Genomic DNA, 54981 nt, shown 5'->3' on the forward strand with positions numbered 1-54981 from the left:
TCTACACCTGTCGGGACGCTGGCGAACGTCCGATCTCGGTCGGTTCTCGCCGGTTGCCACCCGCAGCGAAGTGTTCAGGTTGCATTACATATTTTCGAGTTAAATCAGTAGCTTACGGAAAATTCACCAAATCCGCGCAGTCATCAGGTTCAGAGAATATCGGCCCGGAGAGACCAATTCTGGCCATCTCGCGCCGGGTAAGGTGAATAGCCCCTTCCGCATAACCCTCGAATTCAACGAGAAAATCCGGCCGCAGCCGGATCGGGAGAACGCTTTCGCGGGGGCAAGTGGCGGGGAGACAGGGATTCGAACCCTGGGGACGCTCTCACGCCCAACGGTTTTCAAGACCGCCGCATTCGACCACTCTGCCACCTCCCCGGCGCAGGCAGCGGTCTAAGGCCAAGACCCGGTCGTGGCAAGCAAAAAGAGGGATTTCTTGCCGAGGCCGGTTCCTCTGTCTTTTCTTGCCGGTATGCGCGGGCTATGATCCGCGCGAGACGGCTGCGGCATACTGGCATCAGAACCAGGCGGCGGCGGCTTGGACGGGGTCCAACCCGGCCATACAGGCAAGGGAACGCAAAACATGGAAACTGCTACACAGACACGCTTTGGTCGGTGGACGGCGTCTGGTGTGATCGTGGCTTTGATGGTGTTGAGCGGTTGTGATGAGGCGCTGTTAGCTGGCGGCCAGTCCAGCAAGCCGAAGCCCGATGGACAGCAAAACGGCGGAGCAACCGAGCTTCTTCCGGAAATTGCAGCCTCCTCGCAACGCGACGTCGAAGCACCGGACGTTTTTCAAGTGACCGAGGCGGGCCTGTGGGACGGGCGGCCGTCATTGGGGGGCGTCTGGGTGGCCCACCCCGACGTGGCCCAACCCGAACGGGTCAAAATCACGAACACGGCCAATGACAAGTCGGTCTCGGGCGCGCTGTTCCGTCGCGAGCGGAACCTGCCCGGTCCGGCGTTGCAGGTATCCTCGGCAGCGGCCGAAAAACTCGGGATGCTGGCCGGCGCGCCGACGCGCCTGACCGTGGTGGCGCTGCGCCGCGAGGCGGTCGAACCCCCGGCACCCGAGGCGGAACCGGCCGGTGATGTCGCCGCGGACGCCACAGTCAGCGCCACCACGGGCGAGACGCCCGACAAGACCGACGCGGAGGCAACCACTGCGACGGAAGACAAGCCCGCCAAGCGGAAATGGTGGCAAAAGAAGGAACCCGACGAAACCGCGGCGACCGGTGCAGCAGCCGGCGTGGCGGCGGGCGCTGCGGCCGTTGCCGCGACGGCGCCCCAGCAGACGACCGCCGACTCCGGCGCAACGGCCACCCTGGCCGACCCCGTCGTGACCCCGCCGGCCGAGAAACCCGCCAAGCGGAAATGGTGGCAGAAAAAGCCCAAGGATGAAATCACGCAGACGCCGCTGGACCCGATTTCCGGCGCCGCCGCCGCGATTGAAGCGTCCGACCCCACACCGGCCAAAGCCGAGACGGCGCCGACCGGTTCAAACCTGACGAAGCCCTTCGTGCAGATCGGAACGTTCAGCGAAGAGGGCAATGCCAAGGCCGCCGCCGACAAGGTCAGCAAGAACGGCCTGTCGGCGCAGGTCCAACAAGTGACGTCGGGCGACAAACAGGTCTGGCGGGTTCTCGTGGGGCCGGCTGCCACGCGGGCCGAACGCCGCGCAATCCTCAGCGACATGAAGGATCTCGGGTTCTCCGACGCCTTCATCGCCGCGAAATAAACAGGGAGGCCCAAGATGCCGACTTTGATTCGAACCCTCATTCTTGCCCTCGGCCTGATGCTGGCGGCGCTGCCTGCCCTGGCCTTCGACACCTCGGCGCGGGCGGCCTATGTGATGGACCAGACCACGGGGACGGTTCTGCTGGCCAAGAATGCCGACGAGCCGCTGCCGCCGGCGTCGATGTCCAAGCTGATGACGCTGTATGTGGCGTTCGAGGCGCTGCGCGACGGCCGCCTGACGCTGGATGAAAAACTGCCGGTGTCGGAACACGCCATGAGCTATGGCGGGTCGACCATGTTCCTGAACACGCAGGACCGTGTCCGGGTCGAAGACCTGCTGCGGGGCATCATCGTGCTGTCGGGCAACGATGCCTGCGTGGTCATTGCCGAGGCGCTCAGCCCGGACGGAACCGAGGCGGGATTTGCCCGCTACATGACCCAGCGCGCCAAGCAGCTGGGCATGACCAACTCGACCTTCGCCAATTCCAACGGCTGGCCCGCGGCCGGTCACATGATGTCAGTCAAGGATCTGGCCATCCTTGCGGACCGCCTGATCACCGATTTCCCGGAATATTACCCGCTGTTCGCCGAGGAAACCTTTGAATTCGACGGCCGCGCCCCGTCGAACGTGAACAACCGCAACCCGCTGCTCAAGCTCGACATCGGTGCCGACGGGCTTAAGACCGGCCACACGCAAGAGGCCGGCTATGGCCTTGTCGGGTCGGCCCGGCAGGGCGACCGGCGGGTGATCTTCGTTCTGTCCGGGCTGGAAAGCACCGCCCGCCGCGCAGAGGAGGCCGAGGCCGTCGTTAACTGGTCGTTTCGAAATTTTGTCGAGAGGAAAGTTGCCACCGCCGAGACGCCGATAGCCCAGGCCAAGGTCTGGATGGGCGCCCAGAAGACCGTTGGCCTGGTGCCCGAGGGCGACCTGACGCTGCTGTTCCCGGTGCTGGGCGACCAGAACGTTCCGGCCGAGGTGGTCTACCAGGGGCCGGTGAACGCCCCGATCCGGAAAGGCCAGCAACTGGCGGAACTGGTGGTCAAGCCCGAAGGCCTGCCCGAGATCCGCCGCCCGCTCTATGCGGCCCAGGACGTGCCGCTGGGCGGGTTCGTTGTGCGTCTGATGACGGTGGGCGGCATCGTGCTGAAGGATGTTCTCAATTCCCCGCTGGAGTCGATGTGAGCGGGCGCAGGCTGTTCCTGACCTTCGAGGGGATCGACGGATCGGGCAAATCCACCCAGGCACGTCTGCTGGCGGAAACCCTGCGCGCCGCAGGCCATGACGTGGTGCTGACCCGCGAACCCGGCGGCTCGCCCGGCGCCGAGGAGATCCGTCGACTGGTGCTCGAGGGCGACCCCGACCGCTGGTCGGCGGAAACCGAGATCCTGCTGTTCACCGCCGCCCGCCGCGACCATCTGGAGCGCACCATCGAGCCGGCGCTGGCGGCCGGCAAGATCGTGATCTGCGACCGGTTCGCGGATAGCACCCGGATGTATCAGGGCCTGTCGCGCGGCGATCTGCGCGCGCTGGTGGACCAGTTGCACGCTTTGATGATCCGGCGCGAACCCGATCTGACCCTGCTGATCGACATGGACCCCGACACCGGCCTGGCCCGGGCCAAGGGCCGGCAGGGCGCGGAAGAGCGGTTCGAGGATTTCGGCCCCGACCTGCAACGCCGGATGCGCAAGGGGTTCCTGGATCTTGCCAAAGAGTTTCCGAACCGGTTCCGCGTCATCGACGGCAACCGCGACGTCGACAGCGTGGCCCGCGACGTGGCGGAGATCGTGCATCAGACCCTGCGCCCCCTGCAACAGACATGACCGACGATATTCTTCCCCCGGATCAGGTGCCCGGCGCGCCGCACCCGCGTCAGACGCAGCAAGTGTTCGGTCAGGACGCGGCCGAAGGCGAGTTCCTGTCGGCCTTCGCCTCGGGGCGGCTGCATCACGGCTGGCTTCTGACCGGGCCGCGCGGCGTGGGCAAGGCGACGCTGGCCTGGCGCATCGCCCGGTTCCTTCTGGCGACCCCTGCCCCGCAGGAGGACGGGCTGTTCGAAGCCCCTCCGGCCCCAACGTCGCTTGACGTTTCGCCCGATCATCCGGTGGCCCACCGCATGCTGGCCGGGGCCGAACCCGGGCTTGCGGTCGTGACCCGCTCGGTGAACGAAAAGGACAAGATGCGCAACGAAATCGTGGCCGAGGACATCCGAAAGCTCGGCCGCTTTTTCGGGCTGTCCGCCACGGATGGCGGACGCCGTGTCGTGATCGTCGACACCGCCGACGACATGAACGTCACCGCGGCGAATGCCCTGCTGAAGATGCTCGAAGAGCCGCCGGCCCGCACCACGCTGCTGCTGGTCTCGCACCAGCCCTCGCGGCTGCTGCCCACGATCCGGTCGCGGTGCCGGACTCTGCGCCTGTCGCCGCTGTCGCCGCCCGACATGCAGGCGGCGCTGGCCCAGGCCGGGGCCGACCTGCCACCCAATCCCGACCATCTGGCCGCGCTGGCGGCGGGCTCGGTCGGCGAGGCCATCCGGCTGCTGAACCTGGGCGGACTGGACATCTATGCCGAACTGATCGGCATTCTGGGCACCCTCCCCCGGCTGGACCGGCAACGCGCCCTGGCCCTGGCCGAGGCTTCCGCGCAGCGCGGAGCGGCGGACCGGTTCGACCTGCTGCTGAACCTGATCGACATCGCCCTGTCGCGCCTGGCCCTGACCGGCGCAACCGGCATGCCCCCCAGCCCCGAGGCCGCACCGGACGAGCCGGAAACGCTCCGGCGGCTGTCGAACTCGCCGCAGATGGCCCGCCGGTGGGCCGAGGTTGCCGCGGCCATATCCGCGCGGGCCCGTCACGGCCAGGCAGTCAACCTTGACCCTGCCGCTCTGGTCCTAGATACGGTGTTCAAGATACAGGACTCCGCCGGCCAGAGCAGATGAACGACACCAGCCCCCCACCCGCGATCACCGACAGCCACTGCCACCTGGATTTTCCCGATTTCGAGGGCCAGTTGGACGAGATCATCACGCGCGCGCAACAGGCCGGCGTGACCCGCATGGTCACGATCTGCACCCGCCTGCGCAACGAACCGACCGTACGCGCCATCGCCGAGGCGCATGCCCCGGTGTTCTATGCCGCCGGCACCCACCCCATGAGCGCCGCCGAAGAGCCGATGGCCACCGTCGATGATCTGGTCGCGCTGGCCGCGCACCCGAAATTCGTGGGCATCGGCGAAACCGGGCTGGATTACCACTATACCGCCGACAGCGCCGAGGTTCAGAAACAGTCGCTGCGCATCCATATCGAGGCCGCCCAGCGCACCGGGCTGCCGCTGATCATCCACGCCCGCGCGGCCGATGCCGACATTGCCGACATTCTGGGCGCCGAGTTCCGCAACGCGCCCTATTCCTGCGTGATGCATTGCTTTTCCTCCTCGGCCGAGCTGGCCCGGGCGGCGCTGGACCTGGGGTTCTACCTGTCGATGTCGGGCATCGCGGCCTTTCCCAAAAGCCACGAGTTGCGCGACATCTTCGCCGCCGCGCCCATCGATCGAATTCTGGTCGAAACCGACGCCCCCTATCTGGCCCCGCCGCCGCATCGCGGCAAACGCAACGAACCGGCCTTCACCGCCCACACCGCCCGCGTCGGCGCGGAACTGTTCGCGCTGGACTATGCCGATTTCGCGGCCCGGACCCAGGCCAATTTCGACCGTCTGTTCACCAAGGCCGCCGCCCACGAGGCCGCCGCATGACCACGCTGCGCTGCACCATCCTTGGTTGCGGCTCGTCCGGCGGGGTGCCGCGCCTGGGCGGACACTGGGGCGAATGCGATCCCGAAAACCCGCGCAACCGCCGCCGCCGCTGCTCGATGCTGGTCGAACGCGACGGGCCGGATGGCACCACATCGGTGCTGATAGACACCTCGCCCGACATGCGCAGCCAGCTGCTGGATACCGGCACCGGGCGGCTGGACGGTGTGGTCTATACCCACTCGCACGCCGACCATGTGCATGGCATCGACGATCTGCGCATGATCGTGTTCAACATGCGCAGCCGCGTCCGCGTCTGGGCCGACGGCGACACGCAGAACGCGCTGCTCGGGCGGTTCGGCTATGCCTTCATCCAGCCCGAAGGGTCTCCGTACCCGCCGATCCTCGACCTCAAGACCATCGATGGCCCGTTCGCCGTTGACGGACCCGGCGGGCCGATCCCGTTCCGGCCCTTCACGGTCAACCATGGCTCGATCGACGCGTTGGGGTTCCGGATCGGGGATCTGGCCTATCTGCCGGACGTGGCCGAGATCTATGACGAGGCCTGGCCCGAGTTGGAGGGCCTGGACTGCCTGGTGATCGATGCTCTGCGCCGCAGCCCGCATCCGACCCATGCCCATCTGGACAAAACCCTGGGCTGGATCGAACGGCTGCAACCCAAGCGGGCGATCCTGACCAACATGCACATCGATCTGGACTATGCCACGGTCGACAGGGAAACCCCCGACCATGTAACCCCCGCCCATGACGGATTGGTGATCGAACAGCCCTTGCCGGGCGCATGACCAACCCCGTCGCGACAGGCACGGCGCGGAACGAACCGAGGCGAACCGTGACATGCTGCAAAGCCTGATCGACGTCATTCTGCCGGTCTTCCTGGTCATCGGGGCCGGATATGCCGCGACCCGCCTGGGCTATTTCAGGGAAAGCCATGTCGAAGGGTTGATGAAATTCACCCAGGGCTTTGCAATCCCGTGCCTGCTGTTTCTGGCCATCGCCCATCTGGACCTGAGCGCCAGCTTCGACCCACGATTGCTGGGCAGTTTCTACTCGGCCGCGTGTCTGTGCTTTATCGCGGGCATGCTGGGCGCCCGGTTCATCTTTGGGCGCGGCTGGGAGGACTGCGTGGCGATCGGCTTCTGCTGCCTGTTCTCGAACTCGGTCCTGCTGGGCCTGCCGATCACCGAGCGCGCCTATGGCCCGGACAACCTGACCGGCAACTATGCCATCATCGCCTTCCATTCGCCGTTCTGCTACTGCGTCGGCATTACGGTCATGGAGTTCATCCGCAATCGCGGCCATGGTGGCCTGCGCATGGTCCGGTCCGTCCTGTCGGCGATGTTCAAGAACGCCCTCATCCTGGGCATCGCGCTTGGGTTCATCGTGAACCTGACCGGCCTGGCCATCCCGGCCGTCGTGGACGAGGCGCTGGGGCTGATCACCCGCGCCGCCCTGCCCGGCGCGCTGTTCGCGCTGGGCGGCGTGCTGGTCATGTACCGGCCCGAGGGCGATCTGCGGACCATCGGTTATGTCTGCTGCGTGTCGCTGATCCTGCATCCCAGCCTCGTCTGGCTGTTCGGAACCGCGACCGCCCTGCCGCAGGACCTGTTCCGCTCGGGCGTTCTGAACGCGGCGATGGCACCGGGGTTCAACGCCTACATCTTTGCCAACATCTATGGCCGTGCAAAACGCGTTGCCGCCTCGTCCGTGCTGATCGGAACCGCGGCGTCGATCCTGACGGTCTGGATGTGGCTGACGGTTCTGGGTTGAGGCCGGATTGACTTCGGCATCGCGCGCCGCACATATCCCCGAGGAAGACAGGAGACCGCAATGCTGAACGCCGTCATCGTCGCCCACGGGCAACCCTCGGACCCGGCCCCGGCCGAGGCGGCCTTGGCGCGGCTTGCCGACGAAATCGACCAGTTGACGGACCGGGTCCGCGTGACTTCGGCCACGCTGGCCGCGCCGGGGGCGCTGGAGCAGGTTCTGGAAGGCCTGGCCGGCGCAGCGGTGATCTATCCGCTGTTCATGGCGAAGGGCTGGTTCGTGACCAGCGCCCTGCCCAAACGTGTGGACGGCCACAATGTGCGGATACTCGACCCGCTGGGAACCGACTCGGACTTGCCCCGGATCGTGGCCACCGCCCTGTCCGAGCAGTTGGACCAGCGCGGCTGGCGCGCGGTCGAAACGGACCTGGTGATCGCTGCGCACGGGTCCGGCCGCAGCCGCAACCCGTCGCTTGTTGCCAACAGCTTTGCAGACAAACTGGCCGGGTTGGTGCCGTTCCACTCGGTCCGAACAGGCTTTGTCGAAGAGGCACCGTCAATATCCGAAGCCGCCCGCGGCGCCCGCGAAACCGCGCTGTGCCTGCCGTTCTTTGCCTGCACGGGCGGGCATGTTCTGGACGATGTGCCGACCGAGCTGGCTCGCGCGGGTTTCCGGGGGCTGCAATTGCCGGTCGTCGGTGAACTGGGTGCCGTCAAACACCGCATTGCCACGGTCTTGGAGGCCGCGGTCACGCGGTGAAGCCGGCGGCGCTCAGTGCCCGGCCTTTTCCTGCTCGCAATAGAAGCGGTGACAGCCCCGGCCGCTGCGCTTGGCTTCGTACAGGGCCACATCCGCTGCGTTGAGAATGTCGGCCGGATCCATCGACGGGATCTGCGCGCTGAGCGCGGTGCCGATACTTGCGGAAATGGCGCAGGTCTGGCCCTGATAGTCCATCGGCTGTTGAAGCCGTGAAATAAGCCGCTCCGCGATGCGCTGCAGGACGTCTCGGTCGGACAGGCCGCGAAAGATCAGCACGAACTCGTCCCCGCCGATGCGGGCCACCGTATCGTCGTTGCGGGTTTCTTCCAGCATGATGCGCGCAGCTTCGCTCAGAACATGGTCGCCGGCCGCATGCCCCAGTTCGTCATTCACGGCCTTGAAGAAATCAAGGTCCAGGTGCATCAGCGCAAAGGTCGCCTTGCTGGACACGAGATGTTCAAGAATGTGGTCCATCGCCCGCCGGTTCTTGAGACCGGTCAACGTGTCGGTATAGGCCTGTTCCTCGGCCGCCAGCATCGCGCCCTGCAACCGCAGGTTCAGAGACCGTGACGCCTCCATGGCGGCCGATTTCGCTTCGACCAGGTAGAGCAGTTCGATTGCCAGATCGGTGCCGGAAAAATCCGCGCTTGTCAGCGCATAGTCGCGGACCGCGTCCAGGATCGAAATTCCGAACGACAGGTTGATGACCGCCCCGCCATCCGGCAACGGCGAGACAAGCCCCTTGAGCGCCGTTCGCGGTTCGTCGCGGAATTTCACCGACAGTTTCACACTGTCGCTTGCCATCAGGTCGCGGAACGACGTGATGGACCGGGGGCGAACCAGATCGAAAACGTCCAGGAAGGCGCGCCCCGGCATTGGCCGGTCAGAGCGCAGTTTTTGCAGGGTCGGCCCGGCCTGGCGGATGGTTCCGTCGCCATCCAGCAGGACGAACATGGGGCACAAGGTTCCCAGCAATTCCCCCAGTTGATCGTGATTCAACATCAGCTTCGTGCCCCCAGATCGAAGTTTCGGCCCTCGGCGAATGCGCTTTCGACAAGGGTCATGGAAATGATGTCGATTCCCTTGTCATTCGTACCGGTGCGCGTCAGAAACACCAGCGCGCCGTAGTCATCGGCCATCGCCCTCAGAAGGCCGGTCATGACGCTGGAATAGCCGTCCAACCCGGGATGACAATGCAGTTCGAACTCGTTCGGCGAACACTCGATCAGTTCCAGAGCGGGCAACGTCAGATCGGCCACCGCCAGGCGCACCCGATCCGACAGATCGTCCAGCGAATGCAGGAATTCCACGTAGGTTACGCCGCCAAACCGCAACAGACGCCGCAGCCCCTCCATATTGGGGTGAGACACGAGATAGGTGCCCAGATCCTCGAGAAATTCGTCACGCGGGCGCTTCAACTCGGCGCACAGCGCATCGAGCAGGCGATAGGATTTGTCGCGGTCATAGACCAGCATGGCCTCGAACTCGACGAAGCCGAGCTCGGCCACCTCGGTGGCGCGCAGCCAGCACTCGCGCCCGTAGGTCGCACAGACAAACGACTGAATGGCCTTGTTTATCAATCCGTGCATGAACAGCCTCAGACTTGGTATGAGTCCGATCACAGCCCAGAAATCTTAACAAACGTCGAATCCGCGCGGCCAAGTTTCTGCAAATGCAAAGTAATCTCACCCTGATACGACTGCAGGGTGATCAAAAATCCGTCGGCGCCCCGCCCTCGGCTTTGCGTCGGGCCACGAAATCGGCCAGCTCCTCGCGGATGGCCGCATCCATAGACGGTGCGTCGAAACTGCCGATGATCTCCTTGAACAGCAGGTGTGCGCGCTCGGCGGTCCAGATGCCGCCCGCGACCTCCCAGCCTTCATAGTTCTTCCAGTCGCTCAGGAACGGCTGATAGAAGGCCGTGGTATAGCGGTCCTGCGTGTGCTGGATGCCGAAGAAGTGACCATCGTTGCCGACCGACCGGATCGCATCCAGTGCGATTTCTTCCGGGCCCGTGGCGCACAGTTCGGGCTGCATGTAGCGCTGGATCTGCTGCAGGATCTCGCAATCCATGATGAATTTTTCGGGGCTTGCGATCAGTCCGCCCTCAAGCCAGCCGGCGGCGTGATAGACCATGTTGGTCCCCGATTGAACCGCCGCCCACAGCGAATTCGAGGTCTCCCAGATCGCCTGCCCGTCCGGGACATTGGCGGCGCATACCCCCGACGACCGCAACGGCAAACCGTAGAACCGCGCCATCTGGCCGGTCATCTGCGTCGCGCGCATGTATTCCGGCGTGCCGAAGGCCGGTGCCCCGGACTTCATGTCGACATTCGACGTGAAGGTGCCGATCACGCAGGGTATGCCGGGGCGGACATACTGGAACAGGGCGATCGCGCTCAGAGCCTCGGCCAGCGACTGCGCCACCGCACCGGCCAGCGTGACCGGCGCCATCGCCCCGGCCAGCGTGAACGGCGTCACCACGATCGCCTGTCCCCGTCGCGCCAGCCGCAGGCAGCCGTCGATCATCGGGTGGTCATGTTTCAGGGGCGAGGTCGAGTTGATGTTGGTGTACATCCGGGGCGTCGCCTCGAACGCCTCGTGGCTCAGGCCGCCGGCGATGCGGACCATCTCCATCACGTCCTCGACCCGCTCCTTGCCCAGCGAATAAGCGTGCATGGCCTTGTCGGTCAGGGTCAGCTTGTCATACAGCACGTCCAGGTGCCGTACGCTGGCGTGGATGTCCACCGGCTCGACCGGATAGCCGCCGGCGAAGTGGATGCAGTTGAAATACTGCGTCAGCTTCAACAGGTTCCGGCACATCTCGCGATTGCCGGGCACCTTCTTGCCAATCTCCATGTCCCAGTAGTTGGGCGGCGAGGAGACGTTTCCGAACAGCAGCCGTTTGCCGCCGATCTCGATCGTGTGGTCCGGGTTGCGTGGCGTGATGGTGAAGGTGGATGGCGCCTTGCCGACCATCTCCATCACGAAGTCGCGGCCCATCCGCACGATGTCGCCGTCGACCGTGCAGCCGGCCTCGCGGAAGATCGCGATGGCCTCTTCGTTCAGAAACTGGATCCCGATTTCCTCGAGAATGCGCATCGCGCCGTCATGGATGGCTTCGACCCCCTCGGGCGGCAGCGGCTCGGTGGGGTGGTCGATATTGATCGGCGGGTTCCACGGCATCTGGTCGATGACGGCGGCGCCCCTGCGGGCGGCGGCACCTGCGCGCCCGCCGCTGCGGCGCCTCTGTGTCCTGGTGTCGGCCATGTGGTCCTCCGGCGATGGCTTTTCTCAAGCAAGCCCCGAAGTCGGCCGTCGGGCCGCTCTGTCTGCGACAGAGGTTGTCGGTTTCAAATCATGAAGCGCCGATTTTTTGGCGACCGTTCCGATCAGATCCCCAACCAGGCCGGAATGTGGCCGATATCCGGCAGAACCACATCGGCCAGAGGCGCCAGGTCCTGCGCCGAGGCCATGCCCGTCAGCACACCGATCGTCGTCATGCCGGCCGCCCGACCGGCCTGCATGTCGTGCAGGCTGTCACCAACCATGGCGGTCTGCGACGGCGCGATGCCGACATGCTCGGCAAAGGCCAGCAACTGGCCCGGAGCGGGCTTGAAGCCGTGGCCGCTGTCATAGCCTGCGACGAAGTCGAACAGGTCACCGACCCCGACCGACGCCAGGTGTTCGCGTGCCGGCATTTCACCGTCATTCGTGGCAATCCCCAGCCTTTTGCCGGCCTGTTTCAGACCGCGCAGAAATGGGGCCAGGGCGACCGCCTCGACCTGCGTCGCGCCTGCGGATTCGGCATTGAGCATCTCGATCAGACCGGCCCGCGACCATTCGGGCAGTTGCGGGGCCAGCACATCCACGATCTCGTCGATCGTGCCCGCGATCACGATGCTGTCGGGCGCATAGGTTCCGCACACCGGATCAAATCCGATTGCCTCACCCAGCTGCGCGGCACGCGCGTCGTCGCCTCCGCTCAGCCGCCGCAGAACTGCCGCGCCGAACGCGCCCCAGGTGGCCGCAAAGTCGAACAGGGTTCCGTCCTTGTCGAACACCAGGGCTTCGATCTGCATGTCGTTTTCTCCAGATTCAGGCCCGGTCACGTCCAGTGAACATCGGCCCTGCCCGCCAGGGCCATCCGGGCCTGCCCCGGACTGTCATAGGGCAAGGATTTGTCGTCACAGAACGCCATGACCCACGAATCGTCAAGCATCAGAAACTCGAGCACCGACACCAGGAATTCGGGTTCCGCGGCACGATCACGCAGATCTTCGATCGATGCGCCGGTCGAACCCAGAAAAACCGGCAGCAAATCGTCATTGCCGGCCAGCCAACCCAGCGCATTCAAGGCCAGCGTCTCGGCGTTTTCGGCGGATATCGTCATAAATCTCTCGAATAGCGACGGCTGGAAAGGGTTTGTTAACCAGAGTCATAAACAGTTTGGCAACACATTCAACCAACGGTGAAAGCCATGTCCGTGCAGGGAACCATCCTGGTTCTTGATGGGGTCTCGACCAATCGCATCATGCTGAAGGTGCAGCTGACGGCTGCCTGGTATCAGGTGGCGCAGGGCGACAAGCTGGCCGGCCTGCCCGCCTTGCTGCGTCGGGTACAGCCCGATCTGGTTCTGACGGCCATGACGCTGCCGGACGGCACCGCATCGGAAGTGAAGAAGCTGGTCCAGAGCGATCCGCAGCTTCGGGATGTTCCCGTCGTCGCGATCGCGCAGCAGAATGACAAGACCGCCCGGTTGCGCGCCCTTTCGGATGGGCTCGACGACGTTCTGCCGTATCCCTTCAAGGACACATACCTGTTGGCGCGGGTCCGCAGCCTGTTGCGTGCACGCGCCGAAACGCAGGACCTGCGCGGCAGGAATGACGTGCAATCCATCGGCTTTTCCGAGGCGCCCGACCCGTTTGTCGCGCGTACCCGCACCGATCGGATCGCCGTTCTGGCGCGCTCGGCCTCTCGGGGTGCGATATGGCGTCGCGCGCTGGCTGAGCTATCCGGTCAGACGATCTCGGCCCACACCATTCCCAACCTGCGCGGCCTGCTGTCGGGTTCGATCCCGGATGCCATCGTCGTGGACCTGGATCGCGACGCTCAGGGCTTGAACCTTCTGACCGACCTCAAGTCACGCAAAGGCACCCGCAAGACCGCGGTGATCGGCGTCATCGCGGATGACAACGCGGCTCTGGCCGCCGATGCGCTGGACCGGGGCGCCGACGCGATCTGCATGGGCGGGTTCTGCGCGCACGAGATTTCCCTGCGGATCGGTGCGCTGATCGCGCGAAAGGCGCAGGATGATCACATGCGGGCGGCGCTTCGGCGCGGGCTGGAGGACTCTCTGATCGACCCTCTGACCGGGTTGAACAACCGCCGGTTCGCGCTGTCGGCGCTGGCCCGAATCATGGCACGGTCCAAGGAAACCGGTCGGGGATATGCGATCATGCTGGCCGACCTGGACCATTTCAAATCGATCAATGATCGGTTTGGCCATGCTGCGGGCGATCAGATCTTGATCGAGGCAGCGAAGCGCATGAAGCGCAACCTTGGCCCCGGCGCCTTTCTGGCCCGGATCGGCGGCGAGGAGTTTCTGATCGGGATGCCCGACACCACCGAGGCCGAGGCCAAAAGAAAAGCACACGAGATCTGCACCCGCATCTCCGCCACGCCTTTTGTCCTGCCGGATGTCCCCACGCGGCTGACCGTTACGGTCAGCGTCGGCCTGAAACTGTGCGACCCGCACACCAATCCGAATGCTGAGGGGTCCGGCGCCGCGCTCAATCTGATAAAATGCGCCGATCAGGCCCTCTATGCCGCCAAGCGGTGTGGACGCAACCAGGTGCGCCTGAGCGCCGCCTGACCGGGCTAGTGCTTTCGACCGGCCTTGCCCGAGCGTCGGTCCTTGACCACCTGTTCCAGACGATCGGCATAGGCCTTCCGCTCGGCGTCGGTCATTTTCGTCACGCGCGACAGCCATTTTTCCTGCAGGTTCGACTGGATCGAGGCAGTGTTGGCCGCCTGCTTTTCCAACACGTCCTCGACCACGGTCGGATCGAAAGGAACTGCGCGCAGGGCTTCGCCCAGCTCGGCAAAATCCTGGGCGCGTTGCCGGGCCCCGCGCCTGTGTTCGTCAAACAATTCACCTCGCAGGGCTCGTCGGTCGTTTTCGGGAAGAGCTCGGAACAAGGCCGGGCCGAACCCAGGGGGGACATCGTCATGATCGCCACGGAACCGCAGCACGGCGCCCAGCATCACACCGGCAACCAACAGGTTCAGCCCCAACGAGGCCACCAGGAGGATGGTCATCCAGCGGCGCGGTTGCTTGACGGTTTCGCTCATTCCAATTCCTCCAGAAAGGTGGGCTCCAACCCCAAATCCGCCACCATGTAGGACGCGTCCTGCGACACGAAGTAGCTTGCCGGATCAGGCAGGAACGAGGGCGCGGAAAAGCCGACCCAGACCCCGGCAACGCTTGCGGCGACAAGACCGCCCAGCCCCTGCCACCCACCCAGCGCGCCGTACAGGCCGTGGAACAGGCCACGGTTTGCGGGCACGGCCGGTCGCGCCCGTTCAAGGCGCACCGCCTCGGCATCCGTCAGGATGCGAACGGCCAGATCGTCCGGCAATTCAGGGCTGCTCCGCCGTGCCTCGGCGAACAGCAGGTCCAGATCCCTGGCATCATCTGAAATCGTCATATCCCAACTCCTCTCGTCGGCCCGACAGGATCGCCGCCAGCGCCCGTTTTCCCCGCGCCACCAGACTTTCCACAGCTTCGACCGAGATTCGCATGATCTCGGCAATCTCGGGGTTCGACAATTCTTCTATATGTCTCAGCACCACTGCCTGGCGCTGGCGTTCCGGCAATTGCGCCAAGGCCACATTCAGGGCGTCCAACCGGGCCTTCTGCTGCATCCGCTCGACAACACCCGCGCTGTCATCCTGAGGTTCAGGAGTACCGTCAAGCGGGTCCGCCGACTTTCTGCGACGTTGGTCGATGCACAGGTTCAGGGTCACCCGGTAGAGCCAGGTAGAAATTCTCGCCTGCCCTGGCACCCAGTCCGGCGCGACCTTCCAAAGGCGCATCATCGCCTCTTGGGTCACGTCTTCGGCCTCGGCGCGGTTGTTCAACATGCGCAAGGCCACCGAGAAACAGCGCGGCCCAAGCCGGTCGGTCAGAACCCGCGCCGCTGCCGCGTCGCCATCGGCGAACAACCTCAGCAACTGCTCGTCGCTCAGGTCTTCCGCGGCGACCCGGTCGCCGCGGAACGTCTGGGCTGAGGAGGTCAGATCCTCCATCCCGCATCACTTGTTGTCTGCGCCGGGACGACCACCTTTCCTGTGGTGCCGCCCCATCCGGTCCTTCGCATCCGCGAACTCCTCTTCGGACAACGACCCGTTCCCGTCCGCATCCATCCGGTCGAACATCTTGTCAGCCCGGCGCGGCTTGGGCAACTCCTCCTCGGTCAAGAAGCCGTCCTTGTCGGCATCATGCCGCTCGAACATGGCAGTCACACGTTCGTTTGCCTTGGCCTGTGCCGCCGCCTGCATTTCCTCGACGCTCAGCTTGCCATCCCCATTGGCATCGGCCGAGGTGAACTTCTGCGTGCGATGGGCCTCCATCTCGGCCTTGGTGACCTGGCCGTCGCCGTCGGCGTCCAGTTCCTGGAAGCTGACCGGAGCGCGATCCCGCGGACCTTTCGCCAGAGCGGCAGTCCCGGTGACCGCAACCGCAGACAGAACGATGGCAGAGATGAATGTTGCGCTTTTCATTGCTCGGTTCCTTTGTGTTGTCGCGGCCCCGTGCCGCTGTTGACATCAGTTCAAACGCCGGGCCGAGGGATTTCCGTCGCGCCAGAAAAATTTTTTGTCAAAAAATTCGGGTTGCGGGGTCATATTTTCGGATACCCCCCGCGCAAAGCGACGCACCCCCCTTTTCGGAGCGCCGAAACAAGCGCAATATCCATTCAAACCCGAGCGCGAGTATCACGATGACAGATCAAACGGTGGAAACCATGGCCCAGAACGACCGGCCAACCTGGCCTGCCTTGGCCAAGGGGTTTCGTTGCAAATGCCCCAATTGCGGCAAAGGCCGGTTGTTGCACAGCTATCTGAAGGTGAATGACACCTGCAGCGAATGCGGTCAGGAGCTGTTTCACCACCGGGCAGATGACGGCCCGGCCTATCTGACGATTCTGATCGTCGGCCACCTGCTGGCCCCGGCGCTGCACGTGTCCTATGTTCACTTCCGGCCGGACCCGCTGACCATGGCGTTGATGTTCTCGGTGGGATGCGTGGCATTGTCCCTGTTCCTGCTGCCACGCCTCAAGGGGGCGGTGATCGGGTTTCAATGGGCACGGCGCATGCACGGATTCGGCGATTCGAAATGACACAGCCGCGGGCCTGAGCCGAGTATGACTGTCGACAAATCCGCCATCCGGGACGCAGCCACCGTGATCGTGCTGCGCGATCGCCATGAAAAACCATCGATCCTGATGGGCCAGCGCGGCGCGGCCGCGGCCTTCATGCCGAACAAGTTCGTGTTTCCCGGCGGCGCGGTTGACCCCGACGACGCCCGCGTGCCGCTGGCCACGCCCCTGCCCAAGATCTGCCACCAACGCCTGGCCGATCAAGCCCCCGACGGCCTGCAGACGGCGCTGGCCGCGGCGGCGATCCGCGAATTGTGGGAGGAAACCGGCCTGATCCTGGGGGTTCCCGGGCAATGGCCCGGACCTGCCCCGCAGGACTGGGCCAGTTTCGCCGAGCGCGGGTTCCTGCCCTCGGCACACCCGTTGCGGTTCGTCTTCCGGGCGGTCACGCCGCCAGGTCGGCCGCGCCGGTTCGACGCGCGGTTCTTCCTGGTAGACGCCGACGCGATTGCCAACGACCCGGACGATTTCAGCCAGGCCTCGGACGAGCTGTCGCACCTGCAGTGGATCCGGCTGGACCAGGCCCGCGATTTCGACCTGCCCTTCATCACCGAGGTGGTGCTGGCCGAGGTCGAGGCCCGGGTCACCGACCCGGAACCGCCTGCTTCGGTGCCCTTCTTCCTCAACAACGAGGAAGCCAGCCTGTTTCAGCGTCTCAAAGGCCGCCCGATGCCGGAAACAGGCTGAGGCCGGATCACTTCATCCGGCTGATCACCACCGTCACTTCGGGTTTCTTGCCGATCTCGATCTGCGCGCTTTGGCGCACGATGCGGCGCATGGCCTCTTCCAGCTTGTCGTCGTCGCGCAGCGTCTTGACGTCGGCCCGCATTAGGAACTGGTTCAGGTCTTCTTCCAGAACCTCGACCAGCCCGGCCCGCGACGCGCCGGTTTCCGGCAGGCCCATCGTGTCGCACCATGGCTCGCCCAGCGGCTCGTCGTCTTCGTCCAGGATCACGGTCACGATCACATGGCCGTTCAGCGCCATGCGGATACGGTCACGCACCACACCGTCCAGCGCCCCGATCTTGACGGAGCCGTCCAGGTATGTGCGCCCGGTTTCGACATAGTCGACCACCTGCGGCGCGTTGCCCGACAGGTCCAGCATGGTGCCGTTGACCGCCAGCACACCGGCCCGTCCGCCGGCCTCGGCCAGTTTCACATGCTCGCGCAGGTGCCGGTGTTCGCCATGCATCGGGATGACCATCTGCGGGTCGACCAGCGCATGCACCCGTTCCAGATCCGGGCGGTTGGCGTGGCCGGATACATGATACAGCCCGTTGCTGTCATCGACGACGTCCACGCCTTTCTCGCTCAGCTGGTTCATGATGCGGATCACGCCGCGCTCGTTGCCCGGAATGGTTTTGGACGAGAACAGGAACAGGTCGCCCTCTTTCAGTTCGATCCCCCGGTATTTTCCACGCGCCAGCTGTGCGCTGGCCGCGCGGCGTTCCCCCTGGCTGCCGGTGACGATCAGCATCAGGTTCTGGCGCGGCAGGTCCAACGCCTCTTCGGCGCTGACAACGCGCGGGAAATCGGTCAGGATCCCGGTTTCGGTGGCCGCTTCGATCATCCGCCGCATGGCCCGGCCCAGCAGCACGACAGACCGCCCGGCCCGGTGGCCGGCCTCGGCCAAGGTTTTTACCCGCGCAACGTTCGAAGCGAAAGTCGTCGCCACGACCATGCCGCTGGCCTGCTCGACCAATTGCGTGATGGCGGGCCCGACCTCGGATTCCGACCGGCCGGGATGGGGCGAGAACACGTTCGTGCTGTCGCAGACCAGCGCCTTGACGCCGGGTTTTGCCACTTCGGACCACAGGGCCTCGTCAAAGGGCTCGCCGACCACAGGGGTCGTATCCAGTTTGAAGTCGCCCGAATGCACGATGCGCCCGGCGGGCGTGTCGATCACCAGCGCGGCGCTTTCGGGGATCGAGTGCGACACCGGCAGGAACCCCACGGTGAAGGGCCCGGCCTTGACCTGTTCGGGCCAGGCCGAGACGGTGCGCACCGCATCCTCGGGGTGGCCGGCCTCTTCCATCTTCTTGCGGGCGATGTTGGCGGTGAACGCCCGCGCATGGATCGGCGCACCCAGCATTTCATGGCACAGCGCCACCGCGCCGACATGGTCTTCGTGTGCGTGGGTGATGAAAATCGCCTCGAGCCGGTCGGCGCGTTCTTTCAGCCACGAGATGTCGGCATAGATCAGGTCGACGCCCGGCGTGGTGTCCATGTCGGGGAACGTCACGCCCAGATCGACCAGGATCAACCGTTCCTTGCCGGGCGCGCCATATCCGTAGACATAGGCGTTCATGCCGATTTCACCCGCGCCGCCCAGCGGCAAATAGATCAGTCGTTCACTGCTCATGCCGAGCCATTTTCCTTGTTGTAGCGATGGATCACGGTCAGACCGTGCATCGTCAGATCATCTTCAATTGCGTCAAAGCCCACATCGGCCTGGTCGAACAGCGGCGCCAGGCCCCCGGTTCCGACAACCTTCATCGGCATGCCGTATTCGGCCTTGATGCGGGCGATCAGGCCTTCGATCAGGCCGGAGTATCCCCAATACACGCCCGACTGGATGCAGCCAACCGTATTCGTACCGATCACCTTTTCGGGCCGCGACACATCAATATGCGGCAGCGCGGCCGCGCCTTGGTGCAGCGCCTCGAGGCTGAGGTTCACCCCCGGCGCGATCACGCCGCCGACATAGGCGCCATCCGCCGCAACCACGTCGAAATTGGTGGCGGTACCGAAATCCACCACCACGACATTGCCGCCATGACGGTCGAAGGCCCCCGCGGCATTGGCCAGCCGGTCCGGGCCGGGGACCGTGCCTTCATCAATCCTTGGCGGAACCGGCAGCAAGCAATCGGGCTTGCCCACGACCAACGGCCGGCACCCAAAGAACCGGTCGGCAAAGACGCGCAGGTTAAAAACCACCCGCGGCACGGTCGAGGCGATGATGACGTCGGTGATGTCGGCCTCGATCCCGTAGTGTTTCACCAGAGTCGAGTACCAAGTGAAATAGGCATCGGCCGTGCGCGCATGGTGGGTCGAAGTGCGCAAGGTGCACAGAAATTTCTCGCCATCCCAGATCGAGAACACGGTGTTGGTATTGCCGCAATCAATGGCCAGAAGCATCTGCGCCCCTTTCAGAAATAGACGTCTGCCGCCGGAATGCTGACCCGGCCCTTGGCGGTGTTTAGGACAAGGTTGCCGCCCGCGTCCACCGTTTCAAAGGTTCCGACGGTCTCGGACGTGGCGGTACGGGCCGTGATGACCTCGCCCAGTCTTGCGGCCCGAGACAGCCAGGCCGTGCGGATCGGCTCGAACCCATAGGTCGTGAACTGCGCCTCGTATCGGGCATAGGCGGCGGCCAGTTCCGTCAGGAAATCCTCGGGCAGGACCTGAGCCCCCGTTTCCGACAGCAGCGAGACGGGGCGCAGCGCGCCGGGCTCGACGGTGTCGGGCGCAGGCGCGTCAGCCAGGTTCACCCCGATGCCGATCGCCAGATGCGACACGCCGCGCCCCTGCCCCGTGCTTTCCAGCAGAATGCCCGCCAGTTTGCCGCCGTTCAGCAGCACGTCATTGGGCCATTTCAGCGACAGCCCGGCCGCCCGCCCGGTCACCGAGACCACGGCATCGAACAGCGCAAGCGCCGCGACGAAGCTGCGCAGCGCCGCCTGTTCCGGGTGGCCTTCGGGACGCATCAGCAAGGTTGCGGCCAGATTACCCTTGGGATTGGCCCAGACCCGGCCGCGCCGCCCCCGCGCAGCCGTCTGGTGATGCGCCATGATCCACACCGGCCCGGCCGCGGTGGGCGCTATACGGGCGGCCTCGTTCAAGGTGCTGTCCACCTCCTGCAGGATGTGCAGGCCGTATCCCTGCGGCCAGTCGCTCATCGCAAAAAGGCCCGGTCCTGCGACCGAGCCCCTCTGTTTCGTGCGGACAGCGGATCAGTTGACAAGGGTTGCCGCGGCGGCGGTGGCCGCGCCCTCGATCCCGAACTGGTAGAATACGCCGACCAACATCAGCGCCGCCGAGCCCATCAGCGCCGCCCCCAGTACGGGCGACGACCGGGTGTCGATCGGATCTTCGTTCTCGTCCCCGAAATACATGTAGAACACGATCCGCAAATAATAGAACGCACCGATGACCGACGAGATGGCCGAGACGATGACCAACCCGATCAGGTCGGCCTCGACACCGGCCTGCCACACGCCCAGCTTGGCGAAGAATCCCAGCATCGGCGGCACGCCCGCCAGGCTGAACATCAGGATCAGCACGGCCAGCGCCTTGCCCGGGTCTCGCTTGGAATACTGGCGCAAGGCGTCGATGTCGGTCACGGGCTTGCCGTCGCGCTCCATCATCAGGATGAAGGCGAAGGTGCCGATGTTCATGGTCACGTAGATCGCCAGATACATCAGCATCGCCTTGATCCCCAGCGCCGTGCCCGCCGCCAGACCGATCAGCGCATAGCCCATATGCGCAATCGACGAATAGGCCATCAGCCGCTTGATGTCCCGCTGACCGATGGCCGCGATGGCACCCAGCAGCATCGACAGGACCGACAGCAGCACGATCACCTGCTGCCAGTCTCCGACCGCGCCACCAAAGGCATCATGCAGCACCCGCGCAAACAGGCCCATGGCCGCGACCTTGGGCGCGGTGGCGAAAAAGGCCGTGACCGGCGTGGGCGAGCCTTCGTAGACATCCGGCGTCCACATGTGGAACGGCACCGCCGACACCTTGAACGCCAGCCCCGAGATCAGCAGAACCAGCCCGATCAGCAGGCCGACCGAGACCTCGCCATGATGCACCGTGGACACGATCCCCGAGAACAGCGTGGTTCCCGAAAAGCCATAGACCAGCGATGCCCCAAACAGCAGCAGGCCCGAGCTGAGCGCGCCCAGCACGAAATATTTCAGACCCGCCTCGGTCGATTTGGCGCTGTCGCGGCGCAGCGCGGCCACGACATACAGCGACAGCGATTGCAGCTCGAGCCCCATGTACAGCGACATCAGATCGCCGGCGCTGACCATCATCATCATGCCGACCGCAGCCAGCGCCACCAGCAGCGGATATTCGAACCGCAGCATGTTGCGGCGCGCCATGTAGTCCTGGCTCATCAGCAGAACCGCGGCCGCCGAAAGCAGGATGGCAACCTTGGCAAAGCGCGAGAACCCGTCATCGACGAACATGCCGTTGAAGGCCGGGTTCGTTCCCTCGCCGTTTGCGGCGATCCAGAAGGCCAGCACGGCCATCAGCCCCGCCGTGGCCCAGATCAGCGCAGGGGCCAGCGCGTCCTTCGAGGTGTAGACCGCCCCGATCAGCGCCACCATCGCATAGATCGCCAGAATGATTTCCGGCAGGATTACAATCAGATCAGCCTGGATCATGTCTCCAAAGCTCCCTTAGTGCGAGGCGACCTGGGTCGCGGCCTCGGCCGCGGCCAGAGCCGTGTCATAGTTCGAAATCAGCGCGGCGGTCGAATTGCCGATCACGTCGGTGACCAGCGACGGATAGACCCCCAACAGGATGGTCATGACGATCAGCGGCGCAAAGATCAGGCGCTCGCGTGTGCTCATGTCGGTGATCGACTTGAGGCTTTCCTTGATCAGGTCGCCAAAGACCACGCGGCGATACAGCCACAGCGCATAGGCCGCCGAGAAGATCACACCGCTGGCCGCCACTGCGGTCACCCAGGTGTTGACCTGGAAGGTGCCCATCAGCGTCAGGAATTCGCCGATGAACCCACTGGTGCCCGGCAGACCCACATTGGCCATGGTGAACAGCATGAACACCAGCGCATAGGCCGGCATGCGGATCACCAGGCCGCCATAGGCCTCGATGTCGCGGGTGTGCATCCGGTCGTAGATCACGCCGACGCACAGAAACAGCGCGGCCGAGATGAACCCGTGGCTGAGCATTTGGAAGATCGCCCCGTCGATGCCCTGCTGGTTGGCGGCAAAGATGCCCATGGTCACAAAACCCATATGCGCGACCGAGGAATAGGCGATCAGCTTTTTCATGTCCTCCTGCACCAGCGCCACCAACGAGGTGTAGACCACGGCGATGGCCGACATCCACAGCACCAGGTCCGTCATTACGGCCGATCCGACGGGGAACATCGGCAGGCTGAAGCGCAGGAAGCCATAGCCCCCCATCTTCAGCAGAATCGCCGCCAGCACGACCGAGCCCGCCGTCGGTGCCTGCACGTGCGCGTCAGGCAGCCAGGTGTGCACGGGCCACATCGGCATCTTCACCGCGAAGGACGCGAAGAAGGCCAGGAACAGCAAGGTCTGCATGCCGCCGACGATATAGATGCCCAGGACGCTGAAACCCTCGGACGAAAACTGGTGCGTCATAAGCGCGGCAATGTCGGTGGTGCGTGCATCGACATACATCGCCACCATCGCCACCAGCATCAGAACCGAGCCGAGGAAGGTGTAGAGGAAGAACTTGAAGCTGGCATAGATCCGGTCTTTGCCGCCCCAGATCCCGATGATCAGGAACATCGGGATCAGGCCCGCCTCGAAGAACAGGTAGAACAGCACCAGGTCCAGCGCCATGAATACGCCCAGCATCAGCGTTTCCAGCAGCAGGAAGGCGATCATGTATTCCTTGACCCGGTCGGTCACGTTCCAGCTGGCCAGGATGGTCAGCGGCATGATGAAGGTGGTCAGCAGCACGAACAGAACGCTGATGCCATCCACGCCCATCTTGTATTTCAGGCCCATCAGCCATTCGCCCTCTTCCACCATCTGGAAGCCGGGGTTCGAGGGGGCGAACTCGGTATAGATTCCGATCGAGACCAGAAAGGTCACCGTGGTTGCAACCAGCGCGATCCACTTGGCATTGCTCTGCGCCGCCGCATCGTTCCCGTGCAGGAACAGCGCCATCAAGCCGGCGGAAATGGCCGGAATGAAGGTGACAATGGATAGGATATTGTCCATCAGTGTGCGCCTCCGCCGATCGACATCCAGGTGATCAGGGCGGCGATGCCCAGAACCATCCAGAAGGCGTAAGTGAAGATGTAGCCCGTCTGCGCCTTGCCTGCGAGGCGGGTGAAGAAGGGAACGACGCCCATTGCTACTCCGTTCAGGAAACCGTCGATCACCTTGCCGTCACCGCCCTTCCACAGGAACCGGCCCAGTGCCACGGTCGGTTTGACAAGGATCGCGTCGTAGATTTCGTCAAAGTACCACTTGTTCTTGAGGAACAGGTACAGCGGACGCTGGTTCTCGGCCAGACGGCCCGGCAGCGCCGGGTTCACGATGTAGAACAGGTAGGCCAGCCCAAAGCCCAGAAGCATTGCGATGAATGGCGAGACCTTGACCCATTTCGGCGCCGCATGCGCGTCGTCCAGAACATGGTTGTCCGGCGCGATGTACAGCGCGCCCTCGCCCGGTTTGCCGACGAAGGCATAGTGGTGGTCTCCGCCCTTGGCCTTGTCACCGTGCGCGGCCTCTTCGCCATGGGATTCGGTGGCATGCGTGTCGTCGCCATGGTCATCGGCCTTGGCGTGGTCACCGGCCTCGGCATGCGCCTCGGCGACCGGAATGCCATAGAACTTGCCCACCTGATCGGCGTGACCGAAGAAGTTGTTGTACCAGATCATGCCCGCGAACACGGCGCCCAGCGAAAGAACACCCAGCGGCACCAGCATGACCATCGGGCTTTCATGCGCGTGCTCATGCGTGTGCTTGTCGCCCCGCTCCTGACCATAGAAGGTCAGGAAAATCAGGCGCCAGCTGTAGAACGAGGTCATCGCGGCGGCGATCACCAGCGCCCAGAACCCGAAGGCCGACCCGCCGGCATAGGCGCTTTCGATGATGGCGTCCTTGGACAGGAAACCGGCAAAGCCGATCGTGGTCAGCGGGATGCCGACACCGGTGATGGCCAGCGTGCCGATCATCATCGCCCAGAAGGTATAGGGAATCTTCTTGCGCAGGTTGCCATAGTTCATCATGTCCTGTTCGTGGTGCATGGCGTGGATCACCGAGCCCGCCCCCAGGAACAGCAGCGCCTTGAAGAAGGCATGCGTGAACAGGTGGAACATCGCCGCCGAATACATGCCCACGCCCGCGGCCACGAACATGTAGCCCAGCTGCGAACAGGTCGAATAGGCGATCACGCGCTTGATGTCTGTCTGCACCAGACCCACGGTCGCGGCAAAGAACGCGGTCGAGGCCCCCAGCACGGTGATGAATCCGGTCGCACCCGGCGCGAACTCCATCAGCGGCGACATGCGGCAAACCAGGAACACACCGGCCGTCACCATGGTGGCCGCGTGGATCAGCGCCGACACGGGCGTCGGGCCTTCCATCGCGTCCGGCAACCAGGTGTGCAGGATCAACTGCGCCGATTTGCCCATCGCACCGATGAACAGCAGCACGCAGACAACCTCGACTGCGGTCCATTCGCCCCAAAGGAAGGTCAGCTGCGTTTCCGCCAGCCGGGGTGCGTCAGCAAAGATATCCGAGAAGTTGATACTGTCGGTCAGGAAGAACAGCGCGAAGATCCCCAGCGCAAAGCCGAAGTCACCGACACGGTTGACGATGAACGCTTTCATCGCCGCGGCATTGGCCGAGGGTTTGCGATAGTAGAAACCGATCAGCAGGTACGAAGCGACGCCCACGCCTTCCCAGCCAAAGAACATCTGTACGAGGTTGTCGGCCGTCACCAGCATCAGCATGGCGAAGGTGAAGAAGGACAGATAGGCAAAGAAGCGCGGCTTGTAGCTTTCGCCCTCGCGCCACTGCGGGTCGTGATCCATGTAGCCGAACGAATACAGGTGCACGAGCGCCGAAACCGTGGTGACCACGATCAGCATGATCGCGGTCAGCCGGTCCAGACGGATGGCCCAAGAAGTCGACAGCGAGCCGCTTTCGATCCAGCGCATGATCTCGATCTGCTGGGTGTGCCCGTCAAAGCTGAAGAAGACGATCCACGACAGCAGACAGGCCAGAAACAGCAGGCCCGTCGCCGTCCACAGCGCAGCCTTTTCGCCGATGAATTTCCAGCCAAAGCCGCAGATCAGCGCGCCCACCAGCGGGGCAAAGAGGATTGTGGTCTCCATGATCCCTTACCCCTTCATCATGTTGACGTCTTCAACCGCGATGGTGCCGCGGTTGCGGAAGAAGCAGACCAGAATGGCCAGCCCGATCGCAGCCTCGGCCGCCGCAACGGTCAGCACGAACAGCGTGAAAACCTGGCCGACCAGATCGCCGAGAAAACTGGAAAACGCCACGAGGTTGATGTTCACCGCCAGCAGCATCAATTCGATGCTCATCAGCAGGATGATGACGTTCTTGCGGTTCAGGAAGAGACCGAAGATGCCGATGACGAACAGCGTCGCCGCAACGGTAAGATAGTGTTCAAGTCCGATCATCGTCTCAAAGTCCCTGCCCCGGTTTCACGTCCTTCAACTCCAGCGCCTTGGCCGGGTCGCGCATCATCTGGGCGATGATGTCCTGCCGCTTGATGTCTTTGCGGTGGCGCAGCGTCAGCACGATGGCGCCGATCATGGCCACCAGCAGGATCAGGCCCGCCAGTTGGAACAGAAGGAAGTATTGATCGTAAAGGATGACACCCAGCGCCTCGGTGTTGTGGCGGTCGGCCGGGATCGGCTGGGCCAGGTTGGCCGCCGCGCCTTGCGCGCTGTCCCAGGCGCCGAAGGCCATGACGAACTGCATCAGGATCACCAGACCGATCAGCAGGGCCAACGGCATGTAGCGCGCCATCTCGGCCTTGAGCTCGGCAAAGTCCACGTCCAGCATCATCACCACGAACAGGAACAGCACCGCGACCGCGCCGACATAGACGATGACCAGCAGCATCGCGACGAATTCCGCCCCCAGCAGAACGAACAGCCCCGCCGACGACAGGAAGGCCAGGATCAGCCACAGCACCGAATGCACCGGCTGCCGGCTGATCACGGTGAACAGCCCTCCGGTGATGGCGCTGATGGCAAAGAGGTAAAAGGCAAATACGCTCATTGGTCATCGTCCTCTTTTTCGCCCATGGCCTCCTGCGCCAACTCCAGCGCCCGGGTCATGGCCGGGATGCCGGCGAATACCGACATCTGACCGATCGTTTCCACGATCTCTTGTTTTCTGGCACCCGCCTCGAGGGCGTGGCGCACCGTCTGGCGCATGGCCGTATCGGCCTGCGCGCCCTGCATCGTCAGCCCGGCCAGCGTCAGCAGCAGCCGGGTCTTGGCATCCAGCCCGTCCTTGTTGACGGTGTTGCCGAACATCATTTCCATCGCCTCTTTGGGCATGGTCGGCCAGAGCGCCTCGAACTCCTTGGGAGCGAAGCTCTCAAGCGCCGGGTTGAACGCCTTGGCCATTTCATGCGCCTGTTGCATCATCAGCTCGAACGGATTCTTGGGCGCGTCGGTCATCGGTAGGGCGCATCCAGTTCAAGGTTGCGGGCGATCTCGGCCTCCCAGCGGTCGCCGTTCTCAAGCAGTTTCTGCTTGTCATAGAACAGCTCTTCGCGGGTTTCGGTGGCAAATTCGAAGTTCGGGCCTTCGACGATGGCATCGACTGGACAGGCCTCCTGGCAGAATCCGCAATAGATGCACTTGGTCATGTCGATGTCATAGCGCGTGGTGCGGCGGCTGCCGTCTTCGCGCGGTTCGGCGTCGATGGTGATGGCCTGGGCCGGGCAGATCGCTTCGCAAAGCTTGCAGGCGATGCAGCGTTCCTCGCCGTTGGGATACCGGCGCAGGGCGTGTTCGCCCCGAAACCGCGGCGACAGCGGGCCCTTTTCATGCGGATAGTTCACCGTGGCCTTGGGCGCGAAGAAATACTTCATCCCCAGCTTGAAACCCTGCCAGAAGTCCTGCAGCAGGAAATACTTGGCGGCGCGGGTATAGTCGATCTGGGTCATTGTCAGCCTCCTACGCTCCAGCGGGCAAACGCGCCCCAGAACCAATCGAATTTTGCCGCGAAGGACACGAAGACCACCCACACCAGGCTGAACGGCAGGAACACTTTCCAACCCAACCGCATCAGCTGGTCATAGCGGTAGCGGGGCGTGATCGCCTTGACCATCGCGAAGAGGAAGAAGAAGAACGCCATCTTTGCGACCATCCACAGCGCGCCATCGGGCAGGCCCGGGATCGGCGACAGCCAGCCGCCGAAGAACAGCAGCGAGGTCAGCGCGCACATCAGGAAGATGGCGATATATTCGCCCGCCATGAACAGCAGGAAGGGCGTGGCCGAGTATTCGACCTGATAGCCGGCGACCAGTTCCGATTCCGCCTCGGGCAGGTCGAAGGGCGGGCGGTTGGTTTCGGCCAGGGCCGAGATGAAGAACAGGAACACCATCGGGAAATGCGGCAGCCAGTACCAGCTGAAGAACCCGAACGCGCCGTCCTGCGCCCGCACGATGTCGCTGAAGTTCATCGACCCGGTCGAGATGATCACCCCGATGATGATCAGGCCGATCGAAACCTCGTAGGAAATCATCTGCGCGGCTGATCGCAGAGACCCGAGGAACGGGTATTTCGAGTTCGACGCCCAGCCCCCCATGATCACGCCGTAAACCTCAAGCGAGGACACGGCGAATACATAGAGGATGGCCACGTTGATGTCGGACAGCACCCAGCCATCGTTGAACGGGATCACAGCCCAGGCGATCATGGCCAGCACGAAGGATGTCAGCGGCGCCAGGATAAACACCGTCCGGTCGGCGCCGGCGGGGATCACCACCTCTTTGACGACGTATTTCAACGCGTCCGCCACCGATTGCAGCAGGCCATAAACGCCCACGACGTTGGGGCCGCGACGCATCTGGACCGCCGCCCAGATCTTGCGGTCGCCATAGACCAGGAACAGCAGCGAGATCATCACGAGGGCCACGACGGCCAGCACCTGCGCCAGTATGATCAGGGCTATTCCGCCTGGGGTGTCAAAGAATTCAGCCATTGGTCCTCACACCGTGGGTATTCCGTTTGCCGCCGTTGCCGCGAAGCCCGGCCCGACGGACAGAGACTCGCACCGCAAGCGGTTGGTTTGGCGTGTCGGTGTAAACAGCATCCGCCGCCCGTACGCCACCTTTTTTCTTCCGTTTCACCGGTCGGGCACACGACACGACCGCCGCCCCGTTCCGCCGGGCAGCAGGCATCGGCACGCCGCCGTGCTGTCGTATGACCGCCGCCAGGCTCATTCCGCCGCGATCTTCTGCTTGCCACGCGCCTTGGCCAACGCCGAGAGCTCGGCCATCAGCTGCGAGGCCCGCGCGATCGGGTTGGTCAGATAGAAATCCTTGATCACCGTTCGGAAGCTCGCCTGCCCCAACGGCCCGGCCTCGAGCGGCTGCACTTCGTTCTCGGGCACCTGGTCGATCAGCGCCAGATGAGGCACCGCCTCGACCAGAACCGTGCGCAGCTGCGCCAGCGAGTCATAGGGCAGCGCCTGCCCCAGCTCGGCCGACAGCGCCCGCAGGATCGCCCAGTTCTCCTTGGCCTCGCCCGGGGCGAACCCGGCGCGCATCGCCAATTGCGGGCGGCCCTCGGTGTTCACGAACAGCCCGTTTTCTTCGGTATAGGCGGCGCCCGGCAGAATGATGTCGGCGCGGTGCGCGCCGCGGTCGCCATGGCTGCCCTGATAGATCACGACCGGGCCGTCCTCGATCTCGATTTCGTCGGCGCCAAGGTTGTAGATCACCTCGGCCCCGTCGATCGCGGCCTCGAGCCCACCTTCGCTGACGGCGCCGACATCCATCGCGCCGACCCGCGCCGCAGCCGTGTGCAGCACGAACAGCCGGCCCGACAAGGCCTGGGCCGCAGCCAGAACGGCCAGGCCGTCGGCCTCGGACACGGCGCCCTGCCCGACGATCACGATGGCATCATTGCCTGCCTTTGCATTGGCCAGGGCCGCGCGGTCCTCACCCAGGTGATCATAGTCATAGGTCAGATCCACTGCCGGACCGATCACCTTGACCGTCGCGCCGGCCAGCCACGCCTTGCGGATGCGCGCGTTCAACACCGGGGCTTCGTCGCGCGGGTTGGTGCCGATCAGAATGATCTCTTTCGCGGTATCGATCTCTTCGATCGCCACGTTGCCGACATAGCCCGAGCGGTTGCCGATGGGCAGGCGGGCATTGTCGGTTCGGCATTCGACCTTGCCACCCAGCCCTTCGATCATCTGCTTCAGGGCAAAGGCGGCCTCGACCGGAACCAGGTCGCCAACCAAGCCGGCCACGGCCTTGCCCTTCATCGCGTCCGCCGCGGCCGCAAGCGCCTCGGTCCAGCTGGCCGGGCGCAAACGGCCGTTCTCGCGGATGTAAGGCGTGTCCAGCCGCTGGCGGCGCAGCCCGTCCCAGACGAAACGCGTCTTGTCGGAAATCCACTCTTCGTTCACGCCATCGTGGTTGCGCGGCAGAATCCGCATCACCACGCGGCCCTTGGTGTCGACCCGGATGTTCGAGCCCAGGGCGTCCATCACGTCGATGGACTCGGTCTTGGTCAGCTCCCACGGGCGGGCGGTGAACGCATAAGGCTTCGACGTCAGCGCGCCCACCGGGCACAGGTCGATGATGTTGCCCTGCAGGTTCGAGTCCAACGTCTGGTTCAGATAGGTCGTGATCTCGGCGTCTTCGCCGCGTCCGGTCTGGCCCATCTGGTCGACCCCGGCCACCTCGGTGGTGAAGCGGACGCAACGGGTGCAGCTGATGCAGCGGGTCATGGCGGTGCCCACCAGCGGCCCCAGATCCAGATCGTCCACCGCGCGCTTGGCTTCGCGGAACCGGCTGGCCGAGATGCCATAGGCCATCGCCTGATCCTGCAGGTCGCATTCACCGCCCTGGTCGCAGATCGGGCAGTCCAGCGGGTGGTTGATCAGAAGAAACTCCATCACGCCTTCGCGGGCCTTCTTGACCATGGGCGAGTTGGTCTTGACCACCGGCGGCTGGCCTTCCGGCCCCGGGCGCAGATCGCGCACCTGCATGGCGCACGAAGCGGCGGGCTTGGGCGGGCCGCCCACGACCTCGACAAGGCACATGCGGCAGTTGCCGGCGATCGACAGGCGCTCGTGATAGCAGAAACGCGGCACTTCGATCCCGGCCTGTTCACAGGCCTGGATCAGGGTCATGGCACCATCGACTTCGATTTCCTTGTCGTCGATCACGATCTTGCGGAGGTCAGACATGGTCTAGTTCGCCCTCAAATACACGCCAATGGCGCTGTTTCTTTCGATTTCCCTGCGCCCCAGCGCACAGAAAGTTTCGGTGTCGTCATAGCTGACGCCGTTCTGGGCCAGATACGCCTCGCCCTTGGCGCGCATCCGCGCCTTTTCGGCATCCGATTCCACATAGGCCCGGATCTCGGCATCCGAATATCCCAACTGGTTCGCCTTGGATCGCAGCCCCCACATCACGCCGATCGCCTTCAGACGGCGCCCGCTGATCGTCGGGCAGTATTCCGAAATCTCGTTTGCGATGGCGATGTAGTAGAGCGAGTCGTCGATCTCCTTGACTTCGCGCAAGGGCGGCTTGGCCCCAGCCCCGACAGGCAGCGCGACGACGCAGGCAACGGCGGCAAGTTTCACGGCTTTCATGACATATCCTTTCGTCCTGGGTTCCCCAAGACGACGTCCCCCCCGACCGCTAGGCAATAGCGCGCGGCCCGGCGTGGCATGATATGACATGGCGCGGGTCATGGCCGTTGACACTTTCCGGCAAAAGTCAGGCTGTCATTGTCGATCCGCAGGGTCTGCGGCTCGGCATCCGGCCCGATTTTCCAGGCGATGCGCGACGACCCGAAATTCTGCACACAGAACCGCGTGGCCTCATAGCGCCCCGCCTCGCGCGCGCCGTCCAGCGAAGCCGACACGCCCTTGACGGTCACCGTGAAATCGGCCGGCGACCTTTTCTTGTCGACCGCCTTCGCCTTGGCGCGAAACGCTTGCCCGTCGAACAGCACGCGATCCTCGGCATCGCCACTGCAAGCCGCCAGCACCGTCAGAACCGCCAAAACGCCGGCCATCGGCGGGACGGCCCGGCCACGGGCAAAAAATGGGCTAGGCCTTGCCATCAGAACGCCGCCACCAAAGCCATGACGCCCAGCACGGCCATGCACGCCCAGGCCACAACATACAGAACGCTTCGCAGACCGCTGTGCGGCTTGCCGATTCCACGGATGTGAACCACCAGCATCGCCAGACGTGCCAACAGCGCGATCGAAGCCAGCCAGTTCACCCAGACCGGGCCGACCCCCAGCAGCATGGCCGCCAGTGTCACGGTCAGGAACGCGGGCAGGGTTTCGGTTCCGTTCAGATAGGCCCGGTTCAGGCGATAGGCCCGGTCGGCATAGTCCTGTTCCGGCGTCGCCCCCGGCGCCAGGCCCTTGCCCTGCTTGGCCAGCGCCGAAAACGGCGCCAGCATCAAAACCACCAGCGCAAAGATCACCAGCGCGGCAATCGCGTGCGAGTATTCGGCATATGTTTCCATCGGATCTACTCCGCCGCCATCGCACCCATACGGCCCGATTTGCGGGCCTTGATGCGGTCTTCGATTTCTTCACGGAAGTTGCGGATCAGGCCCTGGATCGGCCAGGCCGCCGCGTCCCCCAGCGCGCAGATCGTATGGCCTTCGACCTGCTTGGTCACCTCGAACAGCATGTCGATCTCTTCCAGCTCGGCCTCGCCGCGCACAAGGCGATCCATCACGCGCATCATCCAGCCCGTGCCTTCACGGCAGGGCGTGCACTGTCCGCAGCTTTCGTGCTTGTAGAATTTCGACAGACGCCAGATCGCCTTGATGATGTCGGTGGACTTGTCCATCACGATCACCGCCGCCGTTCCAAGCCCCGAGCCCAGATCGTTGCGCAGATAGTCGAAATCCATGATCGCATCGCGCATGTTCTCGCCGCGCACGCAGGGCACGGACGAGCCGCCGGGGATCACCGCCAGCAGGTTGCCCCACCCGCCGCGGATGCCGCCGCAATGGGTCTCGATCAATTCTTCAAAGCTGATCGACATCGCCTCTTCGACCACGCAGGGGTTGTTGACGTGACCCGAGATCGCAAACAGCTTGGTGCCCGCGTTGTTCTGGCGGCCGAAACCCGCGAACCAGTCGGCACCGCGGCGCAGAATCGTCGGCACGACGGCGATGGATTCCACGTTGTTCACCGTGGTCGGGCAGCCATACAGACCCGCCCCCGCCGGGAACGGCGGCTTCATGCGCGGCATGCCTTTCTTGCCTTCCAGGCTTTCCAGCAGCGCGGTTTCCTCGCCGCAGATATAGGCGCCGGCGCCGTGGTGCAGGAACAGGTCGAAATCCCAGCCCGAACCGGCGGCGTTCTTGCCCAGCAAACCGGCGTCATAGGCCTCGTCAATGGCGGCCTGCAGCGCCTCGCGCTCGCGGATGTACTCGCCCCGGATGTAGATGTAGCAGGTATGCGCATTCATCGCGAAAGACGCGATCAGGCAGCCCTCGATCAGCGTGTGCGGATCGTGGCGCATGATCTCACGGTCCTTGCAGGTGCCCGGTTCGGATTCGTCGGCGTTCACCACCAGGTAGGACGGACGGCCATCTCTTTCCTTCGGCATGAACGACCATTTCAGACCGGTCGGAAAGCCCGCGCCGCCACGCCCGCGCAGCCCCGAATCCTTCATCGTCTGGATGATCCAGTCGCGCCCCTTGGCGATCAGGTCAGCGGTGCCGTCCCAATGCCCGCGGGCCTGGGCGCCCTTCAGCGTGCGCTCGTGCATCCCGTAGATGTTGGTAAAGATCCGGTCCTGATCCTTCAGCATCGCGTGTTACCTTTGGCTGTCCTGACGCATGCGCCAGAGTTGAAAAATGTTGACGCCCGCATAGATGAACGCCGCGATCGCGGCGAAATCGAACAGCAGCGCATAGCGCACCGGCAGTTCCAGCGCCGGGCCGATGAACAGGTTCATGCCAAGCCAGATCACCATGGTCACCGCGATGACCACGCCGATATGTCGGCCCTTGCGGGCGATGGCCTGTTCCTTGTCCTTGTCCATCACACTCCGATGCCCGTGTCGGGCACCGTCTCTCAGTCTTCGTAGGTGCCTTCTTTCTTGGCACGTTTGGCAAATTCGGTTTCCTCGCCAGCCGCCAGTTTGGCCGCCTGCTCGATCCAACCGTCGCGTTCGATCCGGCCCTTGAATTTCAGCCGGGCATCGACCCAGGCCACATGCTCGGGCGTCCAGGCCGCGATCTGGTCATAATGGTAGAAACCCAGCTCGTTCAGCGTCTGCTCGAGCTTCGGCCCCACACCTTTCAGCAGCTTCAGATCGTCGGGCTTGCCGTCGCGTGCGCCGCTCAGCGTTTCAGGCTGGGCCTCAGCCGTTTCCGGCTTGGCTGCGGCGCCCTCGGGCGAAGACGGCTCGGCCTTGGCGGATTTCTTGGGCGCGGCCTGGCGGGCAGCAGGCTTGCCCGGTTCGGGCGCCTTGGGCGGCTTGGGCGCGGCTTTCGCACCGGCGGCCTGGCCGTCCTTGCCCAGCCAGGGCGTCAGGATCGGAACTTCGGAGCCGTCGATGCGCTTGACCGTGTCGCCCAGATCGGTGGCCAGCTGAACGCTTGCATTGTACTTGGCCTTGCCGGCCTCGTACTCTTTCAGGCTGGTCAGGCCGCCCTTGGGCTCGGCGGCATAGCGGCCGTTCTGTGGCCCCGGAACCGGAACCTTGCCGGAAGCCAGATCATCGATGATGCGGGCAAAGCTCTCGGCGGTCAGGTCTTCATAATAGTCCTTGCCGATCTGCGCCATCGGCGCGTTCGAGCAAGACCCCAGGCATTCGACCTCTTCCCAGCTCAGCTTGCCGTCCGCCGACAGCTGGTGCGGCTTGGGCGCGATCTTTTCGCGGCAGACCGCGATCAGGTCCTCGGCCCCGCAGATCATGCAGGAAGTGGTGCCGCAGACCTGAATATGCGCAACGGAACCAACAGGTTGCAGCTGGAACATGAAGTAGAAGGATGCGACTTCAAGCACCCGGATATAGGCCATGCCCAGCATGTCGGCCACATATTCGATGGCCGGGCGGCTCAGCCAGCCCTCCTGCTCTTGCGCGCGCCACAGCAGCGGGATGACCGCGCTGGCCTGACGGCCCTCTGGGTACTTGGTGATCTGCGCCTTGGCCCAGTCCAGGTTGGCGGGCGTGAAGGCAAAGCTTTCGGGTTGTTCAGGGTGCAGACGGCGGAGCATTAGCGGTCAATCTCTCCAAATACGACATCCATGGTGCCGATGATGGCGGCGACGTCGGCCAGTTGGTGGCCCTTGGCGACGTGGTCCATGGCTTGCAGGTGCAGATAGCCCGGCGCGCGCAGCTTGGCGCGGTACGGCTTGTTGGTGCCGTCGGCGACCAAATAGACGCCGAATTCGCCCTTGGGGGCTTCGACGGCGGCGTAAACCTCGCCCGCCGGAACGTGGAAGCCTTCGGTGTACAGCTTGAAGTGATGGATCAGGCTTTCCATCGAGGTCTTCATGTCCGACCGTTTCGGCGGGGTGATCTTGCCGCGCGCCAGAACGTCTCCGGGGCAGTCGCGCAGCTTGGCGATGGCTTGCCGGATGATCGAGACCGACTGGCGCATCTCCTCCATGCGGACGAGATAGCGGTCATAGCAGTCGCCATTCTTGCCGACGGGAATCTGGAATTCGAACTCGTCGTAACATTCATAGGGCTGCGCGCGACGCAGGTCCCAGGCCAGGCCCGATCCGCGCACCATCACGCCCGAGAATCCGTATTTCTGGATGTCGTCCTCGGTCACCACGCCGATGTCGCAGTTGCGCTGCTTGAAGATGCGGTTTTCGGTCAGCAGACCGTCGATATCGTCCAGAACGGCGGGGAATTCGTGGCTCCACGCCTCGATATCGTCCAGCAGTTCGGGCGGCAGGTCCTGGTGAACGCCGCCGGGCCGGAAATAGGCGGCATGCAGGCGCGCGCCGCAGGCACGCTCATAGAACACCATCAGCTTTTCCCGCTCTTCAAAGCCCCACAGCGGCGGGGTCAGCGCGCCCACGTCCATCGCCTGGGTGGTCACGTTCAGCAGGTGGTTCAGAATGCGGCCGATTTCCGAGTACAGAACCCGGATCAGCGAGGCCCGGCGCGGCACCTCGACCCCGGTCAGCTTTTCGATGGCCAAGCACCAGGCGTGCTCCTGGTTCATCGGCGCGACATAGTCGAGACGGTCGAAATACGGCAGGTTCTGCAGGTAGGTGCGGCTTTCCATCAGCTTTTCGGTACCGCGGTGCAGCAGACCGATATGCGGGTCGCAGCGCTCGACGATCTCGCCGTCCAGTTCCAGCACCAGACGCAGAACGCCGTGGGCCGCAGGGTGCTGCGGGCCGAAGTTGATGTTGAAGTTGCGGATCTTCTGTTCGCCCGTCAGAGCGTCTTCGAAGCCCTTGCCGCCATCCATCATCGTGTCTCTCCTGTCCGGGGATCACCCCCGGCTGTTCCATCCGCGCCGGATCGGTCCGGCAAGCGAGGGCCTCAGCGCCGCCCCCGGTTTTTCCTTTTTGCCTCGGCCCGAACCCGGACTCTTTCGGCCTCTGCCGCTTTCACCGCCGCCCCGGCCAACAGCGCGCCCAGAGCCCCAATGACAACCAGTTCTCCAAGCATCGTCAGCATCTCAGCGGCGCTCCAGTTCCTGCAGTTTCAGTCCCATCCACCACAAAAGGGCGATCGTGCCGAAGGGAACCAGACAGGCCAGCGCCCAGTATTTGTTGATCCCGAAAAACGGCAAAAGCTTTACCATCGGGATGATGGTCAGCGCCGAAAGGATCAGCCACCAGATGCCGCCCATTTACTTGGTCTCCTGCTTTTCATCCCCCGGCAGAATGTAGTTCGCACCCTCCCACGGGCTCATGAAGTCGAACTGGCGGTATTCCTGAACCAGCGAGACCGGCTCATAGACGACGCGCTTCTGCGCCTCGTCATAGCGAACCTCGGTGTAACCGGTGGTCGGGAAGTCCTTGCGCAGCGGATATCCACGGAAACCATAGTCGGTGAGGATGCGCCGCAGGTCCGGGTGGCCCGAGAACAGGATGCCGAACATGTCGAACACTTCGCGCTCGAACCAGTTGGCCGAGGGATGCACATCGACGATCGAGGGCACCATCTCGTCCTCGCGGACCGAGACCCGCAGCCGGATGCGATGGTTCTGATACATCGAGAGGAAGTGATAGACGACGTCGAACCGCTTGGCCCGCTCGGGATAGTCCACCGCGGTGATGTCGACGAGGGTCGAGAACTTGCAGTTCTGATCGGACTTCAGATACTCGACGAATTCGACCAGGTTCGACGGGGCCACATCGACGTTCAACTCGCCAAAGCTCACGTCCCATGACAGAACGCAGTCGGGCCGTTTGACTTCGATCAGCGCGCCAAGTTCCTTGAGTGCTTCGCTCATCAGGGTTCCTCCTCAGCGCACGATGGTGCCGGTGCGGCGGATCTTGCGCTGCAACTGCAACAGACCATAGAGCAGCGCCTCGGCGGTCGGCGGGCAGCCGGGAACATAGATGTCCACCGGAACGATGCGGTCGCAGCCGCGCACCACCGAATAGGAATAGTGGTAATACCCCCCGCCATTGGCGCAGGACCCCATCGAGATCACGTAGCGCGGCTCGGGCATCTGGTCATAGACCTTGCGCAGCGCCGGGGCCATCTTGTTGGTCAGCGTACCGGCCACGATCATCACGTCCGACTGACGCGGCGATGCACGCGGCGCGATGCCGAAGCGTTCGGCGTCGTAGCGCGGCATCGAGGTGTGCATCATCTCGACCGCGCAGCAGGCCAGGCCGAAGGTCATCCAGTGCAGCGAGCCGGTGCGCGCCCAGTTGATGATGTCCTCGGACGAGGTCAGCAGGAACCCTTTGTCCTGCAGCTCGGCGTTCAGGGCCTGGGTGGCGACTTCCTTGTCGACGCCCGCGGTGTTTGCACCCGTCATCACTCCCATTCCAGGGCCCCCTTCTTCCATTCATAGGCAAAGCCGATGGTCAGAACGCCCAGGAACACCATCATCGACCAGAAGCCGACATCGCTGATGTCCTTGAAGCCCACGGCCCAGGGAAACAGGAACGCAATCTCGAGGTCGAAGATGATGAACAGGATCGACACCAGATAGAACCGGACATCGAACTTCATCCGCGCGTCGTCGAATGCGTTGAAGCCACATTCATAGGCGCTGACTTTTTCGGGGTCGGGATTGCGGACAGCCAGAACGACGGCGGCCAGAATCAGGACGATTCCAAGGCCCACGGCGACGGCCAGAAACACCAGGATCGGGAGATATTCCCGCAACAGCTCTTCCACGAGTGGCTCCTTTCCTGCGCGTCCCGGCCGGGACGCGCCGTCAATTGGCGTGTTGACTGGACATTCTCTATCCGCGCGGGGTCAGAGGGTCAACCGAGCAGAAGCGCGCATGGCACCGAATATTCGGCTTGCCAACGCCCAGCGCTGCACTAGGCGCAAGCCCTTGGCTTCAAATGGTCGCGGGCGGTCAAACCTTACTATTCCATGAAGGTTTTCGCTTGTCGAAGAAAGCGCTGATTCCCTCATGCGCCTCGTCCGTTCCCCATCGGTCGACCAGCGCCCGGATCGTGTGGTCGATCACCGCGTCGTCGATGCGCGGCCCGAGGTCCCGCACCAGCGCCTTGGCCGAGGCCACGGCGCCCGGCGCACAAGAGAGATAGGGCTGCACTTCGGCTTCGATCGCGGCATCCATCTCATCCGCTGGAACGGCCCGCGCCAACAGGCCAAGTTCCACCGCCTCGGCCGCGTCGAACAGACGGGCCGACATGAACACGCGCCGCGCGCGAGCCTCGCCCATGCGGGCGATGACGTAGGGCCCGATGGTGGCCGGGATCAGCCCCAGCCGGGTTTCGGTCAGACCCATCTTCAGGCTGTCCACGCCGATGGCCACGTCGCAGACCGCGGCCATGCCCACGCCGCCGCCAAAGGCGTTGCCCTGCAGCGCGCCGATCAACGGTTTGGGAAGGGTGTTCAGGGCGTTCAACATCTCGGCCAGCTTGCGCGCCTCGACAAAGCGGGTGTCGGGGTCGGCAGCCATCTGGGCCTGCATCCAGCCCAGGTCGCCCCCTGCGCAGAAGCTTTTGCCCGCGCCGGTCAGAACTACGACACGCACGTCGTTGGTTTCCCCCAGCTGCACGGCGGCCTGCCTCAGCTCGGCGATCATCTGCGCCGACATAGCGTTGTGTTTTTCCGGCCGGCTCAGCGTCAGCGTAGCGACGCCGCGCAAATCGGTGGAGATCGAGATGGTTTCAAACATGTCAGCCTCTTATCCCGCCCGCATCGCGCGGGCCATTTCCGCCGCTCGGTTCAGCACGGCGGCGTCCAGACCGGTGTCATAGCCCAGCCGCTCGAGATGCGCGGCCACGGCTTCGGTGGCCACATTCCCGGCCGCCCCCGGCGCGTAGGGGCAACCGCCCAATCCGCCCACGGCCGCGTCGAACACCCGGACGCCCAGCGCAAGCGACGCGTCGATATTGTCGATCGCGCGCCCGTTGGTGTCATGAAAATGCCCAGCCAGGCGGGTGGCGGGCACATATTCACGCACAGCCAGCAGCATCCGCGCGATGCTATCGGGTGTCGCCTGCCCGATCGTGTCGCCCAGCGAGATCTCGTAGCATCCGTGCGAGAACAGCAGGTCGGCCACCTCGGCCACTTTGGCGGGCGGAGTCGGCCCGTCATAGGGGCAGTCGGTCACGCAAGAGACGTACCCCCGCACGGGCAGGTCGATATGGCGCGCCGCCTCAAGGATCGGGACGAACCGCTCGATGGATTCGGCGATGGTCGCGTTGATGTTGGCCTTGGAAAACCCCTCCGACGCCGATGCAAACACCGCGATTTCATCCGCCCCGGCTGCCAGCGCGTCCTCATAGCCGCGCATGTTCGGGGTCAGCGCGGCATAGCGCACGCCGGGGGCGCGGGTGATCCCGGCCAGCACCTCGGCGCTGCCGGCCATCTGCGGCACCCATTTGGGCGACACGAAGCTGGCCACCTCGATCCGGCTGAACCCCGCCCGGCTGAGGCAGTCGACCAGCGCGATCTTCTCGGAAACCGGGATTTCGCGCTTTTCGTTCTGCAGCCCGTCGCGCGGCCCCACTTCGAAAATCTCGACACGTTCCGCCATGGCGGTGCCCTCCTGTTCAGTCCCGGCCTGCCCCTTTCAGGGCAGGCATTCACGGTTTCAGTCGTCTTCCAGCCGGACCAGCGCCGCGCCGGCCTCGACCTGCGATCCGGCCTCGGCCAGAACCTCGGCTACGACACCGTCGCGGGCGGCCAGCAGCGAATGCTCCATCTTCATGGCCTCGAGGATGGCCAGCCGGTCGCCTTCCTTCACCGACTGCCCCGGCGCGGCGAACACCGCCTTGACCAGCCCGGGCATCGGCGCCTCAACCACGTTGGTGTCACCGGCGGCGCTGACGTCGCGGTCCAGCGGGTCCAGCACCTCGAAGCTCACGCCATAGGCGTCGAACACGGTGACATCGTGGCCCGCAATCGCAACCGGAGGCATCGGCTGGCCGTCGATGATCCAGCGGCCGTTGACCCGTTCGGCGATCACGCTGGTCCCGTCGACCTGCCAGTCCTGCCGGTCCGGCCCTGCGACCTGAACGTCCAGGTCCAGAACCTCGCCGTCGCGCTTCAACTGAAGCGCCCGGTGCAGCGGGGCCCAGAGGGTAAACCCGGTGTCCTCGGCGGGTTTGTCCAGCCCGGTCGCGGCCATCGCGGCCGCAACGGTCATTGCCGGGGTGACGGCGGGTTCGCGCACCAGATCGTCCAGATCGCGGCCGATCAACCCGGTATCGACATCGCCCGCCGCAAACCCGGCGTGCCGGGTCAGTGCGCCCAGGAAAGACAGGTTGGTGACGGTTCCCGCCACCTGCGTCCGGCGCAGCGCGCGGTGCAGTTGTTCCAGCGCCACCGCGCGGGTCGGGCCGTGCACAATCACCTTGGCGATCATCGGGTCATACCACGGGCTGATCGTGTCGCCCGCCCGCACGCCGCTGTCGGCGCGGCAGCCGGGCGGAAACTCCAGATGGGTCAGAGTGCCCGTGGCGGGCAAGAACCCTTTGGGCACGTCCTCGGCATACAGCCGGGCCTCGAAGGCATGGCCGTTGATCGACAGCTCGCTCTGCCGCTTGGGCAGGCTTTCCCCGGCCGCAACCCGCAACTGCCATTCGACCAGGTCGATGCCGGTGATGGCCTCGGTCACCGGGTGTTCGACCTGCAGGCGGGTGTTCATCTCCATGAACCAGAACCGGTCGGGGCGCAGACCGTCCGAGGCATCGACGATGAACTCCACGGTGCCCGCGCCCTTGTAGCCGATGGCCTCGGCCGCGCGCACGCCCGCCTGGCCCATCGCTTCGCGCATCTCGGGCGTCATGCCGGGGGCCGGTGCTTCCTCGATCACCTTCTGGTGGCGGCGCTGCAGCGAGCAGTCGCGTTCGAACAGATGCACGGCATGGGTGCCGTCACCAAAAACCTGAACCTCGATATGGCGGGGCTTGGCCACGAATTTCTCGACCAGAACGGCATCATTGCCAAAGGCGGTTCGGGCCTCGCCCCGGGCGCTGTCCAGGGCGGCGGCGAAATCCGCCGGCCTCTCGACCAGCCGCATCCCCTTGCCGCCACCGCCGGCCACAGCCTTGATCAGTACCGGATAGCCGATCGTGTCGGCCGCGCCGGCCAGATGCTCGGGGTCCTGGTTGTCGCCGTGATAGCCGGGCACGACCGGGACGCCGGCCTGCTCCATCAGCGCCTTGGCCGCATCCTTCAGGCCCATCTTGCGGATCGCATCCGCCGAGGGGCCGATGAAGGTCAGGCCCGCCGCCTGAACCGCATCGACGAAATCGGGGTTCTCGGACAGAAACCCGTAGCCCGGATGGATCGCCTGCGCGCCGGTATCCAGCGCGGCCTGAATGATCACGTCGCCTTTCAGATAGCTGTCGGCCGGAGCCGCCCCGCCGATATGTACGGCCTCATCCGCCATCTGGACATGTTTGGCGGCCGCGTCGGCATCCGAGTACACGGCAACGCAGGCCACGCCCATCTTGTGCGCGGTTTCGATGACCCGGCAGGCAATCTCGCCCCGGTTGGCGATCAGGATCTTGTCAAACATGGCCGTTACCCTTTCCCTGCCAGATCTTCCACAAGGCGAAACCGTTCGCAGACCAACTCCATCTTCGGGTCGAAGCCGCCGTTTCTTTCGAAATATCTGCGATGATCCTCGCGCCAGCCTTCCAGGCTGTCGTTCTCGCCCTCGGCCAGGGCAAACGCCTCGTCCACATCGCAATAGCGCCGGACCGTCACATCGACCGTTTCGATGACCAGCGCGGGCCGTCCGTCCCAGTCCAACGCGATGTCGCGGCGGCCTGCCTGCGGCATCGCCTCGCCACCCGCCGCAAAGTCACGCAACGCGCCACATGTCGCGGTCTTGTGCCCCGAGCGGACCAGGGCCAGCAATTCGTCGCACAATGCCCGGCTGTCGCCGAACTGAAAGGTCTCGGCCCCAGGATATCTTTCTTTCAAGCTCTCCAGCATCGAACCGTCCCTTCTACATACGGAACACGCCAAAGCGCGTGTCCTCAATCGGGGCATTCAACGCGGCGCTTAGCGACAGGGCCAGCACGTCGCGGCTTTTGCGCGGGTCGATGATGCCGTCATCCCACAGCCGGGCAGAGGCATAAAGCGGGTGCGACTGCTCCTCGAACATTTCCAGCGTCGGGCGTTTGAACTCGGCCTCTTCCTCGGCCGACCATGTGCCGCCTTGCCGTTCGATCCCGTCGCGCTTGACCGTTGCCAGAACACCGGCGGCCTGCTCGCCGCCCATGACCGAGATACGGCTGTTCGGCCACGTCCACAGGAAGCGGGGCTGATAGGCGCGGCCCGCCATGCCATAGTTACCAGCCCCGAAAGAGCCGCCCACCAGCATGGTGATCTTGGGCACGCTGGTGGTGGCCACGGCGGTCACCATCTTGGCGCCATGGCGCGCGATGCCTTCGTTCTCGTACTTGCGGCCCACCATGAAGCCGGTGATGTTCTGCAGGAAGACCAGCGGGATCTTGCGCTGGCTGCACAGTTCGACGAAATGCGCGCCTTTCTGCGCGGCCTCGGAAAACAGCACGCCATTGTTGGCGATGATGCCGATAGGGCAGCCTTTGACATGAGCAAAGCCTGTCACCAACGTCTCACCGAACCGAGGCTTGAACTCGTCAAAGCGCGAGCCGTCGACCAAGCGCGCGATCACCTCGCGGATGTCATACGGGGTTCGCAGATCGGCCGGGACGACGCCCAGGATTTCCTCGGGGTCATAGGCCGGGTCTTCGGGGCTGGCCCATTCCACCGTCTGCGGCTTGTTCCGGTTCAACGAGCCAACGGCCCGGCGGGCCAGAGCCAGCGCGTGGGCATCATCCTCGGCCAGATAGTCCGCCACACCCGACAGGCGCGTGTGCACGTCGCCGCCGCCCAGATCCTCGGCGCTGACGACCTCGCCCGTCGCGGCCTTGACCAGTGGCGGGCCAGCCAGAAAGATCGTGCCCTGTTCCTTGACGATGATCGTCACGTCGGACATGGCCGGAACATAGGCGCCGCCGGCGGTGCACGAGCCCATGACCACCGCAATCTGCGGGATGCCCTTGGCGCTCATCCGGGCCTGGTTGTAGAAGATGCGGCCGAAATGGTCGCGGTCGGGAAAGACCTCGTCCTGGTTGGGCAGGTTCGCGCCGCCGCTGTCCACCAGATAGATGCAGGGCAGATGGTTTTCCTCGGCGATCTCCTGCGCGCGCAGGTGTTTCTTGACCGTCATCGGATAATAGGTGCCGCCTTTCACGGTGGCGTCGTTGCAGACCACCATGACCTCTTGCCCCTGCACCCGGCCGATGCCCGCGATGACGCCGGCACAGGGGGCCGCGCCACCATACATGCCATGCGCCGCCGTCGCGCCGATTTCGAGGAACGGAGACCCCGGGTCCAGCAGGTTGGCCACCCGCCGGCGCGGCAGCATCTTGCCCCGCGACACATGGCGTTCGCGCGATTTCTCGCCCCCGCCCATGCGCGCGGCCTCGGCGGCCTCAGAGATCTGCGCCAGCGCGTCGAGGTGCGCGGCACGGTTTTGCTTGAAGCCATCGGACGAGGGCAAAGCGGAAGATCGCAGCTTCATCTGGTATACTCTCTCAGGAATTCGCGAACGGGGTTTTCGCTGACGCCAAAGCTCTGCATGATGCGCGCATAGCCCTGCGACACGTTGCTGGAGCAGACGGTGTCCAGCTTCTTGATTTCCGGCTCTTCGAGGAAATCCTCAAGGTCCCACATCGGAACCATGAAATAATACTCGAACGGCTGCATCTCGGCCGCCATTTCCATCGCCTCGACGGCCTGGTCCTGTTCGCCACGGCACAGATGGGCCAGCGACAGGTTGCGATAGGCGCCTGCCAGGCTCTCGAGGTCGTCATCGGCCTCGTACTGGTTGACCGCAAGTTTGAGCCGCCCAACGACCTGACGGTCGAAATACCCGTCATCCGCCTGCGCCTCGGGCAGGAACATCGCTACATAGGCCAGCTTCTCGTCATGCCAGCCGTCAGTCTGCATCTCGTTGCTGAAGACACTGTGCAGCATCCGGATTTCCGGTTCGAATTTCAGGGTGCCATCGGAATCGGCCACAGCATCCAGATAGTTGTCGTAAAACGCGATCTTTCGTTTGTCATCGGCGTCCAGCCTGGCGACCCGATCGGCGATCTTGCGCAACTCCGAGATGGTCTCATCCGGGTAGCCGTATAAAACCAGAAGGTCGGCCAATTGCAGTTTTTCGATGACGGCGATCTTTTCTTCGACCGCCTTGTCGATCGTGTCGTACATCCACGTTTCGAAATAGGTCTTTCCGGCCCAAACGGCCCCGATGACCGCGATGACGGTCGCGCTGAATTCAATTCCGGTCCGGACGCTGGATTTATCTGCCATTGCACATCTCCTCGGACGCGCGACGTTTCAATTCCTTGCGAATGACTTTTCCCGTCACGGTCAAAGGCAAGTCTTGCACAAAAGCCACCTCTCGCGGGTAGGAATAATGCGCCAGACGGTCCTTGACCCAATCCTGCAGCTCTTGTTCCGAAGCCTCGGCCCCCGGTTTCAACACCACATAGGCCTTCACGATCTCGGTCCGCAGCGGGTCGGGCTTGCCGACCACACCCACGGTGGCCACCGCTGGATGGGTCAGCAGGCAATCCTCGATCTCGGCCGGGCCGATGCGATATCCGGCCGAGGTGATCACGTCATCCTCGCGGCCGACAAAGCGCAGATAATCGCCCTCCCACACGCCGCGGTCACCGGTGATCAGCCAATCACCGCGAAACTTCTCGGCCGTGGCCTGCGGGTTGTTCCAGTATTCCAGCAGCATCGAGGCCGAGCCGCGCCGGATGGCCACGTCACCCTCGGCGTCGGTCGGATTGCCGTCCGCGTCGATCACCGCGACCTCATGCCCCGGCACCGGTTTGCCGATGCAGCCCGGGCGCGCGGGGAACTCCTCGGCACAGGACGAGACGACCATGTTGCATTCGGTCTGGCCGTAGAATTCGTTGATCGTCAGACCAAAAGCCCGCTGCCCCCACGCCAGCATTTCCGCGCCCAGCGGCTCGCCGCCCGAGGCCACGGACCGCAGGCCGGGGATCATGACGTCCGCAGCCTTGAGCATCCGCAGCGCCGTGGGCGGAAAGAACACGTTGCGTACGCCGCCGCGCGCGATCACATCAGCGCAGGCCTCGGGAGTGAACTTGTCGAGCCGCGCGGCGACAACCGGAATGCCCAGCGCCAGCCCCGGCATCAGTACGTCGAACAACCCGCCGATCCAGGCCCAGTCGGCCGGCGTCCACAGGCAGTCGCCCGCGCGCAGGTGGTTGTGGCTGATCGAAACGCCCGGCAGATGCCCGGTCAGCACCCGGTGCCCGTGCAGCGCACCCTTGGGCTTACCCGTCGTGCCCGAGGTATAGATCAGCACCGCCGGATCCTCGGGGCCGGTGTCAGCAAAATCCACGGCAGGCCCGTCCGCCCCAAGTTCGGACACGATCAGCGGCTGCGCCAGATCGCCCAGCATATCCGCGCCCTCGCCGTCGGTCAGCACATACCCGGCCCCCGCATCACCGATGCGCGAGGCCAGGGCATCGCGCTCGAACAGCTTGAACAACGGCACCGAGATGGCCCCGATCTTCCAGATGGCCAGATGCGCGGCCGCGCACCACGGCGACTGGCTGAGCAGCACGCCGACCCGGTCTCCGGGTTGCACCCTGCCCAGCAACCCGCGCGCCAGCCGGTCGGTCATCTTTCCAAGTTCACCAAAGGTGATCTCGGTCGCAACCGCGGAAGACAGATCGAGGATCGCCACCTGCTCGGCGGGCCGCGACAGGCATTGGCGCGCCATGTTCAGCCTGGGCGGTATGTCCCAGCCCCCACCCTGACGCAAACCGGGTATGACCTCAGTGGGACGCACTGTGATTTCCCTTTGTTTTACAGCCCCTTGAGCGCAGGAGGCGATGCGCCGAAGTTGACGGGATTTGATGCAGATCAGAGTCCCGCCGCTGCCGGGCGACCACTATCGGCCTGCAAACGAAACCAAAGGCATGAAAATGACCAAGAAACTCGCCATCCTTGCGCTTTCCACCGCCGTCGCCGCCCTGTCGGCCCCTGCCTTCGCCCAGTCGCAGGGCGACTGGACCCTGGGTATCGGCGTCGGGTATCTGGACCCGAAATCCGACAACGGTACGCTGGCCGGATTCAGCGCCGAGATCGACTCGGACACTCGCCCGATCTTCACCGCCGAATATTTCATCCGCGACAACCTGGGCATCGAGTTGCTGGCCGCAACCCCGTTCAAGCATGACGTCACGCTGGGCGGAAGCGTCGATGCCGGCAACGTCAAGCACCTGCCGCCCACCCTGTCGCTGAACTATCACTTCCCGACCAACAGCGCCTGGAAACCCTATGTCGGTGCGGGTCTGAACTATACCATCTTCTTCGATGAGGAATCGCCGCTGGGCGATCTGAAGGTCGACGACTCGTTCGGCGTGTCGCTTCAGGCCGGTCTGGACTACATGGTCACGGACAAGGGCGCGGTTCGCCTGAACGTCCGCTGGTTCGACATCGACTCGGACGTCACGCTGAACGGCGCGAATATCGGCAAGGCCGAGATCGATCCGTGGCTGGTCGGCGTGTCCTACGTCCATCGCTTCTGATCCTTCGATCGGAAACGCCTCGCCGTGACCTCGTCGGCGAGGCGTTTTTTCTTCAGAGCATTTCGTTCATCAATTCGCGGCCGATCAGCATCCGGCGGATCTCGCTGGTGCCCGCGCCGATCTCCATCAGCTTGGCATCGCGGAACAGCCGGCTGACCGCCGCATCCGCCAGGAACCCGGCTCCGCCCATGGCCTGAACCGCCTGATGCGCCTGCACCATCGCTTGTTCGGAGGAGTAAAGGCAGCACGCCGCCGCATCCTGGCGGGTCACGTCGCCCCGGTCACAGGCCTTGGCCACCTCGTAGATATAGGCGCGTGCCGAGTTCATCGCCGTGTACATGTCGGCGATCTTGCCCTGCATCAACTGGAAGGTACCGATCGGCTTGCCGAACTGCTTGCGCTCGGCCAGATAGGGCATGATCTCGTCCAGACAGGCGGCCATGATCCCAGTGCCGATCCCGGCCAGCACCACGCGCTCATAGTCGAGGCCCGACATCAGAACGGCAACGCCCTTGCCTTCTTCGCCCAAAACGTTCTCGAAAGGCACCTCGACATCTTCAAAGATCAGCTCGGCCGTGTTCGACCCGCGCATCCCCAATTTGTCGAAATGGGGCGAGGTCGAGAATCCTTTCATCTCTTTCTCGATCAGAAAGGCCGTGATGCCCTTGGACCCGGCCTCGGGGTCGGTCTTGGCATAGACGACCAGCGTATCGGCATCCGGACCGTTGGTGATCCAATACTTGTTGCCGTTCAGACGGTAATGGTCGTTACGCTTTTCGGCGCGCAACTTCATCGACACCACATCCGACCCGGCGCCCGCCTCGGACATGGCCAGCGCGCCCACATGGTCACCCGAAATCAGGCGCGGCAGATATTTCTTCTTCTGCTCTTCGTTGCCGTTCAGCTTGATCTGGTTCACGCACAGGTTCGAATGCGCCCCGTAGGACAAAGACACCGAGGCCGAGGCCCGCGCGATCTCCTCGACTGCCACGACATGCGCCAGATAGGACATGCCCGCCCCGCCGTATTCTTCGGGCACGGTGATGCCCAGCAGCCCCAGGTCACCCATTTCCTTCCACAGCTCGTTGGGAAAGGCGTTGGTCTTGTCGATCTCGGCCGCCATCGGCTTGACCCGCTCCTGCGCCCAGCGGTGCACCATCTCGCGCAGCGCGTTCACATCTTCACCCAGATCGAATTGCATTGTCGCCGTGAACATCCGCGCTCTCCTCTCTCGCGTTAATGAACAGGTGTTCAATAAACTGATACAGACCTTTCCCCGCGCGGTCAATCGTCGCGTGACCCAAATGAAAAAGCCGCCCTCGGGCGGCTTTTCCAGGGGTCGAGCGTGCGCCGCATGGCGCACTCGATTGAATTACTGTTGGAAAACGGCGCCGACCTCGGCACGGATGATGCCGGCAATCAGGCGGCAATCGTCCAGCGAGAAGGTCAGCGGAACGCGCATGTCGATGATCCCGCGCAGAATTCGGTCGGTCTCGGGCATCCGCTCCGACTCGGCATAGCGCCAGCTGTCATAGCGCGAGGTGAACCCGGTCGGCTCGGCCCCGCCGAACCATTTCAGTTCAACCCCGCGATCGGCGCAGCGTCGCAGAACCTCGGCGATCTGATCAGGCGCCCAATCCAGCAGAAGAAACTGGATCGACGAGCCGACATAGCTCTCCTCGGCGGGCCGTTCGACGATGGTCAGGCCGGGCGTGCCGCGCAGGCCCGCCTCGATCTCGGCATAGCGTTCGTTCCAGCGCCGCACCTGCCGATCCAGATCGCGCAACTGGGGGCGCAGGATCGCCGCGCGCAGATTGTCCATCCGCCCCGACACGTTCGGCGTGGTGTACTTGATCCGCTCGAACACCTCGGGGCCCGGCGCCGCAAGGTGGCGTTCGTACAGCATGTACGAGCCCGACAGCATCGTGGCCTTGGCCGCCAGCATCTCGTCATCGGTGATCAACAAACCACCCTCGCCCGAGTTCACATGTTTGTAGGTCTGGCAGGAATAGCAGCCGATCGCCCCCTGACCGCCGGACAACTGCCCGCGCCAGGCGGCGCCCATCGTGTGGGCGCAATCCTCGATCACCGTCACCCCGGCGGCGTCGCACATCTGCATCAACCGGTCCATGTCACACAGATGCCCGCGCATGTGGCTGAGCATCAGAACCTTGGCGCGGTCCAGCTTGGCCGCCAGATCGTCCAGATCGATGGTCAGCCCCTCGGTCACGCCCACGAACACCGGGCGCGCATTGACCGAGGCGATTGCCCCCGGCACCGGGGCCAGCGTGAAAGCATTGGTCAGAACCGCATCCCCCGGCTGGACACCCACGGCACGCAGGGCCGTGGCCAGCGCATAGCCGCCCGATGCCACGGCCAGGCAATATTTCGCCCCCATCTGCGCGGCAAATTCCTGCTCCAACAGGGCGGTTTCGCTCAGCTCTCCGGGGGCCACGTTGTAGCGGTGCAGCCGCCCGTGACGCAGAACGGCCAGCGCCGCCTCGATCGCCGCGTCGGGGATCGGCTGCTGCTGGGTGAAACTGCCTGAAAATCGCTCGGTCATGGCGTCGTTTGTGGGGCCAGTCGCAGCGCGGGTCAAGAGATCAGGCCGCCGCGCCCACAAGCTCGGCGACGATTGCGGGCAGATCGTCGAAATGGTGCAGCAGCGCCTCGGGCTGCAGCGCGGCCATGTCATCGCCGGACGGACCGAAGGTCACAAGGATCGAAGGCACCCCGGCGGCGCGGGCCGTGTTCCGGTCGGTATCCGAGTCGCCCACCAGTATGCAGTGGTCGGGATGCCCGCCGGCCCGGCGCGCCGCTTCGCGCAGCGGCGCAGGGTCGGGCTTGCGCACCGGCAGCGTATCCGCGCCCACCAACGAGCCGAACAGCGCACGCGCGCCCAGCCGCGTCATCAGCAGCTCGGCCAGCGCCTCGGGTTTGTTGGTGCAGATGCCGACACCGTACCCGGCGGCCTTCAGCGCCTCGACCGCCTGCAGCGCACCGGGATAGAAGGTAGTGTGGGTGTCGATCGCCTGCCCATAAGCCTCGAGCAGGACCGGGTAGTAGGCGTTCACGGTCTCTTCGTCATAGGCGCCCACGCGTTTCAGCCCGTGGGTCAGCATCATCCGCCCGCCGCGCAAAGCCACCGCCGCATCCTGCCCGTGCACCAGCACATCGCCATGCCCCATCTGCCGGAAACAGTGGTTCGCCGCCGCCAGCAGATCGCCCGACGTATCGGCCAAAGTCCCGTCCAGATCGAAGATGACCGTGCGCATTCTGTCTCCTTGCTCGGCAGTTTTCCGCCATGTCGTGTTGCAAACGGCAATCTTGTTTGATGGCCGAACGGCTTGCGCCTTTGCCCTCAGCGGATAAAACGGACCGCGACAAAACAAAAGAGAAAACGCATTCATGAGCACTGCCCTTGTCATCCTTGCCGCCGGAAAAGGCACCCGGATGAATTCGGATATCCCAAAGGTTCTGCACCCGATCGCCCAGGTTCCGATGCTGGTGCACGCCATGCGCGCCGGGTCGGTTCTGGCACCCGAACGCACGGTCATCGTCACCGGCCACGGCTCGCAGGCGGTGGCCAAGGTCGCGCAGGCCGAGGATGAAGACGCCCGCATCGTCGTGCAGGACCAACAGTTGGGCACCGCCCATGCTGTCGCCCAAGCGCGTGAGGCGCTGGACGGGTTCACCGGCGACGTGGTCGTTCTGTACGGTGACACCCCGTTTCTGCAGCCCGACACGCTGGAGCGCATGATCGCCGCGAGGGCTGACAACGATCTGGTGATCCTGGGCTTCGAGGCCGTAGACCCGGCCCGGTATGGCCGCTTGGTGATGAACGGCGACGCCCTGGAGCGGATCGTCGAGTTCAAGGATGCGTCAGATGAAGAACGCGCCATAACCTTCTGCAACTCGGGCCTTCTGGCCTGTGACGCGGGCACTCTGTTCGACCTGATCGACGCGGTCGGAAACGACAACGCGTCGGGCGAATACTACCTGACCGACGTGGTCGAGATCGCGCGCAACCGCGGCCTGAAGGTCACCGCCGTTTCGTGCGACCAGGCGCAGACGCTGGGCGTGAACTCGCGCGCTGATCTGGCCGCGGCCGACGCCGTGTTCCAGGCCCGCGCCCGGGCCGAACTGCTGGATCTGGGCGTCACCCTGATGGCCCCCGAGACGGTCTATCTGGCCGCCGACACGGTGATCGGCCGCGACACGGTGATCGAACCCAACGTGGTCTTCGGCCCCGGCGTCACCGTCGAAAGCGGCGCGACGATCCGGGCGTTTTCGCACCTGGAAGGCTGCCATGTCAGCCGCGGCGCCGTAGTCGGCCCCTACGCCCGGCTGCGCCCGGGGGCGGAATTGGCCGAGAACACCCGCATCGGCAATTTCGTCGAGATCAAGAATGCCGAGATCGCCGAGGGCGCCAAGGTCAATCACCTCAGCTATATCGGCGATGCGTCGGTGGGCGCGGGCACGAATATCGGCGCGGGCACCATCACCTGCAACTATGACGGCGTGATGAAGCACCGCACGGTGATCGGCGAGAATGTCTTTGTCGGCTCGAACACCATGCTGGTGGCCCCGGTCACCGTGGGCGGCGGCGCGATGACGGCCACGGGCACCATCGTGACCCGCGACGTCGAGCCCGACGCCCTGGCGGTGGGCCGCGCCAAACAGGAAAACAAGCCGGGCTATGCCCGAAAGCTGTTCGAGATGCTGAAGGCGAAAAAGGCACGCCGGGACAAGGGAGCCTGAGTAAATGTGTGGAATTGTTGGCGTATTGGGCAAGCACGAGGCGGCGCCCATCTTGGTCGAAGCGCTGAAGCGGCTGGAATACCGCGGCTATGACAGTGCGGGCATCGCAACCGTGAACGGCGGCAAGCTGGGCCGTCGGCGCGCGGTGGGCAAGCTGGTCAATCTCAGCGACCTGCTGGTGCATGACCCCCTGCCCGGCAAGTCGGGCATCGGCCACACGCGGTGGGCGACCCATGGCGCACCCTCGGTCAGCAACGCGCACCCGCATCAGGCCGGACCGGTTGCCGTGGTCCACAACGGCATCGTCGAAAACTATCGCGAGCTGCGGGCCGAACTGGCCGAGAACGGAATCGATTTCCAGACCGAGACCGACACCGAAACCGTCGCGTTGATGACCGAATTCTACCTGAAATCGGGGCTGAGCCCGGTCGAGGCCGCCTTCAAGACCATCGACCGGCTGCAAGGCGCCTTTGCGCTGGCCTTCCTGTTCGACGGGCGGGATGACCTGATCGTCGCCGCCCGCAAGGGCTCGCCGCTGGCCATCGGGCACGGGGATGGCGAGATGTTCGTGGGCTCGGACGCCATCGCGCTGGCGCCGCTGACCGACCGGATCACCTATCTGGAAGAAGGCGACCGCGCCGTGGTCACCCGCACTTCGGTCGAGATCCGCAACGAGGCGGGCGAGATCGCAAACCGCGAGATCCGCAAGATTCAGCTGGATCAGACCCGGACCGACAAGGGCGGGCACAAGCATTTCATGGCCAAGGAAATCGCCGAACAGCCGGTGGTGGTGGCCGAGGCGATCCGCTCGTACCTGCCCACCGGCAGCGACCGGGTGGTTCTGCCGGACACGGATCTTGATTTCTCCAAGCTGGACCGCCTGACCATGGTGGCCTGCGGCACGGCCTTCTATGCCTGCCTGACCGCCAAGTACTGGTTCGAGCAACTGGCCCGGATGCCCGTCGAGGTCGATATCGCCAGCGAGTTCCGCTATCGCGAACCGCCGATCACCGACCGCACGCTGGCCCTGTTCGTCAGCCAGTCGGGCGAGACCGCCGACACCCTGGCCGCGCTGCGCTATTGCGAGGGCAAGGCCGACAAGATCGTGTCGGTGGTCAATGTCCCCGAAAGCTCGATCGCGCGGGAAAGCGACCTGGCGCTGCCCATCCACGCCGGGGTTGAGATCGGCGTGGCCTCGACCAAGGCCTTCACCTGCCAGCTGAGCGTTCTGCTGATGCTGGCGCTCAAGGCCGCGGCCGACCGGGGAACGCTGGACGACGATGCGCTGGCCGATCACGCCGCCGCGCTGCGCGGTCTGCCGACGCTGCTGAACGCCGCGCTGGACCAGGAGGAGGCGATCCGGAAATCCGCCCAGCGCCTGTCCGAGGCGCGCGACGTTCTGTTTCTGGGGCGCGGCCTGATGTACCCGCTGGCCCTTGAAGGCGCGCTGAAACTCAAGGAAATCAGCTATATCCACGCCGAAGGTTATGCCTCGGGCGAGCTGAAGCACGGCCCCATCGCCCTGATCGACAAGCACATGCCCGTGGTGGTCATGGCCCCGCGCGATGCGGTGTTCGACAAAACCGTGTCGAACATGCAAGAGGTAATGGCACGCAAGGGCAAGGTCATTCTGGTCTCGGACGACGACGGGATCGCAGATGCCAAGGACGGGGTCTGGAGCACGATCCGCATGCCGCATGCCCACGCCTCGGTCGCGCCGATCCTGTATTCGGTGCCCGCGCAGCTGCTGGCCTATCACACGGCGGTCGCCAAGGGCACCGATGTGGACCAGCCCCGCAACCTGGCGAAATCCGTCACGGTCGAGTAAGCCGTCATGCCGGACAGCCCTCTGGACCAGATCAAGGCGTTTGCCGACCCGGACCGGGCCACCCAGATGGCGGCCTATCACAAGGTCGATCGTCCCTATCTTGGGGTACCGAACCCGGTGCTGAATGATCTGACCAAAAGCTGGCGGCAGCAGTTGGACGTGGACGCCCGTGTCGCGCTGGCCGATCAGCTGTGGCAGACCAACATCCACGAGGCCCGGCTGGCCGCCGCCAAGCTGCTGACGCAGGCGCGCATCCGCCCCGATCAGGCGGTTTGGGACCTGCTGCAAAGCTGGCTGCCCGATTTCGACGCCTGGGCGGTGGCCGATCATGCCAGCATGGCCATGCAAAAGCGCCTGTGGGCTGCCCCTTCGCGGCTGGACCAGGTCGAAACCTGGACGACGTCGGATCACATGTGGACCCGGCGCGCGGCACTGGTCGCCACCCTGCCCTGGACCAAGCAGAACCACCCCAAGCCCGAAGACCTAGAGCACCGCGACCGAATTCTGGGGTGGGCCGCCGGTTATGTCCCCGATCGCGACTGGTTCATCCAGAAGGCGGTGGCCTGGTGGCTGCGCGACCTTTCCAAACATGACCCCGACCGGGTCCGGGCGTTTCTGGCCGCGCACGGTGACGCGATGAAGCCCTTTGCCCGCAAAGAGGCCGGCAAGTACCTGAAAGATCAGTCGGAATAGACGTCCAGCTCGACCAGTTCGTCAAACGGCACCAGCAGGGCGCGCATCGCCTCGAGCGACAGCCGCCCGCCGCCCCCCTCGGGGCCCGGTGCGGGAACCAGCGTCACATAGGCCTGCGCCCCGGTCTTCGCCACCACGACCCGGCCATTCCGCTCGGCCTGCACCAATGGCGTTTCCAGCCAGCGCCCCGGCTTGTTCGGATCGCCCAACCCCGCGATCGTGCGTTTCGCACCGCTCCAACCGGGTTGCGCCGCCGCAACGGGCTGCGCCGCGACGACCTCGGTTTCGGTGACCACCGCATCCGGTTGAACGGTCGGCGCTTCTGGCGACCGGTCCAAGGTCTGCCGCACCGCATCGCAGCCGGTCAGAAACGCAGAGAGGAGAACAAACAGGTATCGCATGCGCGCAGCCTACCTCTGCCCGCGCCCGCGTTCCACCCCTCAGGCGCAGTTCTGACTTGTCGCACGGCACGGTGCGCTTTACCTATTGACCATGACTGCTCCGCTGATCGACCCGTTTGCCCGCGCAATCACCTATCTCCGCGTCTCCGTCACGGACCGCTGCGATTTCCGCTGTGTCTATTGCATGTCGGAAAACATGACCTTTCTGCCCAAGAAAGAGCTGCTGACGCTGGAAGAGCTGGACCGGATGTGTTCGACCTTCATCCGGCTGGGCGTGGAAAAGCTGCGGATCACGGGGGGCGAGCCGCTTGTGCGCCGTGGGATCATGGGATTCTTCGACTCGATGACCCGGCATCTGGACAGCGGCGCGCTGAAAGAGCTGACGCTGACCACCAATGGCTCGCAACTGGCCCGGTTCGCCGACGATCTCTATGCTGCCGGGGTGCGGCGGGTGAATGTCTCGCTCGACACGTTGGACGAGGACAAGTTCGCCCGGATAACCCGTTGGGGGCGGCTGAAACAGGTCTTGGGGGGGATCGATGCCGCGCAGAAGGCCGGGTTGCGCATCAAGATCAACGCGGTGGCCCTGAAAGGGTTCAACGAGGAAG

At 64.3% G+C, this 54981-nt stretch carries 59 protein-coding genes and 1 tRNA gene (1 of these 60 only partly in view); 16 read left to right on the top strand and 44 right to left on the bottom strand.

The genetic code is table 11. The features are described from left to right. Positions 1 to 288 precede the first annotated feature (288 nt). Positions 289 to 378, bottom strand: a tRNA-Ser gene (locus F3H26_RS14950). A 160-nt stretch (positions 379 to 538) separates the two neighbouring features. On the opposite strand from F3H26_RS14950, the gene F3H26_RS14955 reads away from it, so the two are divergent. Genes F3H26_RS14955 through F3H26_RS14990 form a run of 8 tightly spaced genes read left to right on the top strand, consistent with a single transcriptional unit; the run spans position 539 to position 8032 of the window. Beyond that, on the top strand, positions 539 to 1738 hold the full coding sequence (locus F3H26_RS14955; protein ID WP_394349780.1) for an SPOR domain-containing protein: 1200 nt from the start codon (positions 539 to 541) through the stop codon (positions 1736 to 1738). Between the two features lie 15 nt (positions 1739 to 1753). After that, entirely contained in the window at positions 1754 to 2920 is a 1167-nt protein-coding gene (locus F3H26_RS14960) for a D-alanyl-D-alanine carboxypeptidase family protein (RefSeq protein WP_149776816.1), read from the top strand. Further along, positions 2917 to 3558 (top strand): dTMP kinase, encoded by a 642-nt coding sequence (tmk, locus tag F3H26_RS14965; RefSeq protein WP_149776817.1) that lies wholly within the window; start codon positions 2917 to 2919, stop codon positions 3556 to 3558. Before F3H26_RS14960 ends, tmk begins: the two co-directional genes overlap by 4 nt. Further along, entirely contained in the window at positions 3555 to 4676 is a 1122-nt protein-coding gene (locus tag F3H26_RS14970) for a DNA polymerase III subunit delta' (protein WP_149776818.1), read from the top strand. The genes tmk and F3H26_RS14970 overlap by 4 nt, the downstream gene beginning before the upstream one ends. Further along, positions 4673 to 5488 (top strand): TatD family hydrolase, encoded by an 816-nt coding sequence (locus F3H26_RS14975; RefSeq protein ID WP_149776819.1) that lies wholly within the window; start codon positions 4673 to 4675, stop codon positions 5486 to 5488. Before F3H26_RS14970 ends, F3H26_RS14975 begins: the two co-directional genes overlap by 4 nt. Then, entirely contained in the window at positions 5485 to 6291 is an 807-nt protein-coding gene (locus tag F3H26_RS14980) for an MBL fold metallo-hydrolase (protein ID WP_149776820.1), read from the top strand. The genes F3H26_RS14975 and F3H26_RS14980 overlap by 4 nt, the downstream gene beginning before the upstream one ends. 52 nt (positions 6292 to 6343) lie before the next feature. After that, positions 6344 to 7276: an AEC family transporter gene (locus F3H26_RS14985; protein WP_149776821.1), complete on the top strand. Its 933-nt coding sequence runs from the start codon at positions 6344 to 6346 to the stop codon at positions 7274 to 7276. A 60-nt stretch (positions 7277 to 7336) separates the two neighbouring features. Continuing rightward, positions 7337 to 8032, top strand: coding sequence for a CbiX/SirB N-terminal domain-containing protein (locus F3H26_RS14990; RefSeq protein WP_149776822.1), 696 nt, complete (start codon positions 7337 to 7339; stop codon positions 8030 to 8032). A gap of 12 nt (positions 8033 to 8044) precedes the next feature. On the opposite strand, the gene F3H26_RS14995 is transcribed toward F3H26_RS14990, so the two are convergent. The 5 genes from F3H26_RS14995 to F3H26_RS15015 form a co-directional block, all read right to left on the bottom strand. Beyond that, positions 8045 to 9034, bottom strand: a complete 990-nt coding sequence (locus F3H26_RS14995) for a GGDEF domain-containing protein (protein WP_149776823.1) — start codon at positions 9032 to 9034, stop codon at positions 8045 to 8047. Next, positions 9034 to 9621, bottom strand: coding sequence for a heme NO-binding domain-containing protein (locus tag F3H26_RS15000; RefSeq protein ID WP_149776824.1), 588 nt, complete (start codon positions 9619 to 9621; stop codon positions 9034 to 9036). Before F3H26_RS15000 ends, F3H26_RS14995 begins: the two co-directional genes overlap by 1 nt. 121 nt (positions 9622 to 9742) lie before the next feature. Then, positions 9743 to 11302 (bottom strand): trimethylamine methyltransferase family protein, encoded by a 1560-nt coding sequence (locus F3H26_RS15005; protein WP_149776825.1) that lies wholly within the window; start codon positions 11300 to 11302, stop codon positions 9743 to 9745. Positions 11303 to 11424: 122 nt separating this feature from the next. Then, the gene (locus tag F3H26_RS15010; RefSeq protein ID WP_149776826.1) at positions 11425 to 12114 is read right to left on the bottom strand and encodes an HAD family hydrolase; all 690 of its coding nucleotides are present in this window, start codon (positions 12112 to 12114) and stop codon (positions 11425 to 11427) included. A gap of 26 nt (positions 12115 to 12140) precedes the next feature. Beyond that, positions 12141 to 12425, bottom strand: coding sequence for a DUF3572 domain-containing protein (locus F3H26_RS15015; RefSeq protein ID WP_149776827.1), 285 nt, complete (start codon positions 12423 to 12425; stop codon positions 12141 to 12143). 87 nt (positions 12426 to 12512) lie between these two features. Here F3H26_RS15015 and F3H26_RS15020 point away from each other — a divergent pair, with 87 nt between their 5' ends. Then, the gene (locus tag F3H26_RS15020) at positions 12513 to 13907 is read left to right on the top strand and encodes a diguanylate cyclase domain-containing protein (RefSeq protein WP_149776828.1); all 1395 of its coding nucleotides are present in this window, start codon (positions 12513 to 12515) and stop codon (positions 13905 to 13907) included. Positions 13908 to 13912: 5 nt separating this feature from the next. Here F3H26_RS15020 and F3H26_RS15025 read toward each other — a convergent pair whose 3' ends face one another. Genes F3H26_RS15025 through F3H26_RS15040 form a run of 4 tightly spaced genes read right to left on the bottom strand, consistent with a single transcriptional unit; the run spans position 13913 to position 15817 of the window. Next, a complete protein-coding gene (locus F3H26_RS15025; RefSeq protein WP_149776829.1) occupies positions 13913 to 14386 on the bottom strand; it encodes a periplasmic heavy metal sensor in 474 nt (157 codons plus the stop codon). Then, positions 14383 to 14742: a hypothetical protein gene (locus F3H26_RS15030; protein ID WP_149776830.1), complete on the bottom strand. Its 360-nt coding sequence runs from the start codon at positions 14740 to 14742 to the stop codon at positions 14383 to 14385. The genes F3H26_RS15025 and F3H26_RS15030 overlap by 4 nt, the downstream gene beginning before the upstream one ends. Continuing rightward, complete coding sequence (locus F3H26_RS15035) at positions 14726 to 15343, bottom strand: RNA polymerase sigma factor (RefSeq protein WP_149776831.1); 618 nt, start codon at positions 15341 to 15343, stop codon at positions 14726 to 14728. The genes F3H26_RS15030 and F3H26_RS15035 overlap by 17 nt, the downstream gene beginning before the upstream one ends. A 6-nt stretch (positions 15344 to 15349) precedes the next feature. After that, positions 15350 to 15817, bottom strand: coding sequence for an EF-hand domain-containing protein (locus F3H26_RS15040; RefSeq protein ID WP_149776832.1), 468 nt, complete (start codon positions 15815 to 15817; stop codon positions 15350 to 15352). Between the two features lie 218 nt (positions 15818 to 16035). Here F3H26_RS15040 and F3H26_RS15045 point away from each other — a divergent pair, with 218 nt between their 5' ends. Then, positions 16036 to 16434 (top strand): DUF983 domain-containing protein, encoded by a 399-nt coding sequence (locus F3H26_RS15045; protein WP_149776833.1) that lies wholly within the window; start codon positions 16036 to 16038, stop codon positions 16432 to 16434. A 24-nt stretch (positions 16435 to 16458) separates the two neighbouring features. Continuing rightward, a complete protein-coding gene (locus F3H26_RS15050) occupies positions 16459 to 17160 on the top strand; it encodes an NUDIX hydrolase (protein WP_149776834.1) in 702 nt (233 codons plus the stop codon). Positions 17161 to 17167: 7 nt separating this feature from the next. Here F3H26_RS15050 and F3H26_RS15055 read toward each other — a convergent pair whose 3' ends face one another. From F3H26_RS15055 to F3H26_RS15195, 30 genes are all read right to left on the bottom strand, one after another. Beyond that, positions 17168 to 18835, bottom strand: coding sequence for a ribonuclease J (locus F3H26_RS15055; protein ID WP_149776835.1), 1668 nt, complete (start codon positions 18833 to 18835; stop codon positions 17168 to 17170). Continuing rightward, the gene (locus F3H26_RS15060) at positions 18832 to 19611 is read right to left on the bottom strand and encodes a type III pantothenate kinase (RefSeq protein ID WP_149776836.1); all 780 of its coding nucleotides are present in this window, start codon (positions 19609 to 19611) and stop codon (positions 18832 to 18834) included. Before F3H26_RS15060 ends, F3H26_RS15055 begins: the two co-directional genes overlap by 4 nt. A gap of 11 nt (positions 19612 to 19622) precedes the next feature. Continuing rightward, the gene (locus tag F3H26_RS15065; protein WP_149776837.1) at positions 19623 to 20372 is read right to left on the bottom strand and encodes a biotin--[acetyl-CoA-carboxylase] ligase; all 750 of its coding nucleotides are present in this window, start codon (positions 20370 to 20372) and stop codon (positions 19623 to 19625) included. Positions 20373 to 20426: 54 nt separating this feature from the next. After that, complete coding sequence (gene nuoN, locus F3H26_RS15070) at positions 20427 to 21869, bottom strand: NADH-quinone oxidoreductase subunit NuoN (protein WP_149776838.1); 1443 nt, start codon at positions 21867 to 21869, stop codon at positions 20427 to 20429. A 15-nt stretch (positions 21870 to 21884) separates the two neighbouring features. Continuing rightward, positions 21885 to 23426 (bottom strand): NADH-quinone oxidoreductase subunit M, encoded by a 1542-nt coding sequence (locus F3H26_RS15075; protein WP_149776839.1) that lies wholly within the window; start codon positions 23424 to 23426, stop codon positions 21885 to 21887. Beyond that, complete coding sequence (nuoL, locus tag F3H26_RS15080) at positions 23426 to 25552, bottom strand: NADH-quinone oxidoreductase subunit L (RefSeq protein ID WP_149776840.1); 2127 nt, start codon at positions 25550 to 25552, stop codon at positions 23426 to 23428. The genes F3H26_RS15075 and nuoL overlap by 1 nt, the downstream gene beginning before the upstream one ends. A 6-nt stretch (positions 25553 to 25558) precedes the next feature. After that, positions 25559 to 25864: an NADH-quinone oxidoreductase subunit NuoK gene (nuoK, locus tag F3H26_RS15085; RefSeq protein ID WP_005984024.1), complete on the bottom strand. Its 306-nt coding sequence runs from the start codon at positions 25862 to 25864 to the stop codon at positions 25559 to 25561. Between the two features lie 4 nt (positions 25865 to 25868). Then, complete coding sequence (locus F3H26_RS15090; protein ID WP_149776841.1) at positions 25869 to 26471, bottom strand: NADH-quinone oxidoreductase subunit J; 603 nt, start codon at positions 26469 to 26471, stop codon at positions 25869 to 25871. Next, positions 26468 to 26878: a carboxymuconolactone decarboxylase family protein gene (locus F3H26_RS15095; RefSeq protein ID WP_149776842.1), complete on the bottom strand. Its 411-nt coding sequence runs from the start codon at positions 26876 to 26878 to the stop codon at positions 26468 to 26470. Before F3H26_RS15095 ends, F3H26_RS15090 begins: the two co-directional genes overlap by 4 nt. After that, entirely contained in the window at positions 26875 to 27369 is a 495-nt protein-coding gene (gene nuoI / locus F3H26_RS15100) for an NADH-quinone oxidoreductase subunit NuoI (protein ID WP_005984030.1), read from the bottom strand. Before nuoI ends, F3H26_RS15095 begins: the two co-directional genes overlap by 4 nt. A gap of 2 nt (positions 27370 to 27371) precedes the next feature. After that, positions 27372 to 28409, bottom strand: coding sequence for an NADH-quinone oxidoreductase subunit NuoH (gene nuoH, locus F3H26_RS15105; RefSeq protein WP_149776843.1), 1038 nt, complete (start codon positions 28407 to 28409; stop codon positions 27372 to 27374). Between the two features lie 237 nt (positions 28410 to 28646). Next, positions 28647 to 30632 (bottom strand): NADH-quinone oxidoreductase subunit NuoG, encoded by a 1986-nt coding sequence (nuoG, locus tag F3H26_RS15110; RefSeq protein WP_149776844.1) that lies wholly within the window; start codon positions 30630 to 30632, stop codon positions 28647 to 28649. 3 nt (positions 30633 to 30635) lie between these two features. Then, entirely contained in the window at positions 30636 to 31040 is a 405-nt protein-coding gene (locus F3H26_RS15115) for a DUF5333 domain-containing protein (protein WP_149776845.1), read from the bottom strand. Between the two features lie 98 nt (positions 31041 to 31138). Then, a complete protein-coding gene (locus F3H26_RS15120; protein WP_188127791.1) occupies positions 31139 to 31468 on the bottom strand; it encodes a hypothetical protein in 330 nt (109 codons plus the stop codon). Between the two features lie 47 nt (positions 31469 to 31515). Continuing rightward, positions 31516 to 31932, bottom strand: a complete 417-nt coding sequence (locus tag F3H26_RS15125; RefSeq protein ID WP_149776847.1) for an MAPEG family protein — start codon at positions 31930 to 31932, stop codon at positions 31516 to 31518. 5 nt (positions 31933 to 31937) lie between these two features. Next, on the bottom strand, positions 31938 to 33236 hold the full coding sequence (gene nuoF, locus F3H26_RS15130) for an NADH-quinone oxidoreductase subunit NuoF (RefSeq protein ID WP_149776848.1): 1299 nt from the start codon (positions 33234 to 33236) through the stop codon (positions 31938 to 31940). A gap of 6 nt (positions 33237 to 33242) precedes the next feature. Continuing rightward, positions 33243 to 33470, bottom strand: coding sequence for a DUF5337 domain-containing protein (locus F3H26_RS15135; protein ID WP_149776849.1), 228 nt, complete (start codon positions 33468 to 33470; stop codon positions 33243 to 33245). Positions 33471 to 33502: 32 nt separating this feature from the next. Then, the gene (locus F3H26_RS15140) at positions 33503 to 34651 is read right to left on the bottom strand and encodes an NADH-quinone oxidoreductase subunit E (RefSeq protein WP_149776850.1); all 1149 of its coding nucleotides are present in this window, start codon (positions 34649 to 34651) and stop codon (positions 33503 to 33505) included. Next, entirely contained in the window at positions 34651 to 35865 is a 1215-nt protein-coding gene (locus F3H26_RS15145; protein WP_149776879.1) for an NADH-quinone oxidoreductase subunit D, read from the bottom strand. Before F3H26_RS15145 ends, F3H26_RS15140 begins: the two co-directional genes overlap by 1 nt. A 213-nt stretch (positions 35866 to 36078) precedes the next feature. Next, a complete protein-coding gene (locus tag F3H26_RS19495) occupies positions 36079 to 36252 on the bottom strand; it encodes an NADH dehydrogenase (protein WP_068347518.1) in 174 nt (57 codons plus the stop codon). Next, positions 36253 to 36858 carry an NADH-quinone oxidoreductase subunit C gene (locus F3H26_RS15150; protein WP_149776851.1) on the bottom strand — a complete coding sequence of 202 codons (606 nt, stop codon included), beginning with the start codon at positions 36856 to 36858 and terminating at the stop codon, positions 36253 to 36255. A 12-nt stretch (positions 36859 to 36870) separates the two neighbouring features. Next, a complete protein-coding gene (locus F3H26_RS15155) occupies positions 36871 to 37404 on the bottom strand; it encodes a NuoB/complex I 20 kDa subunit family protein (protein WP_093964904.1) in 534 nt (177 codons plus the stop codon). Continuing rightward, positions 37395 to 37760, bottom strand: coding sequence for an NADH-quinone oxidoreductase subunit A (locus tag F3H26_RS15160; RefSeq protein ID WP_093964903.1), 366 nt, complete (start codon positions 37758 to 37760; stop codon positions 37395 to 37397). Before F3H26_RS15160 ends, F3H26_RS15155 begins: the two co-directional genes overlap by 10 nt. A gap of 187 nt (positions 37761 to 37947) precedes the next feature. Beyond that, positions 37948 to 38736, bottom strand: coding sequence for a crotonase/enoyl-CoA hydratase family protein (locus F3H26_RS15165; RefSeq protein WP_149776852.1), 789 nt, complete (start codon positions 38734 to 38736; stop codon positions 37948 to 37950). A gap of 9 nt (positions 38737 to 38745) precedes the next feature. Next, positions 38746 to 39600, bottom strand: coding sequence for a hydroxymethylglutaryl-CoA lyase (locus tag F3H26_RS15170; RefSeq protein WP_149776853.1), 855 nt, complete (start codon positions 39598 to 39600; stop codon positions 38746 to 38748). 57 nt (positions 39601 to 39657) lie between these two features. Beyond that, entirely contained in the window at positions 39658 to 41589 is a 1932-nt protein-coding gene (locus F3H26_RS15175; protein ID WP_149776854.1) for an acetyl/propionyl/methylcrotonyl-CoA carboxylase subunit alpha, read from the bottom strand. Between the two features lie 5 nt (positions 41590 to 41594). Then, the gene (locus tag F3H26_RS15180) at positions 41595 to 42011 is read right to left on the bottom strand and encodes an ASCH domain-containing protein (protein ID WP_149776855.1); all 417 of its coding nucleotides are present in this window, start codon (positions 42009 to 42011) and stop codon (positions 41595 to 41597) included. Positions 42012 to 42024: 13 nt separating this feature from the next. Beyond that, positions 42025 to 43629, bottom strand: a complete 1605-nt coding sequence (locus F3H26_RS15185) for a carboxyl transferase domain-containing protein (protein WP_149776856.1) — start codon at positions 43627 to 43629, stop codon at positions 42025 to 42027. Beyond that, a complete protein-coding gene (locus tag F3H26_RS15190) occupies positions 43626 to 44426 on the bottom strand; it encodes a hypothetical protein (RefSeq protein ID WP_149776857.1) in 801 nt (266 codons plus the stop codon). The genes F3H26_RS15185 and F3H26_RS15190 overlap by 4 nt, the downstream gene beginning before the upstream one ends. Further along, entirely contained in the window at positions 44416 to 45948 is a 1533-nt protein-coding gene (locus F3H26_RS15195; protein WP_149776858.1) for an AMP-binding protein, read from the bottom strand. The genes F3H26_RS15190 and F3H26_RS15195 overlap by 11 nt, the downstream gene beginning before the upstream one ends. Positions 45949 to 46084: 136 nt before the next feature. Between F3H26_RS15195 and F3H26_RS15200 the strand changes: the two genes are divergently transcribed. Next, positions 46085 to 46690: an OmpW/AlkL family protein gene (locus F3H26_RS15200; protein WP_149776880.1), complete on the top strand. Its 606-nt coding sequence runs from the start codon at positions 46085 to 46087 to the stop codon at positions 46688 to 46690. 52 nt (positions 46691 to 46742) lie between these two features. On the opposite strand, the gene F3H26_RS15205 is transcribed toward F3H26_RS15200, so the two are convergent. From F3H26_RS15205 to F3H26_RS15215, 3 genes are all read right to left on the bottom strand, one after another. Then, on the bottom strand, positions 46743 to 47906 hold the full coding sequence (locus tag F3H26_RS15205) for an isovaleryl-CoA dehydrogenase (protein ID WP_149776859.1): 1164 nt from the start codon (positions 47904 to 47906) through the stop codon (positions 46743 to 46745). A gap of 156 nt (positions 47907 to 48062) precedes the next feature. Then, positions 48063 to 49253, bottom strand: coding sequence for a DegT/DnrJ/EryC1/StrS family aminotransferase (locus F3H26_RS15210; protein ID WP_149776860.1), 1191 nt, complete (start codon positions 49251 to 49253; stop codon positions 48063 to 48065). Positions 49254 to 49293: 40 nt separating this feature from the next. Further along, positions 49294 to 49965 carry an HAD-IA family hydrolase gene (locus tag F3H26_RS15215; protein ID WP_149776861.1) on the bottom strand — a complete coding sequence of 224 codons (672 nt, stop codon included), beginning with the start codon at positions 49963 to 49965 and terminating at the stop codon, positions 49294 to 49296. Between the two features lie 133 nt (positions 49966 to 50098). On the opposite strand from F3H26_RS15215, the gene glmU reads away from it, so the two are divergent. From glmU to F3H26_RS15230, 3 genes are read left to right on the top strand one after another with little or no spacing between them, the layout of a single operon-like run. After that, positions 50099 to 51451 (top strand): bifunctional UDP-N-acetylglucosamine diphosphorylase/glucosamine-1-phosphate N-acetyltransferase GlmU, encoded by a 1353-nt coding sequence (gene glmU / locus F3H26_RS15220; RefSeq protein ID WP_149776862.1) that lies wholly within the window; start codon positions 50099 to 50101, stop codon positions 51449 to 51451. Between the two features lie 4 nt (positions 51452 to 51455). Beyond that, positions 51456 to 53279, top strand: coding sequence for a glutamine--fructose-6-phosphate transaminase (isomerizing) (gene glmS / locus F3H26_RS15225; protein WP_149776863.1), 1824 nt, complete (start codon positions 51456 to 51458; stop codon positions 53277 to 53279). Positions 53280 to 53285: 6 nt separating this feature from the next. Beyond that, a complete protein-coding gene (locus F3H26_RS15230) occupies positions 53286 to 53972 on the top strand; it encodes a DNA alkylation repair protein (RefSeq protein ID WP_149776864.1) in 687 nt (228 codons plus the stop codon). Here F3H26_RS15230 and F3H26_RS15235 read toward each other — a convergent pair. Next, a complete protein-coding gene (locus F3H26_RS15235; protein ID WP_149776865.1) occupies positions 53960 to 54373 on the bottom strand; it encodes a hypothetical protein in 414 nt (137 codons plus the stop codon). The genes F3H26_RS15230 and F3H26_RS15235 overlap by 13 nt on opposite strands. Before the next feature lie 91 nt (positions 54374 to 54464). On the opposite strand from F3H26_RS15235, the gene moaA reads away from it, so the two are divergent. After that, positions 54465 to 54981, top strand: the 5' portion of a protein-coding gene (gene moaA / locus F3H26_RS15240; RefSeq protein WP_149776866.1) for a GTP 3',8-cyclase MoaA. Its footprint extends 491 nt past the window's final position; the window shows 517 of its 1008 coding nt (coding positions 1-517); the start codon lies at positions 54465 to 54467; the stop codon falls past the right edge of the window.

The organism is Ruegeria intermedia (genome assembly GCF_900129345.1).
Classification (GTDB): Bacteria; Pseudomonadota; Alphaproteobacteria; order Rhodobacterales; family Rhodobacteraceae; genus Ruegeria; species Ruegeria intermedia.

Coding starts and splice junctions, on each gene's coding strand:
- F3H26_RS14960 (WP_149776816.1), top strand. CDS start 1,754: ATGCCGACTTTGATTCGAACCCTCATTCTTGCCCTCGGCCTGATGCTG.
- F3H26_RS14970 (WP_149776818.1), top strand. CDS start 3,555: ATGACCGACGATATTCTTCCCCCGGATCAGGTGCCCGGCGCGCCGCAC.
- F3H26_RS14975 (WP_149776819.1), top strand. CDS start 4,673: ATGAACGACACCAGCCCCCCACCCGCGATCACCGACAGCCACTGCCAC.
- F3H26_RS14980 (WP_149776820.1), top strand. CDS start 5,485: ATGACCACGCTGCGCTGCACCATCCTTGGTTGCGGCTCGTCCGGCGGG.
- F3H26_RS14985 (WP_149776821.1), top strand. CDS start 6,344: ATGCTGCAAAGCCTGATCGACGTCATTCTGCCGGTCTTCCTGGTCATC.
- F3H26_RS14990 (WP_149776822.1), top strand. CDS start 7,337: ATGCTGAACGCCGTCATCGTCGCCCACGGGCAACCCTCGGACCCGGCC.
- F3H26_RS14995 (WP_149776823.1), bottom strand. CDS start 9,034: ATGTTGAATCACGATCAACTGGGGGAATTGCTGGGAACCTTGTGCCCC.
- F3H26_RS15000 (WP_149776824.1), bottom strand. CDS start 9,621: ATGCACGGATTGATAAACAAGGCCATTCAGTCGTTTGTCTGTGCGACC.
- F3H26_RS15005 (WP_149776825.1), bottom strand. CDS start 11,302: ATGGCCGACACCAGGACACAGAGGCGCCGCAGCGGCGGGCGCGCAGGT.
- F3H26_RS15010 (WP_149776826.1), bottom strand. CDS start 12,114: ATGCAGATCGAAGCCCTGGTGTTCGACAAGGACGGAACCCTGTTCGAC.
- F3H26_RS15015 (WP_149776827.1), bottom strand. CDS start 12,425: ATGACGATATCCGCCGAAAACGCCGAGACGCTGGCCTTGAATGCGCTG.
- F3H26_RS15020 (WP_149776828.1), top strand. CDS start 12,513: ATGTCCGTGCAGGGAACCATCCTGGTTCTTGATGGGGTCTCGACCAAT.
- F3H26_RS15025 (WP_149776829.1), bottom strand. CDS start 14,386: ATGAGCGAAACCGTCAAGCAACCGCGCCGCTGGATGACCATCCTCCTG.
- F3H26_RS15030 (WP_149776830.1), bottom strand. CDS start 14,742: ATGACGATTTCAGATGATGCCAGGGATCTGGACCTGCTGTTCGCCGAG.
- F3H26_RS15035 (WP_149776831.1), bottom strand. CDS start 15,343: ATGGAGGATCTGACCTCCTCAGCCCAGACGTTCCGCGGCGACCGGGTC.
- F3H26_RS15040 (WP_149776832.1), bottom strand. CDS start 15,817: ATGAAAAGCGCAACATTCATCTCTGCCATCGTTCTGTCTGCGGTTGCG.
- F3H26_RS15045 (WP_149776833.1), top strand. CDS start 16,036: ATGACAGATCAAACGGTGGAAACCATGGCCCAGAACGACCGGCCAACC.
- F3H26_RS15050 (WP_149776834.1), top strand. CDS start 16,459: ATGACTGTCGACAAATCCGCCATCCGGGACGCAGCCACCGTGATCGTG.
- F3H26_RS15055 (WP_149776835.1), bottom strand. CDS start 18,835: ATGAGCAGTGAACGACTGATCTATTTGCCGCTGGGCGGCGCGGGTGAA.
- F3H26_RS15060 (WP_149776836.1), bottom strand. CDS start 19,611: ATGCTTCTGGCCATTGATTGCGGCAATACCAACACCGTGTTCTCGATC.
- F3H26_RS15065 (WP_149776837.1), bottom strand. CDS start 20,372: ATGAGCGACTGGCCGCAGGGATACGGCCTGCACATCCTGCAGGAGGTG.
- nuoN (WP_149776838.1), bottom strand. CDS start 21,869: ATGATCCAGGCTGATCTGATTGTAATCCTGCCGGAAATCATTCTGGCG.
- F3H26_RS15075 (WP_149776839.1), bottom strand. CDS start 23,426: ATGGACAATATCCTATCCATTGTCACCTTCATTCCGGCCATTTCCGCC.
- nuoL (WP_149776840.1), bottom strand. CDS start 25,552: ATGGAGACCACAATCCTCTTTGCCCCGCTGGTGGGCGCGCTGATCTGC.
- nuoK (WP_005984024.1), bottom strand. CDS start 25,864: ATGATCGGACTTGAACACTATCTTACCGTTGCGGCGACGCTGTTCGTC.
- F3H26_RS15090 (WP_149776841.1), bottom strand. CDS start 26,471: ATGAGCGTATTTGCCTTTTACCTCTTTGCCATCAGCGCCATCACCGGA.
- F3H26_RS15095 (WP_149776842.1), bottom strand. CDS start 26,878: ATGACCGACGCGCCCAAGAATCCGTTCGAGCTGATGATGCAACAGGCG.
- nuoI (WP_005984030.1), bottom strand. CDS start 27,369: ATGACCCAGATCGACTATACCCGCGCCGCCAAGTATTTCCTGCTGCAG.
- nuoH (WP_149776843.1), bottom strand. CDS start 28,409: ATGGCTGAATTCTTTGACACCCCAGGCGGAATAGCCCTGATCATACTG.
- nuoG (WP_149776844.1), bottom strand. CDS start 30,632: ATGTCTGACCTCCGCAAGATCGTGATCGACGACAAGGAAATCGAAGTC.
- F3H26_RS15115 (WP_149776845.1), bottom strand. CDS start 31,040: ATGAAAGCCGTGAAACTTGCCGCCGTTGCCTGCGTCGTCGCGCTGCCT.
- F3H26_RS15120 (WP_188127791.1), bottom strand. CDS start 31,468: ATGGCCGGCGTTTTGGCGGTTCTGACGGTGCTGGCGGCTTGCAGTGGC.
- F3H26_RS15125 (WP_149776847.1), bottom strand. CDS start 31,932: ATGGAAACATATGCCGAATACTCGCACGCGATTGCCGCGCTGGTGATC.
- nuoF (WP_149776848.1), bottom strand. CDS start 33,236: ATGCTGAAGGATCAGGACCGGATCTTTACCAACATCTACGGGATGCAC.
- F3H26_RS15135 (WP_149776849.1), bottom strand. CDS start 33,470: ATGGACAAGGACAAGGAACAGGCCATCGCCCGCAAGGGCCGACATATC.
- F3H26_RS15140 (WP_149776850.1), bottom strand. CDS start 34,651: ATGCTCCGCCGTCTGCACCCTGAACAACCCGAAAGCTTTGCCTTCACG.
- F3H26_RS15145 (WP_149776879.1), bottom strand. CDS start 35,865: ATGGATGGCGGCAAGGGCTTCGAAGACGCTCTGACGGGCGAACAGAAG.
- F3H26_RS19495 (WP_068347518.1), bottom strand. CDS start 36,252: ATGGGCGGCATCTGGTGGCTGATCCTTTCGGCGCTGACCATCATCCCG.
- F3H26_RS15150 (WP_149776851.1), bottom strand. CDS start 36,858: ATGAGCGAAGCACTCAAGGAACTTGGCGCGCTGATCGAAGTCAAACGG.
- F3H26_RS15155 (WP_093964904.1), bottom strand. CDS start 37,404: ATGGGAGTGATGACGGGTGCAAACACCGCGGGCGTCGACAAGGAAGTC.
- F3H26_RS15165 (WP_149776852.1), bottom strand. CDS start 38,736: ATGTTTGAAACCATCTCGATCTCCACCGATTTGCGCGGCGTCGCTACG.
- F3H26_RS15170 (WP_149776853.1), bottom strand. CDS start 39,600: ATGGCGGAACGTGTCGAGATTTTCGAAGTGGGGCCGCGCGACGGGCTG.
- F3H26_RS15175 (WP_149776854.1), bottom strand. CDS start 41,589: ATGTTTGACAAGATCCTGATCGCCAACCGGGGCGAGATTGCCTGCCGG.
- F3H26_RS15180 (WP_149776855.1), bottom strand. CDS start 42,011: ATGCTGGAGAGCTTGAAAGAAAGATATCCTGGGGCCGAGACCTTTCAG.
- F3H26_RS15185 (WP_149776856.1), bottom strand. CDS start 43,629: ATGAAGCTGCGATCTTCCGCTTTGCCCTCGTCCGATGGCTTCAAGCAA.
- F3H26_RS15190 (WP_149776857.1), bottom strand. CDS start 44,426: ATGGCAGATAAATCCAGCGTCCGGACCGGAATTGAATTCAGCGCGACC.
- F3H26_RS15200 (WP_149776880.1), top strand. CDS start 46,085: ATGACCAAGAAACTCGCCATCCTTGCGCTTTCCACCGCCGTCGCCGCC.
- F3H26_RS15205 (WP_149776859.1), bottom strand. CDS start 47,906: ATGTTCACGGCGACAATGCAATTCGATCTGGGTGAAGATGTGAACGCG.
- F3H26_RS15210 (WP_149776860.1), bottom strand. CDS start 49,253: ATGACCGAGCGATTTTCAGGCAGTTTCACCCAGCAGCAGCCGATCCCC.
- F3H26_RS15215 (WP_149776861.1), bottom strand. CDS start 49,965: ATGCGCACGGTCATCTTCGATCTGGACGGGACTTTGGCCGATACGTCG.
- glmU (WP_149776862.1), top strand. CDS start 50,099: ATGAGCACTGCCCTTGTCATCCTTGCCGCCGGAAAAGGCACCCGGATG.
- glmS (WP_149776863.1), top strand. CDS start 51,456: ATGTGTGGAATTGTTGGCGTATTGGGCAAGCACGAGGCGGCGCCCATC.
- F3H26_RS15230 (WP_149776864.1), top strand. CDS start 53,286: ATGCCGGACAGCCCTCTGGACCAGATCAAGGCGTTTGCCGACCCGGAC.
- F3H26_RS15235 (WP_149776865.1), bottom strand. CDS start 54,373: ATGCGATACCTGTTTGTTCTCCTCTCTGCGTTTCTGACCGGCTGCGAT.